General features: G+C 75.2%; 46 protein-coding genes and 2 pseudogenes (1 of these 48 only partly in view). 19 read left to right on the forward strand and 29 right to left on the reverse strand.

Annotation, left to right across the window (positions count from 1 at the left end; genetic code table 11):
* Both ACZ3KJ_RS19280 and ACZ3KJ_RS19285 read right to left on the reverse strand, forming a co-directional pair.
* A protein-coding gene (locus tag ACZ3KJ_RS19280; RefSeq protein ID WP_467528389.1) for an O-methyltransferase crosses the window boundary here: on the reverse strand, positions 1–415 show its 5' portion. Its footprint begins 170 nt before the window's first position; only the first 415 of its 585 coding nucleotides appear in the window; the start codon lies at positions 413–415; the stop codon falls past the left edge of the window.
* A gap of 113 nt (positions 416–528) precedes the next feature.
* Positions 529–1845 (reverse strand): MFS transporter, encoded by a 1317-nt coding sequence (locus ACZ3KJ_RS19285; RefSeq protein WP_467528614.1) that lies wholly within the window; start codon positions 1843–1845, stop codon positions 529–531.
* Between the two features lie 297 nt (positions 1846–2142).
* Here ACZ3KJ_RS19285 and ACZ3KJ_RS19290 point away from each other — a divergent pair, with 297 nt between their 5' ends.
* The 3 genes from ACZ3KJ_RS19290 to ACZ3KJ_RS19300 all read left to right on the forward strand — a co-directional run bounded on the left by ACZ3KJ_RS19290 (position 2143) and on the right by ACZ3KJ_RS19300 (position 5974).
* On the forward strand, positions 2143–2685 hold the full coding sequence (locus ACZ3KJ_RS19290) for a winged helix-turn-helix transcriptional regulator (RefSeq protein ID WP_467528391.1): 543 nt from the start codon (positions 2143–2145) through the stop codon (positions 2683–2685).
* 433 nt (positions 2686–3118) lie between these two features.
* Positions 3119–4900, forward strand: a complete 1782-nt coding sequence (locus ACZ3KJ_RS19295) for a sensor histidine kinase (protein ID WP_467528393.1) — start codon at positions 3119–3121, stop codon at positions 4898–4900.
* Between the two features lie 276 nt (positions 4901–5176).
* Positions 5177–5974 (forward strand): bestrophin-like domain, encoded by a 798-nt coding sequence (locus ACZ3KJ_RS19300; protein WP_467528395.1) that lies wholly within the window; start codon positions 5177–5179, stop codon positions 5972–5974.
* 11 nt (positions 5975–5985) lie between these two features.
* On the opposite strand, the gene ACZ3KJ_RS19305 is transcribed toward ACZ3KJ_RS19300, so the two are convergent.
* Together ACZ3KJ_RS19305 and ACZ3KJ_RS19310 are read right to left on the reverse strand one after the other, a co-directional pair.
* Positions 5986–6339 carry a VOC family protein gene (locus ACZ3KJ_RS19305; protein WP_467528397.1) on the reverse strand — a complete coding sequence of 118 codons (354 nt, stop codon included), beginning with the start codon at positions 6337–6339 and terminating at the stop codon, positions 5986–5988.
* Positions 6340–6439: 100 nt separating this feature from the next.
* Positions 6440–6912, reverse strand: a pseudogene (locus ACZ3KJ_RS19310) (MFS transporter); the annotation flags it as partial.
* A gap of 60 nt (positions 6913–6972) precedes the next feature.
* On the opposite strand from ACZ3KJ_RS19310, the gene ACZ3KJ_RS19315 reads away from it, so the two are divergent.
* Positions 6973–7395, forward strand: a complete 423-nt coding sequence (locus ACZ3KJ_RS19315; RefSeq protein ID WP_467528399.1) for a pyridoxamine 5'-phosphate oxidase family protein — start codon at positions 6973–6975, stop codon at positions 7393–7395.
* A 15-nt stretch (positions 7396–7410) separates the two neighbouring features.
* Here ACZ3KJ_RS19315 and ACZ3KJ_RS19320 read toward each other — a convergent pair whose 3' ends face one another.
* Positions 7411–8451, reverse strand: coding sequence for an Acg family FMN-binding oxidoreductase (locus ACZ3KJ_RS19320; RefSeq protein WP_467528401.1), 1041 nt, complete (start codon positions 8449–8451; stop codon positions 7411–7413).
* Between the two features lie 612 nt (positions 8452–9063).
* Here ACZ3KJ_RS19320 and ACZ3KJ_RS19325 point away from each other — a divergent pair.
* Positions 9064–9387: pseudogene (locus tag ACZ3KJ_RS19325) on the forward strand (hypothetical protein); the annotation flags it as partial.
* Here ACZ3KJ_RS19325 and ACZ3KJ_RS19330 read toward each other — a convergent pair.
* The 3 genes from ACZ3KJ_RS19330 to ctaD all read right to left on the reverse strand — a co-directional run bounded on the left by ACZ3KJ_RS19330 (position 9379) and on the right by ctaD (position 12568).
* Positions 9379–10071: a response regulator gene (locus ACZ3KJ_RS19330; protein ID WP_467528403.1), complete on the reverse strand. Its 693-nt coding sequence runs from the start codon at positions 10069–10071 to the stop codon at positions 9379–9381. The pseudogene ACZ3KJ_RS19325 and the gene ACZ3KJ_RS19330 sit on opposite strands and share 9 nt — an antisense overlap.
* 199 nt (positions 10072–10270) lie before the next feature.
* Positions 10271–10822, reverse strand: coding sequence for a hypothetical protein (locus ACZ3KJ_RS19335; protein ID WP_467528405.1), 552 nt, complete (start codon positions 10820–10822; stop codon positions 10271–10273).
* A 3-nt stretch (positions 10823–10825) separates the two neighbouring features.
* Positions 10826–12568, reverse strand: a complete 1743-nt coding sequence (ctaD, locus tag ACZ3KJ_RS19340; protein WP_467528406.1) for an aa3-type cytochrome oxidase subunit I — start codon at positions 12566–12568, stop codon at positions 10826–10828.
* A gap of 465 nt (positions 12569–13033) precedes the next feature.
* Between ctaD and ACZ3KJ_RS19345 the strand changes: the two genes are divergently transcribed.
* Both ACZ3KJ_RS19345 and ACZ3KJ_RS19350 read left to right on the forward strand, forming a co-directional pair.
* Positions 13034–13492, forward strand: coding sequence for a hypothetical protein (locus ACZ3KJ_RS19345; RefSeq protein ID WP_467528407.1), 459 nt, complete (start codon positions 13034–13036; stop codon positions 13490–13492).
* Positions 13489–16842, forward strand: coding sequence for an NACHT domain-containing protein (locus tag ACZ3KJ_RS19350; RefSeq protein ID WP_467528409.1), 3354 nt, complete (start codon positions 13489–13491; stop codon positions 16840–16842). The genes ACZ3KJ_RS19345 and ACZ3KJ_RS19350 overlap by 4 nt, the downstream gene beginning before the upstream one ends.
* A 210-nt stretch (positions 16843–17052) precedes the next feature.
* Here ACZ3KJ_RS19350 and ACZ3KJ_RS19355 read toward each other — a convergent pair whose 3' ends face one another.
* From ACZ3KJ_RS19355 to ACZ3KJ_RS19365, 3 genes are all read right to left on the reverse strand, one after another.
* Entirely contained in the window at positions 17053–19452 is a 2400-nt protein-coding gene (locus ACZ3KJ_RS19355) for a S9 family peptidase (protein ID WP_467528411.1), read from the reverse strand.
* On the reverse strand, positions 19449–21230 hold the full coding sequence (locus ACZ3KJ_RS19360) for an N-acetylglutaminylglutamine amidotransferase (RefSeq protein WP_467528413.1): 1782 nt from the start codon (positions 21228–21230) through the stop codon (positions 19449–19451). The genes ACZ3KJ_RS19355 and ACZ3KJ_RS19360 overlap by 4 nt, the downstream gene beginning before the upstream one ends.
* 395 nt (positions 21231–21625) lie before the next feature.
* Positions 21626–22819 (reverse strand): carboxylate-amine ligase, encoded by a 1194-nt coding sequence (locus tag ACZ3KJ_RS19365; protein ID WP_467528414.1) that lies wholly within the window; start codon positions 22817–22819, stop codon positions 21626–21628.
* A gap of 305 nt (positions 22820–23124) precedes the next feature.
* Between ACZ3KJ_RS19365 and ACZ3KJ_RS19370 the strand changes: the two genes are divergently transcribed.
* The gene (locus ACZ3KJ_RS19370; RefSeq protein WP_467528415.1) at positions 23125–24432 is read left to right on the forward strand and encodes an MDR family MFS transporter; all 1308 of its coding nucleotides are present in this window, start codon (positions 23125–23127) and stop codon (positions 24430–24432) included.
* Between the two features lie 182 nt (positions 24433–24614).
* Here ACZ3KJ_RS19370 and ACZ3KJ_RS19375 read toward each other — a convergent pair whose 3' ends face one another.
* Genes ACZ3KJ_RS19375 through ACZ3KJ_RS19420 form a run of 10 tightly spaced genes read right to left on the reverse strand, consistent with a single transcriptional unit; the run spans position 24615 to position 33295 of the window.
* Positions 24615–24746, reverse strand: a complete 132-nt coding sequence (locus ACZ3KJ_RS19375; RefSeq protein ID WP_385069203.1) for a DUF6893 family small protein — start codon at positions 24744–24746, stop codon at positions 24615–24617.
* An 8-nt stretch (positions 24747–24754) separates the two neighbouring features.
* On the reverse strand, positions 24755–25519 hold the full coding sequence (locus ACZ3KJ_RS19380; protein ID WP_467528417.1) for a hydrogenase maturation protease: 765 nt from the start codon (positions 25517–25519) through the stop codon (positions 24755–24757).
* Positions 25516–26541 (reverse strand): hypothetical protein, encoded by a 1026-nt coding sequence (locus ACZ3KJ_RS19385; protein WP_467528419.1) that lies wholly within the window; start codon positions 26539–26541, stop codon positions 25516–25518. Before ACZ3KJ_RS19385 ends, ACZ3KJ_RS19380 begins: the two co-directional genes overlap by 4 nt.
* A complete protein-coding gene (locus ACZ3KJ_RS19390; RefSeq protein WP_467528421.1) occupies positions 26538–27239 on the reverse strand; it encodes a DUF6084 family protein in 702 nt (233 codons plus the stop codon). The genes ACZ3KJ_RS19385 and ACZ3KJ_RS19390 overlap by 4 nt, the downstream gene beginning before the upstream one ends.
* Positions 27236–27442, reverse strand: a complete 207-nt coding sequence (locus tag ACZ3KJ_RS19395; protein WP_467528422.1) for a hypothetical protein — start codon at positions 27440–27442, stop codon at positions 27236–27238. The genes ACZ3KJ_RS19390 and ACZ3KJ_RS19395 overlap by 4 nt, the downstream gene beginning before the upstream one ends.
* Positions 27427–28092, reverse strand: a complete 666-nt coding sequence (locus tag ACZ3KJ_RS19400; RefSeq protein ID WP_467528424.1) for a DUF5947 family protein — start codon at positions 28090–28092, stop codon at positions 27427–27429. Before ACZ3KJ_RS19400 ends, ACZ3KJ_RS19395 begins: the two co-directional genes overlap by 16 nt.
* The gene (locus ACZ3KJ_RS19405) at positions 28089–28619 is read right to left on the reverse strand and encodes a NifU family protein (protein WP_467528426.1); all 531 of its coding nucleotides are present in this window, start codon (positions 28617–28619) and stop codon (positions 28089–28091) included. Before ACZ3KJ_RS19405 ends, ACZ3KJ_RS19400 begins: the two co-directional genes overlap by 4 nt.
* Positions 28619–30421: a nickel-dependent hydrogenase large subunit gene (locus ACZ3KJ_RS19410; RefSeq protein ID WP_467528427.1), complete on the reverse strand. Its 1803-nt coding sequence runs from the start codon at positions 30419–30421 to the stop codon at positions 28619–28621. The genes ACZ3KJ_RS19405 and ACZ3KJ_RS19410 overlap by 1 nt, the downstream gene beginning before the upstream one ends.
* 43 nt (positions 30422–30464) lie before the next feature.
* The gene (locus ACZ3KJ_RS19415; RefSeq protein WP_467528429.1) at positions 30465–31520 is read right to left on the reverse strand and encodes an NADH-quinone oxidoreductase subunit B family protein; all 1056 of its coding nucleotides are present in this window, start codon (positions 31518–31520) and stop codon (positions 30465–30467) included.
* Between the two features lie 50 nt (positions 31521–31570).
* Positions 31571–33295, reverse strand: a complete 1725-nt coding sequence (locus ACZ3KJ_RS19420; RefSeq protein WP_467528431.1) for a hydrogenase maturation protein — start codon at positions 33293–33295, stop codon at positions 31571–31573.
* A 145-nt stretch (positions 33296–33440) separates the two neighbouring features.
* On the opposite strand from ACZ3KJ_RS19420, the gene hypA reads away from it, so the two are divergent.
* The 6 genes from hypA (at position 33441) to hypE (ending at position 39590) form a co-directional block, all read left to right on the forward strand.
* Positions 33441–33794 carry a hydrogenase maturation nickel metallochaperone HypA gene (hypA, locus tag ACZ3KJ_RS19425; RefSeq protein ID WP_401695333.1) on the forward strand — a complete coding sequence of 118 codons (354 nt, stop codon included), beginning with the start codon at positions 33441–33443 and terminating at the stop codon, positions 33792–33794.
* Positions 33794–34663 carry a hydrogenase nickel incorporation protein HypB gene (gene hypB / locus ACZ3KJ_RS19430; RefSeq protein ID WP_467528433.1) on the forward strand — a complete coding sequence of 290 codons (870 nt, stop codon included), beginning with the start codon at positions 33794–33796 and terminating at the stop codon, positions 34661–34663. Before hypA ends, hypB begins: the two co-directional genes overlap by 1 nt.
* Positions 34660–37140 carry a carbamoyltransferase HypF gene (gene hypF, locus ACZ3KJ_RS19435; protein ID WP_467528435.1) on the forward strand — a complete coding sequence of 827 codons (2481 nt, stop codon included), beginning with the start codon at positions 34660–34662 and terminating at the stop codon, positions 37138–37140. The genes hypB and hypF overlap by 4 nt, the downstream gene beginning before the upstream one ends.
* Complete coding sequence (locus ACZ3KJ_RS19440; protein ID WP_467528437.1) at positions 37140–37436, forward strand: HypC/HybG/HupF family hydrogenase formation chaperone; 297 nt, start codon at positions 37140–37142, stop codon at positions 37434–37436. The genes hypF and ACZ3KJ_RS19440 overlap by 1 nt, the downstream gene beginning before the upstream one ends.
* Positions 37433–38536, forward strand: a complete 1104-nt coding sequence (gene hypD / locus ACZ3KJ_RS19445) for a hydrogenase formation protein HypD (RefSeq protein ID WP_467528439.1) — start codon at positions 37433–37435, stop codon at positions 38534–38536. Before ACZ3KJ_RS19440 ends, hypD begins: the two co-directional genes overlap by 4 nt.
* Positions 38537–38600: 64 nt before the next feature.
* Positions 38601–39590, forward strand: a complete 990-nt coding sequence (gene hypE, locus ACZ3KJ_RS19450; RefSeq protein WP_467528616.1) for a hydrogenase expression/formation protein HypE — start codon at positions 38601–38603, stop codon at positions 39588–39590.
* 526 nt (positions 39591–40116) lie between these two features.
* On the opposite strand, the gene ACZ3KJ_RS19455 is transcribed toward hypE, so the two are convergent.
* Positions 40117–40428, reverse strand: coding sequence for a hypothetical protein (locus ACZ3KJ_RS19455; RefSeq protein ID WP_467528441.1), 312 nt, complete (start codon positions 40426–40428; stop codon positions 40117–40119).
* Between the two features lie 175 nt (positions 40429–40603).
* Between ACZ3KJ_RS19455 and ACZ3KJ_RS19460 the strand changes: the two genes are divergently transcribed.
* The 4 genes from ACZ3KJ_RS19460 (at position 40604) to ACZ3KJ_RS19475 (ending at position 44557) form a co-directional block, all read left to right on the forward strand.
* Positions 40604–41296, forward strand: coding sequence for a nucleotidyltransferase domain-containing protein (locus tag ACZ3KJ_RS19460; RefSeq protein ID WP_467528443.1), 693 nt, complete (start codon positions 40604–40606; stop codon positions 41294–41296).
* Positions 41293–41625 carry a BON domain-containing protein gene (locus ACZ3KJ_RS19465; protein WP_467528444.1) on the forward strand — a complete coding sequence of 111 codons (333 nt, stop codon included), beginning with the start codon at positions 41293–41295 and terminating at the stop codon, positions 41623–41625. Before ACZ3KJ_RS19460 ends, ACZ3KJ_RS19465 begins: the two co-directional genes overlap by 4 nt.
* Positions 41622–42347: a metallophosphoesterase family protein gene (locus ACZ3KJ_RS19470; RefSeq protein ID WP_467528446.1), complete on the forward strand. Its 726-nt coding sequence runs from the start codon at positions 41622–41624 to the stop codon at positions 42345–42347. Before ACZ3KJ_RS19465 ends, ACZ3KJ_RS19470 begins: the two co-directional genes overlap by 4 nt.
* 209 nt (positions 42348–42556) lie before the next feature.
* Complete coding sequence (locus ACZ3KJ_RS19475) at positions 42557–44557, forward strand: flavin monoamine oxidase family protein (RefSeq protein ID WP_467528448.1); 2001 nt, start codon at positions 42557–42559, stop codon at positions 44555–44557.
* A 132-nt stretch (positions 44558–44689) separates the two neighbouring features.
* Here ACZ3KJ_RS19475 and ACZ3KJ_RS19480 read toward each other — a convergent pair whose 3' ends face one another.
* The 6 genes from ACZ3KJ_RS19480 to ACZ3KJ_RS19505 form a co-directional block, all read right to left on the reverse strand.
* On the reverse strand, positions 44690–45409 hold the full coding sequence (locus ACZ3KJ_RS19480; RefSeq protein ID WP_467528450.1) for an alpha/beta fold hydrolase: 720 nt from the start codon (positions 45407–45409) through the stop codon (positions 44690–44692).
* Positions 45410–45429: 20 nt separating this feature from the next.
* Positions 45430–46401 (reverse strand): alpha/beta hydrolase, encoded by a 972-nt coding sequence (locus ACZ3KJ_RS19485; RefSeq protein WP_389516810.1) that lies wholly within the window; start codon positions 46399–46401, stop codon positions 45430–45432.
* Positions 46402–46850: 449 nt separating this feature from the next.
* Positions 46851–47720: a helix-turn-helix domain-containing protein gene (locus tag ACZ3KJ_RS19490; RefSeq protein ID WP_467528453.1), complete on the reverse strand. Its 870-nt coding sequence runs from the start codon at positions 47718–47720 to the stop codon at positions 46851–46853.
* 135 nt (positions 47721–47855) lie between these two features.
* Positions 47856–49700, reverse strand: coding sequence for an AfsR/SARP family transcriptional regulator (locus ACZ3KJ_RS19495; protein ID WP_467528454.1), 1845 nt, complete (start codon positions 49698–49700; stop codon positions 47856–47858).
* 730 nt (positions 49701–50430) lie between these two features.
* A complete protein-coding gene (locus tag ACZ3KJ_RS19500; RefSeq protein WP_467528455.1) occupies positions 50431–53370 on the reverse strand; it encodes an AfsR/SARP family transcriptional regulator in 2940 nt (979 codons plus the stop codon).
* Between the two features lie 123 nt (positions 53371–53493).
* On the reverse strand, positions 53494–53790 hold the full coding sequence (locus ACZ3KJ_RS19505) for an ANTAR domain-containing protein (RefSeq protein ID WP_467528457.1): 297 nt from the start codon (positions 53788–53790) through the stop codon (positions 53494–53496).
* Positions 53791–54067: 277 nt separating this feature from the next.
* Between ACZ3KJ_RS19505 and ACZ3KJ_RS19510 the strand changes: the two genes are divergently transcribed.
* Positions 54068–55027 (forward strand): helix-turn-helix transcriptional regulator, encoded by a 960-nt coding sequence (locus ACZ3KJ_RS19510; protein WP_467528458.1) that lies wholly within the window; start codon positions 54068–54070, stop codon positions 55025–55027.
* Positions 55028–55160: 133 nt separating this feature from the next.
* Here ACZ3KJ_RS19510 and ACZ3KJ_RS19515 read toward each other — a convergent pair whose 3' ends face one another.
* A complete protein-coding gene (locus ACZ3KJ_RS19515) occupies positions 55161–56165 on the reverse strand; it encodes a YihY/virulence factor BrkB family protein (RefSeq protein WP_467528460.1) in 1005 nt (334 codons plus the stop codon).
* Positions 56166–56314 lie beyond the last annotated feature (149 nt).

Consider the following 56314-nt stretch of genomic DNA (forward strand, 5'->3'; position numbering starts at 1 on the left):
CGGGCGCCACGAGGTCCAGGGCTCGTTCGAGGTGGGTGAACTTGCCGGGCCATGTGTCCGCGAACACCAGGTCGAAGGGCTCCCCGTCGTAGTTCTCCAGCCATTCCCCGCCGTCCGCGGCCACGAAGGTCACCCTCAGGTCGGACCCCAACTGCCGACGGGCCGACGCCTGGACATCAGGGTCGAGTTCGACCGTGACCAGACGAGAGGCTCCGTCCATCCCGCTCAGGAGCCAGGCGGTTCCTTCGCCCACGCCGGTGCCGAGTTCGAGGACGCGGCCGCCCGGCCGGGCGGCCGCGAGCACGGCCAGCAGGCTGCCGGTCCGCTCCTCGCACGACATGGTGAAGCCGGCCTCTCGCGCCGCAACGCGCAGCGCGGGCAGGGCGGTCGGCAGCGCGTTCGGTGTGTCGTCCATCCAGGGATCGTGCCCGCGCCACGCTTGCCCGTGCAACGTCGTTCATGTCGCCGTTCATGTCGCCTCGGGGGGCGGGCGCCGAGCGGGGCGGGTGCCGAGCGCGGGTGCGGCCCTCACGCCGCCGGGCCGCGCCCCCGGTCCCGCAGGACCGCCACGCCCACCGCTGCCGCCAGCGCCAGTCCCGCCGACACCGCCAACGCCACGTCCGCGCCCCGTGCCGTGCTCCCGGCCGACGCGGCGAGCGCGATGGTCAGGGCCACTCCGGCGCACGAGCCGATGTAGCGGAACGTCTGCTGCGCACCCGAGCCCATCGCGGCCCGGGCCATCGGCACCGAGTCCACGGCGAGCAGCGGCAGTGCGGCGTTCAGCAGGCCGCTCCCCATGCCCGCCACGACCAGGCCGGCCAGCAGCCGGGGCCAGGAGCCGGCGCCGACCGCGCCCAGCATCACCAGCACCCCGGCCGCGTGCAGGACGAAACCGAGCGCCAGCTGGTGGCGGTGCGAGAGGCGACCACCGAGGTGACGGGTCAGGAGGGCCGTCACGAAGGAGACGCCGGACCAGAGGAGGAACAGCCATGCCGTGCCCATCGACGACATCCCCGTCGTCTGCTGGATCAGCGTCGGCAGGAAGCTGAACAGGCCGATCACCGCGAGCCCGGTGAACAGGCCACCCGCGGAGGAGGCCAGGAAGAGCGGGCGGCGCAGCAGGGCCAGGTCGATCATCGGGGTCGCGGCACGGCGCTCCACCAGCACGAACACGGCCGTCAGTGCGACCGCCGCCGCCAGCAGCAGGACGACCGGGGGCCGCAGCCAGCCGCCCCGCCCCAGGGTCAGGGCCGCCACCAGCGCGATCAGCGCCGCGCCGAAGGCCGCGGCACCGGCGAGATCCGGCCGCCCGGCACGCGGGGAGCGCGACTCCGCGAGGCCGCGCACCCCGAGGACGGCCACGATCAGCGCGACGACGCCCAGGACGCCGTACGACAGGCGCCAGGAGGGCATCGCCCCGGAGAGCAGCGGGCCCACCGCGCCGCCGGCGCTGACGGAGGCGCCCCAGACTCCGGTGGCGTGCATCCGGGCGCGCGGGGCGGGGAAGGCGTGGACGATCAGGCCCAGGCCGCTGGCGAGGAGCGCCGCGCTCGCCGCGCCCTGGGCGATGCGGGCGAGGGTGAACAGCCAGGTCGACGTCGCGCATCCGCCGAGGGCGGTGGTGAGGCCGAGGACGAAGGTGCCGGAGACGAAGATCCGGCGGCGGCCGTGGTCGTCGGCGAGGCTCCCCGCGACCAGCAGCAGGGCGGCCAGGCCCAGCGGGGTGCCGTTCAGCAGCCACGCCTGCGCGGACAGCGGGGTGTGCAGGTCGGCGGCGGTCTCGGGGAGCGTGACCGTCGGCGCGGTGTACGTCATCAGGGCCAGCGCGGTGGCCGCACTGGTCAGGGCGAGGGTGAGACCGGGGCGCGGGGGCGCTCCGGGGCGCGACCGGTCCCCCTTCGGTGCGGCGGTGCCGCCGGGAGCGAGGGAGGCGCCGCTCTCCGTCTTCCCCTCGACGTCGGTGCCGGTTGCGGTGTCGTTCACGGGTGTCCGTCCTTCCGGGCCGCGGCTGGACCGCGGACACGTTCGAGGCACGCCTCACAGGGCAGCGTCAGTTCACTGACTGAACTGACCGGGACCTCAGGCTAGCACCCTAGGTTCAGTCACTGAATCGACGCGGGGAAATTGGTTACAGTGGACGGCATGACACTGGGCAAGGACTACGCGAAGCAGGAGTGCTCGATCGCCCGCGCGCTGGAGGTCGTCGGCGAACGGTGGACGCTGCTGGTGGTGCGCGACGCGCTCTACGGCGTCCGGCGCTACAACGACTTCCTCGTCCACCTCGGCATCCCGCGCGCCGTCCTGGCCAACCGCCTCCAGACGCTCACCGCCGAGGGGATCCTCGACAAGCGCCGCTACCAGGAGTCGCCGCCCAGGGACGAGTACGTCGTCACCGACCGCGGCATCGCCCTGTGGCCCGCCCTGCGCGCACTGTCGATGTGGGGGCGCGACAACTACGACCTCGTCCCCCTGCGGATCTTCCGGCACGCCGACTGCGGCACCGAACTGGGCCCGTACGGCGAATGCCCCGTCTGCGCGACCGTCGTGCCCGTGGCGGACGTCGAGATGCTGCCGGGCCCCGGGCTCGACCCCGACCCGGCGGACCCGGTCAGCCGGGCGCTGCTGCGGCCGAAGCGGCTGCTGCAACCGGTGGTCACCGACACCGTCACGGCGGGATCCGAGTAACGGGCCCGACGGCCCGTACGGGCCCATGGTCCATGCGGGCCCACGGTCCCGTAGGGGCGGCCCACGGACCGTACTAGCCGATGGTCCGTACGAGCCGATAATCCGTACGGGCTCACGGTGGCCGCCGTGCGGCACCGGGGCGTGCGGCCCCGGGGACCGGGGCCGGGGACCGGGGGCCGGGGGCCGGGGACCGGGGGCCGGGACCGGGGACCGGGGGCCGGGGGCCGGGGACCGGGGGCCGGGACCGGGGGCCGGGGGCCGGGACCGGGACCGGGACCGGGGACCGGGGACCGACTCGGTCACGGGAGTCGCCGAGCAATAGGATCTGGGCTGCCGGGACGGCTGTGCCTCGCACGGGCGCGCGTGCCCCCAGGGCCGTCCGGGCACGACGGGCGAGGGTGCCACCTCTGGTGCCCTCCCGGAGGGAGCGGGGATGGCGGAGAGTCCGGCAGCGGGGCGCAAGGACGGTCCGACGGCGCCCCAGCTGCGCCTGGACGAGCTGCTGGAGGGCCTCCAGGCGCAGGTGGCGCAGGTGCGCGCGACCCGGGACCGGGTGCACACGCTGCTGGACGCGGTCCTCACCATCGGCTCCGACCTGGACCTCGACGTGGTGCTGCGGCGGATCACCGAGTCCGCGGTGGCCCTGGTCGACGCCGAGTACGGGGCGCTGGGGGTGCTGGGCGACGAAGGGCGGATCAAGCAGTTCATCGTGGTCGGCATGGACGAGGGGACGATCGGGGCGATCGGCCCCTACCCCGAGGGCCACGGCATCCTCGGGCTGCTGATCAGGGAGCCGCAGCCGCTGCGCCTCGCCGACCTCGGTACGCACCCCGCCTCGGTGGGCTTCCCCGAGGGGCATCCGCCGATGACCACGTTCCTGGGAACGCCGGTGCGCGTGCGCGACCGTGTCTTCGGCAACCTGTACCTGACCGACAAGCGCGGCGGGGCGCAGTTCGACGACGAGGACGAGGCGGTGCTGCGCACGCTCGCCGCGGCGGCCGGCGTGGCCATCGACAACGCCCGTCTGTACGAGGACTCCCGACGCCGGGAGCAGTGGCTGGCGGCGAGCAGCGACCTGACCCGCAGTCTGCTCTCGGGCACCGATCCGGGCCAGGTGCTGCACCAGGTCGCCGCCACCGTACGGGCCCTGGCCGGGGCCGATCTGGTGACCGTTGCGGTGCCCCTGGACGGCGGTGACGACGATCTCGTGATCGAGGCGGCCGACGGGGAGGGCTCCGAGCGGGTGCGCGGGCTGGTGCTGCCGCCCGCCACGCTGGCCGCGCAGGTCTACCGCTCCAACGAGCGGATCGCCAGCGGCGCCCTGTCGGAGGAGCCCCAGGACGGCGGCGGCTCGGCGGGACAGATCGAACTGGGGCCGGGGTTCCTGCTCCCGCTGGGCGGCCACGAGCACGCCCGCGGAGTGCTCCAGGTCGCCGGGCTGCCCGGCCGGCAGGAGTTCTCCGACGCCACCATGGCCATGATCAGCGGATTCGCCGATCAGGCCGCGCTCGCCCTGGAGATCGCCGAGCACCGGCGCGAGGCCGAGCAGCTCATGGTCCTCTCCGACCGCGACCGTATCGCCCGTGACCTGCACGACCTGGCCATCCAGCGGCTGTTCGCCTCCGGGCTGACCCTCAACTCGGTCCTCGGCCGGATCGCCGACCGGCCCGAGGTGGCCGAGCGTGTCCAGCGGGTGGTCGACGACCTCGACGACACCATCAAGACGGTGCGCGGCACGATCTACGCGCTGCGCGAGCGGGACCGTCCCGGAGGGCGGGGCGAGCTGCGGGCGAGGCTGCTGGCCGAGACCGACCGGGCCGCCGGCGCGCTGGGCTTCACCCCCGCCCTGCGGATGACCGGCCTGCTGGACACCGTCGTACCCGCCGAGCACGGCGAGCACCTGCTGGCGGTGGTGCGCGAGACCCTGTCGAACGCCGCCCGGCACGCGCATGCCACCTGGATCGAGGTCACCGCCGCGACCGACGGCAGTCGGCTCCGGCTGCGCGTCGCGGACGACGGAACCGGTGTCGACCCCGCGGTCACCCGCCGCAGCGGCCTCGACAACTGCCGCCGACGCGCCACCGACCTCGGCGGCAGCTTCACCCTCCGGCCGAACGCGCCCGCGGGCACCGTCGCGGAGTGGACGGTGCCCCTTCCGCACGCCCGCCGGCCCGAGCCCGGCTTCACGACGGACGTCGGCGCCGTTCCGACGTGACGGGGCAGCCGCCTTCCGGCCGGGAACGACATCGGCGCCGACCGCCTACCGGCCGCGAACGTCGTCGGTACCCGGCCGGTACCGCCTCGTAGGGGGCGCATTCGGCTGGTCGGCCAACGAAAAGTCACGCCGTGCCGGGCGTCGCGGGCGTCGAAGGTCTCGGACCTGTGATCATGAGCCTTCACGGATGGTGATCGATGAGCAGCTCCAGGTCGCGGGGGCCGGTGTGCCGCCGCCGTCGTCGGGCGCTCGCGGGGACGCGCGGTAGGTGATGTGGTGGACTGGTTGACCTCGCTGCCGGCGGTGGTGCTGGTCGTGGGCGGACTCCTGCTCGCCCTGCTGGTCGCGGCCGTGGCGCGGGTCGGCGTCCGGGCCCTCGTACCGGTCGGGGAACGGGATCGGGTGCCGCAGATCGCCACGCCCCTGATGCCGACACTCGGCGCCGCCTTCGCGATCTTCGCGGCACTCTCACTGGCCAGCGAGGCCGGCTATCTGCGCGCGGCCGAGGGACTGGTGAGCGACGAGGCGGCGGCGGCCTCCCGCCTGGCATGGGCGGCGACGAGTCCGCGGGTCCGGTCGGAGCCGATCCACGCGGCACTGCTGGATTATCTGAAGACCACGCGTGTCAAAGAGTGGGAGGGTGCCGCAGCGTCGTCCGGCGCCGACCCGGCCACCGCTCGCGCGCTGGCACGGCTGGAGCGGACCGTGCGCGCCGAGGCGGCCCGGCCCGATGTGGGAACCCCGACCGGCACGGAGCTGGTGGTCGCCCTGGACGGTGTCACCAGTAGTCGTCGCGCCCGTGTCGCGGCCGCCTCGCGCGATGTCCCCGCGCTCTACGTCGTCACGCTCGTGGTCAGCGGGCTGGCCCTGATCGTGAACTCCGGGGCGCTGGTCTTCCGCAGCAGCCTGCGGACGTCCCTGCTCATCGTGGGCGTGGCGAGTGTGGTCGGGCTGAGCCTGGCGCTGCTCTTCGCCCTCAGCGCGCCCTGGAGCGGACCGCTCGTCGTCAGTGGGCATCCACTCGACGCCACCGTCGAGGACCTGAAGTCCGGCTTCTTCCACGGCGAGCCGTAGAGGCGGCAGGCTCAGTGAGGTCGCCGGCCGAGGAGGCAGAACTCGTTGCCTTCCGGGTCGGCCAGGACGACCCACGACTGATCGCCCTGGCCGATGTCGACATGCCGCGCGCCGAGAGCCACCAGGCGAGCCACCTCGGCGTCCTGGTCGTCGGGAACGAAGTCGAGATGCAGCCGGCTCTTGGCCTTCTTGGGCTCGTCGAGCCGCACGAACTCCAGCCCCGGCAGCCGGTCCGGCGCCGGGCGGATCGCGAACTCCACGTCGGAGGAGTGAACCACCACCCAGCCGAGCGCCTCGGCCCACCACTGTCCCAAGGCCACCGGATCAGCCGAGTGGACGACGACATGTCTCCATTCCAAGGTCATCCGGCGAGTTTAGGGGACCCTCCGGCGGATCAGGCCGGCCCCCGCGAAACCCGTCCGGCACCGCGGATGTCCCGTCGTTGCCGTCCGCTCGGCCTCCCGCTCACGCGGTGGTGTCCGCGGTGCGCTGCCCGGGCCGGCCGCCCTCGACCACGGCGCGGACGCCGGTGAGGGTGCAGGCCAGCGCCACGGCAGCCACCGCCGCGAGAAGCGCGAGGCCGACCGCCGACCGCGTACGAGCCGTACTCGCCGTACTCGCCGTACAGGGAGCCCATCACCAGCGGCGGCAGGAAGCCGCCCGGGCCGCCCGCCGCGCCGACCACTCCGGTCACCGAGCCGACCTGGTCGGCCGGGGGTCAGCAGGGCCACCAGGGCGAAGGCCGCTCCACTGCCCGCGCCCGCCCAGCGCGGCGGCCATGGCAGGAAGGCGAGGGTGCCCACCGGGGGCAGCGCCGGGGTGAACGACTGGACCAGCGCCGCGGCCACGACGACGGCGAGCGAGCCGGCGAGCACCCGGGCGGGGCCGACACGGTCCGACAGCCAACCGCCGGCCGGACGCATCGCCACCGCCGGCAGGTGAGGGGGTAGGGCCGGTCGGCCCTACCCCCTCACCCCGGCCGCTGGGACGCTGGACCGATGTTCCAGAACGACGCCTTCGGTCCACTCGACCGACAGGAGTGCCTGCGCCTGCTCGCCAAGGTGCCGGTCGGCCGCGTGGTCTACACCCGGCACGCACTGCCCGCGGTCCTCCCCGTCAACTTCTCCCTGGACACGGACGCCTCCGTCCTGCTGAGCACCTCACCCGGCTCCGACCTCGTCCGTGCCGTGGACGGCGTCGTGGTCGCCTTCGAGGCCGACGAGTTCGACGCGGCGACCCGGTCCGGCTGGAGCGTGGTCGTCACCGGACGGGCCACCGTGGTGACCGATCCCGCCGAGCACGAACGGCTGTCACAGTCCGGGCCCACGTCCTGGATGCCCCTGCACGGCACGGTGTTCGTACGGATCGAGTCCGAGATGGTCACCGGCCGCGAACTGAGGCGGACGCGCGGCACGCGGTGAGGCGCGCCGGCGGAGTCAGCCCGCCGGCTCGGCCCGCGCAGCGCTCCACGAGGAGGGGGCGGCCGGCTCCGGCCGCGCGGCGGGAGCCGGTACGGCGTCCGCTGACGCGCGGGGTGTGCGGACGCCGTCCGGGCCGTGCCCGAAGCGGATCAGCAGCTGCGGGCAGCACCCCCGTCTCGATCCGGCCATCGCCGCCCGCAGGTCCGGCCACTCCATCGCCTGGTGGAGCATGGAGGCGCGCACTCCGCGCCGGGTCGCCGTGAGCAGCAGGTGCTCCAGCGCCTGGCCTGCCCGCAGCCAGTCCTCCCGCCGGTCGTGAGACGTCCACAACAGGGCCACCTGGGCGTGGCGTTCGAACCGCAGGGCGGGCAGCTGGGGGACGGGCAGACGGCCCGTGAAGTCCCGTACCGGCATCCGTCCGGACGCGTCCCGGGGGCCCAGGGCCGTAAGGGGGATGCCGTAGGGGGCGTGCGTTCCGGGAGCGGTGAGCCAGGCCCGTGCCTCGGTCGCACGGGCCGGATGGACGGCGTTGCGCGCTTCCGCCACCTGGGTCAGACGCAGCAGGCGCCGGGTCCCCGGTATGCCGGGCACGTCCAGGTGGGCGCCCTCGGCCCGCGCCGAGCCCGTCATCTCGGTCACGACCGGGTCGGGCACCGGGCGCCCGGTGAACGGCATCCGGCTCGTGTGCCGTCGCTCGATCGTCTCGTACAGCTCGCCCAGGGGCAGCCGCACGTCGGCGGTGGGCACGGCCAGTCGCACCGTGGCCAGCAGGTCCGGATCGCCGGTGGTGGGCAGCAGCCGGACGACGGGACGCCAGCCCAGGTGCGCGGCGGCCACCCGGAGGTTGAAGACGGCCGCTCCCACCGACAGGTGCTGGGCGCGCAGATGCGGATCGGCCATCGGCAGCTGCCGCCGCCGGTCGAGCCGGACCTCGATCGACCGGCTCTCCGGATCCAGGCCGAACCGCCAGGGCTGGCTGTTGTGGATCGACGGCGCCGCCACCGCCGCGGCCAGCAGGGCCTGAACGGCTGTGGCGTCGACTTCCCGGGTCTGCATCACGGCTCCTCCACCAGACTTCTTCTCCGCTCCGTCCACCCTGCGCCGTGTCTCCTCCCCCGGGGGAGGGTTGGCCGGCCCCGCACCGGGGGCCATAAGGCCTCATCCGGTGACCGGGGGAAATAGAGTGGCCGTCACCTCGGTCCGGCTCGGCCGGCCTGCGCGAGCGGGCGGCGCCCCGGGTTCCGGCACGGTGCGGACGCCTGCGTCCGGCCGCGGTGAGCGGCCGGACGCCCGACCGAACCGACGCCCCGCGCGCCGTACCCGCCGCGATGCACCGCACGCGCCGTACCCGCCGCGCCTGCTGCAACCACGCGGGGGATTCGGGCCGCCCTACAGGCACGGACCACGGAAACGGACACGGACACGGAAACGGACACCGACAGGGCACGGACACAGACACGGACACCGACACGGCCGTACGGACCGCGGGGCGTCGGTGGTTCGATCGAGGGCCAGCATGTCAGCGCGGGCCGCCCCGGCCGCCCGGCCGACCGGCCCCCGTCGCCGGGGCCATCGGCCCCTGTCGCGACCGGCCGGATGGGGCCGGAAGGCGGTGGGGGGAGACCCGCCGGCCCCAGGTGCGCCGGGGTCCGCCCCGCCTGGCGTTCCCGGCAGCGCGGCGCCTCGTTCTCCTGGTACGCCTACTCCCCCGGCCGGGTCCGCCACCCTACGTGCCGGCGCCCTGCTGAAGCTGTGGCGCGAGGCCCGGCGAAGGCTGGGCGACCCGGTCGCGGCGTGGGCGGAGATCACGGCCGACCCGGCGAAGGCGCGGGCGTACCAGCGGGCGCGCGGCAAGGGCGGTCTGGTCCGCGCCGACCGGGACGAGGTGAGCGAGCTGGTCGCCGCCGTCCATGTGCACACCGTCAAGGCGTACGGCCCGACGGCGTCGCCGGTTTCTCGCCGATCCCGGCGATGTCGATGGCGTCAGCGGCCTTCCTGCCTGGACCGGTCCTGGGCCTGGGTGGCGATCACGGCGGCCTGGACGCGCCGCTCCACCCCGAGCTTGGCCAGCAGCCGGGAGATGTGGTTCTTCACCGTCTTCTCCGCGAGGTAGAGCCGGCGGCCGATCTGGCGGTTGGTCAGTCCCTCGCCGATCAGCGCCAGGATCTCCCGCTCCCGCGCGGTCAGGCCGGGCAGGGCGTCGGGCTCGGGTTCCGGCTCCTGGCCCTGGCGCAGGCGGGCCATCAGCCTGGCGGTGGCGCTGGGGTCGAGCAGGGACTGGCCGGCGGCCACCGTGCGCACGGCCGACACCAGGTCCGAGCCCCGGATCTGCTTGAGCACGTAGCCGGACGCCCCCGCCATGATCGAGTCCAGCAGGGCCTCCTCGTCGTCGAACGAGGTCAGCATCAGACAGGCCAGCTCCGGCATGCGTGAGCGCAGCTCGCGGCACACGGTCACCCCGTCGCCGTCCGGCAGGCGCACGTCCAGCACCGCCACCTGGGGGCGCAGCGCCGGGACGCGGACGAGGGCCTGCTCGACCGTGCCCGCCTCCCCGACGACCGTGATGTCCGGCTCGTCGTCCAGCAGGTCGTGCACGCCACGCCGTACCACCTCGTGGTCGTCCAGCAGAAAGACCCGGATCGGGTGGTCGGGTCCGGGCCGCTCACCGTCCGCCATCGAATGCTCCTTGTTCCGCGATCCGCGCCGCCCGTCCGAGTTCCGCGTTCCGCGCTGTCCGGTTCCCGCACCGGGTTCGGCCCACGGGGCACGACCGGTCCTTGCTTGTCTGTCACCGATCCTGCGTGATCCCGGGCCGTGGGGCCAGGGCCGGTCGGCCCTACCGCCCCCGCCGGTTTCCTGGGCCCGCCTCCGCGCGTCATCGCCCCGGGCGGCCCTCCCCGCCCCGGCGGACCACGCCGGCCCAGCCGATCGCGAGGGTGAGGAACAGCCCCGTCGTCGTGGCGGGCAGCACGAGCGTCACCCATCCCGGGCTCGCCGCGGGGCCGGCGGCCGTCAGGAGGACCGCCGAGGCCGCCGAGGCGGCCAGGCCGGCTCCCAGGAGGGCGGCGACGAGGTGCCGGGAGGGTTCGGCGCCGGCCGGCGGCGGGCCCTGCTCCAACGCGGCCCGGTCACGGACGGCCTCCCGGATCTCCCGGCGGCGCTGCACGGCGGCGCGAGTCCGGAGAGCGGCCGTGAGGGCCGCGCCCGCCCCGGCCAGGGCGCCGGTCAGCCACCACGGGTCGGCGACGAGGAGCAGTACGGCGATGCCGGCGAGCGTGGTCCAGCCGCTCAGGCAGGCCGCCGCCGAGCCGCGCAGGGAGTCCGGCCGGTCGGCTCCCGCGCGCACCTCCGCGAGGGCCGACAGGTACCAGACGCAGCCGGAGGCGGTCGCCAGCGCGGCGGCCAGGGCCAGGAGGGGGTGCGCCACGGCTCAGCCCGCCGTCTCGGCCGCGGCGATCTGCGGGTGGTGCAGGTCGAAGGCCGGGGACTCGGAGCGGATCCGCGGGAGCGAGGTGAAGTTGTGGCGCGGCGGCGGGCAGGAGGTCGCCCACTCCAGGGAGCGGCCGTAGCCCCAGGGGTCGTCGACGGTGACCGGCGTGCCGTACTTGGCGGTCCTCCACACGTTGTAGAGGAACGGCAGGATCGACAGGCCGAGCAGGAACGAGCCGATGGTGGACAGGGTGTTGAGGGCGGTGAAGCCGTCGGCGGCCAGGTAGTCGGCGTAGCGGCGCGGCATGCCCTCGGCGCCGAGCCAGTGCTGGACCAGGAAGGTGAGGTGGAAGCCGACCGTGAGCGTCCAGAACGTGATCTTCCCCAGGCGTTCGTCGAGCATCCTGCCGGTGAGCTTCGGCCACCAGAAGTGGAAGCCGGCGAACATCGCGTACACGACCGTGCCGAACACCGTGTAGTGGAAGTGGGCCACGACGAAGTACGAGTCGGAGAGGTGGAAGTCCATCGGCGGCGAGGCCAGGATGACGCCGGTCAGACCGCCGAAGACGAACGTGACGAGGAAGCCGGCGGTCCACAGCATCGGCGTCTCGAAGGACAGGCTGCCCTTCCACATGGTGCCGATCCAGTTGAAGAACTTCACTCCGGTCGGCACCGCGATCAGGAACGTCATGAAGGCGAAGAACGGCAGCAGCACACCGCCCGTCACGTACATGTGGTGCGCCCATACCGTCACGCTGAGGCCGGCGATCGCGATCGTCGCGGCGACCAGGCCCATGTAGCCGAACATCGGCTTGCGGGCGAAGACCGGGACGACCTCGGAGACGATGCCGAAGAACGGCAAGGCCAGGATGTACACCTCGGGATGGCCGAAGAACCAGAACAGGTGCTGCCACAGCAGTGCCCCGCCGTTGGCGGCGTCGAAGACATGGCTGCCGAACTTGCGGTCGCACTCCAGCGCGAACAGGGCCGCCGCCAGGACGGGGAAGACGATCAGGATCAGCAGCGCGGTCAGCAGGACGTTCCAGGTGAAGATCGGCATGCGGAACATGGTCATGCCGGGGGCGCGCATGCAGACGATGGTGGTGATGAAGTTGACCGCGCCCAGGATCGAGCCGAAGCCGGAGAGCGCGACGCCCATGATCCACAGGTCGGCGCCGAGGCCCGGTGAGTGGACGGCGTCGGAGAGCGGGGCGTACAGGAACCAGCCGAAGTCGGCGGCGCCGCCCGGCGTGAGGAAGCCGGCCGCGGCGATCGACGAGCCGAACAGGAAGAGCCAGTAGGCGAGCATGTTCAGCCGGGGGAAGGCGACGTCCGGGGCGCCGATCTGCAACGGCATGATCCAGTTGGCGAAGCCGGTGAACAGCGGCATGGCGAACATCAGCAGCATGATCGAGCCGTGCATCGTGAACGCCTGGTTGAACTGCTCGTTCGACATGATCTGCAAGCCGGGCCGGGCGAGTTCGGCGCGCATCATCAGGGCCATCACGCCGCCGACGATGAAGAACACGAACGCGGTGACCAGGTACAGCGTCCCGATCTTCTTGTGATCGGTGGTCGTCAGCCACCCCACCCACGACGGCCGGCCCGCCACCCACGACGGCCGGGCCGCCGCCCACGACGGCCGGCCCGCCGTCCGCGCGGCCGGGCCGGCCTCCTCGCGGAGCGTGGGGCGCGCCGGCGCCCCGTCCGTGTGCTTCGCCTGGTCCAGTTGCGCTTCGTCCATGGGACGACGTCCTCCCCATCCGCTCATGTCGCTCACGGACCGGGAGGCGCCTCAGGTGCGGGGGACAGCGCGGCGCCTCCCGGCCGCCGCCACATGATCGTCGCCGGCACCCCCTGCCCCGACAGGGCCGAACGGCCCCCGCACCGGCCCCACGACGGGGCCCAACGGCCCTCATCGGCCGAGCCGGGCTTCGAGGGGCCGCGGTCGGCCCAGCCGGAGGCGTTCGAGATCGCCGGTTCCCGGCGTCCGCGATCGGTGCCGTCGCCCCATGCGGAGCGGCGGCGGTCGGTGGCGCCGCGGTCCGCCGGAGGGCTCATGGTGCGGAGGTGGCGCCGGTCCGGTGTCCCGGCCGGCCGCCCACGGCCCGTGGAGGGGCGGGCACCGCGGGGCCGCGCACGGGTACCCTGCGGCCTGGTAGGTGCGCGTGAGGCGCGGTGATCCGTACGGGGGAAGGGTGCGCGGACGGTGGACGGCGAAGAGCTGGTCGCGGTGGGCAGTCTGGCAGTGGCGGCCGTCGCCGCGGTGTTCGCCTGGTTGCAGGCACGCTCCGCCCGGCAGTCTGTGCGGCGGGCAGAAGAGGCCGTCCGGGTCGCCGAGCGGGCCAACCTCCTCGCCGCGCAGGCGAACCGCCTCGCCGAGCACGCCAACCGCCAGGTCGCCGTTCTGGAGAAGCGCAATCAACTCGACCGGCTGCGCGCCGTGCTGCGCCAGGCCGCGGCCGACGCGTACTCGCCGGGGCTGAACCAGATGCGCTGGGAGAGCGCCTACCGTACCGAGGTCCAGGCGTCGCTGGCCGGCCTGCACGCCCAGCTCCCGCTGTGTGCCGCCCTGTTGAACACGCCGCTGCCCGGCGCCCAGGCGCTCGCGCACGCCGTCCAGGAGACGGCGGCTGTCGCCGAGACCACCGAGGTGTCCGCCGCGTGACCACGATCCCCGGCATCCGTCCCGACGGCGGCCCGGACTGGGGCGCGCCCGAGCGCCGGTTCCGGTCCGAGCAGACGGCCCTCCGCGAACAGTTCGCCCCGCAGCGGGTACCGCTCCTCGCGCGGTCGTACGCCACCGACGTGCTGCTGCCGATCGTCCAGGACATGCGCGCCTCCGGTGCGGGCGGCCTGCTGTCGGTCGTCGCGGAAGCCGGATCCGGCAAGACCGTCCTGCTCGGCCACCTGTTCCAGCTCCTGTGCGACAGCGACGGCCGCAGCGTCAGCGACGACCACGCCGACGAGGGGCGGGGCAGTGCGCCCGGCCCCCCGCCGGCCCCCGCCGTCCTCGTCCGCTGCGACCAGGTCGTCCTCCCCGACGCGGCGGCGGCCCCGCCCGCGCCCCGCCCCGGCGAGCCGCTGCCTGCCGTGTCCCCCACCGCCCTCCTCGACCACGCTTTCGGAGCGGCGGCCGGGTCGGGGCTGCTCACGGCGGCCGTCCAGCAGTACGCGGGCGAGCGCCCCGTGCTCCTTCTGGACACGCTCGACCTGCTGCTGTCGCCGCGCTGGAGCAAGCCGCTGGGCGCGTACCTCTCGGAACTCGTCGACATCGGCATCACCGTGGTGCTCACCTGCCGTCCACGGGACTACGAGGACCACGCGAGCGGTCTGATCCCGGCCGTCCAGGGCAACGGGCGGATGGCGGTCCTCAAGGACGTGCCCGCCCTCGACGAGGACGAGATCGTCGACTTCACCCGGCAGTTCCTCGCCGCCCGCGGCATCCCCCCGGCCGTCGGCGAGGAGGAGTTCGGCGGGCGTCTCGTCGCACTGTCCGCCGGCGGCGCGCACGTCCGGCTGCGGCGGCTGCTCAGCAGCCCGCTCCTCCTCGCCATGGTGTGCGAGGTCTTCGGGGAGACCGGCGGGCACGTCCCGCAGGACCTGACCACCAGCGGCCTGTACGCGCGGTACTGGGAGGAGAAGGTCTCGCGCACCCGGCTCACCGGGTCCGCGGACGCGTCGGACCAGCGGATCGAGGACAAGGAGACGCTCTGCCGCCGTATGGCGGCCTTCCTCTGGCACGCCTCCCGCACCCGCTCACGCTTCCACGACCGCGTCCCCGCGGCACGGCTGATCGGCAGCGCGGCGGGCACCAGGGGTGCGGCGGGCACCGGCGCCGGCCGGATCCGGGCGGCGCTCAGGGAGCTGTGCGACGACGGGTTCCTGAACACGGTGGAGCGCGGCCAGGTCGTCGAGTTCCGCCACCAGACCCTCGCCGAGTACGCCGTGGCCCAGTGGCTGGTGGAACTCGACGACGAGCGGAGCGATTTCTACGACGAGCTGCGCGAGCGTCCCGCGGAGCGGGGCTTCGCGCTGCCCGTGCTCCGCCACCTGGTCGGCATGGAGGACACCCTTCACCAGCTCGACGACGTCTTCCCGCTGCTGCCCCTGGGCGACTTCGGCGTCTTCCGCAACACCGCGTTCGCCGTGGCGAACTGCGGCAACGACACCTATGTGACCGCGCTGGCGGCCGAGGCCACGCGCCGGATCGACCAACGGCTGCGCTCCCTGTGGGAAGCCCTGGAGACCGTCGCCGGACGGGGTCTCGCCGCCGCGCGGGCCGCCGCCCTGCGAGGGCTGCGCGAACTGCCGTACGCCGAGGTCGCGGAGGCGGGCGGGCTGTACGGGCTGCTGGCCGTCCGCCGTGGCGAGGGCGGGGAGGCCGTCGATCTCGCGGACGGTGTCCGTGCCGTGCACGGCCGGCGGGCGGACTGGCCGCCCCTCGGGACCACCACCGCCCGGCAGCCCGACCAGGTGCTCCAGCTGATGCTGGACCCGGCGCTCGCGGTCGGCGCGCCGGTCTCCGCCGGGACCGTCCGCGCGGTCGAGGAGGACTTCGCGCAGGCCGGACGCGCGACACGGGAGGCGTTCGTCCGGCTCCTGCTCGCGCCCGGTACGCCCCCCGAGCACACCGCCACGTTCCTGCGCTTCCTGTGGTCGCTGCCGGCGGAGGTCCACGTTCCACGCGCGGCGGGAGCGGAGTTCGTCACGGGGGCGATGCTCGGCACGGGCCGCGCGCCCGAGGCGGTGCTCGACGCGCTGATCACCGACCTCGACGGCTGCCCCGACGGCCGGCTCGCCCAGCACGCGGCGGTACGGCTCGTCGCCGGCCGTCCCGCGCTGCGCGACCGGCTGTGGCCCCACCTCGGCCCGACGGCCGGTTCGGCGGACGCCCGGCTGCGTGCCGCCAACGTGGTGGGCGATCTCTGCGCCGATCCGGCCGTCGCCTCGGACACGTTCGCCCGGCTGGTCGCCATGGACGTCGGCCCCCGTACGGACGGCGGCACGGACACCGCCGGGCCGCCCGGTGCGGAGGGCGCGCCGGGGGACGACGGCGACGGGGCCGGCGTGCTCTACGGCATCGGCCAGCGGGTGCTGCCCTCGCTCGCCTCGCCGGACGAACGGGCCGAGCTGGGGCGGTGGCTGGCACGGCTCGCGCCGCCGACGCGGCGCCGGGGCAGGGAGCCGGAACGCCGCCGGGGGGACTCGCCCGACCGCGACGCCCTGCGCGACCTGCCCCTGGACAGGCTGGTGGAAGTCGCCGCCGACACGGCGCACGACGTCACCGCCCGGCAGGCGGCCGGGAGCCTGCGCGCCGCCTCGCAGCAGGGCACCCTGCTCACCGCCGGCCAGTGGCGCACGCTCCTGGCCTCCCGCTGGTCCGGCACCCGCCGCTCGGCGGTGACCCTGCTCGACGCCCTGCTGCGCGCGCAGGACCCCGCCGCCGGACTGGTCGCCCCCGCCCTCCTCACCTGCGGCGGCGCCGACGCGACGCCGGGCGAACGGCAGACGCTCTACACGGCGCTGGACAGCTGGCTGCGCGGCTACCCCGAGGGGGCGCGGCCGCACCTCGGCACCCTGCGCGAGGTGCTGCGCGGGGCCGCCGAGAGCGGCGACTGCGCGGGCGAGCCCGCCAAGGCGTGGGTGGCGCTCACCCGGACCTGCTTCGAGTCCGCCCTGAAGCTCCCCGAGGAGCGGCGCGCGGACGAGGCCCGCGCCGCGTTCGGGGTGTACGGCGCGGCGGCCTCGGCCGGCGCGCTCCCCGCCCGGGGGCCGGCCGCGGCGCTGGGCGTCAAACTGCTGGTGCGCGCGGTGAACCACGGCGTCGTCACCCCGGAGGAGCTCGCCCGGCTGGCGCGCTCCTGGCGGTGCGGCGGGCAGTGCACCGCGGTCGGGGCGCTCGTCCAGACGGCGGGCGGCGGCGCCTGGAGCCCGCTGCTGCACGCGCTCCTGGACGACGGCGTGCTGTGCCGTGACGCGGTGGCCGCCCTCGTGCGGCTGCGCGAGACCGACTGACCCCGGCCGCCCCGCGCCGCGGGAGCGGGGCCCGGGGCCGCGGCGGCCGTGCCCGGGACGAGGACCGAGCCGGGCGGCGCGGCGGCCGTGCCCGGCGGGCCGCCGCACGGGGGGGGGAGGACCGGTCGGGCGGTCTGCTGATCAGCCAATCAGTCGATCAGCCGGTCTGCCGGTCAGCGGTCAGCCGGGCAGCGGTCAGCCGGGCAGCGGTCAGCCGGTCAGGTGGCGTTGCAGCCAGTCCGCGGCGGCCCGGCGGAACAGCCGCCGGTTGTCGGCGCGCTGGAACTCGTGTCCCTCGTCGAGCAGCGTGAGCAGTTCGGCGGTGCGGCCGCGTTCGCGTGCCGCCCGTACGAACTGCTCCGACTCCCGCGGCGGGACGTTGGTGTCGTGTTCCCCGTGGACGGCGAGCACCGGGACGCGCAGCGCGTCGACGCGGCTCATCGGCGACAGGGAGCGCAGCAGCTCGCGGTCGTGTTCGGGATGGCCGTACTTGTGGGCCGCCGACTGGGCGATCCACGGTTCGGTGCCCTCGAAGAACGTCGCGAAGTCGGACATGCCGCAGACCGCCACCCCGGTGCGGAACAGGTCGGGATGCCACACCAGGGAGGCGAACGTGAGGTAGCCGCCGTACGAGCGGCCCATGACCGCCAGCCGGGACGGGTCGGCCGGGCCCGCCGCCACCGCGTGGGCGGCGCAGTCGGCCACGTCGTCGAGTGCCGCGAACCGGCCCGTGCCCAGGTCGGCGTCGACGAACGACCGCCCGTGGCCGGAGGACCCGCGCACGTCGGGAGCGAAGATGTCCAGTCCTCGTCCCAGGATCTCGTGGTAGAGCGGGTTGAAGACCGGGCGTTCCTGTTCCTCGGGTCCGCCGTGCAGGTGGATGACGCAGGGCGCCGGTTCGGCCGGTCCCCGCCCCGGCGCGCGGTAGTACCAGCCGTGCAGGGGCAGTCCGTCGCGTGCGGTCGGGCGCAGCGGGAAGGGCCGTACGGGCGGGCGGCCCGGCGGAACGGCGTCCTCGTCCAGGGACGACCACGGGGTGCGCAGCAGGGACACGCCCTCGGGGAGCCACCAGATGCCGGGGCGGCGCTGCGATCCGGACAGTGCCAGGGCGAGCCGCCCGGTGCCGGCCGGCACGATCCGGGTGACCACCTCGTGGGGCAGGGGCACGGGCCGCGGCGGGCCGGTGAGCGGTCCGGTGAGCGGGCTGGCGATCGTCTCGGCGATCGGTCCGGTGAGCGGTTGGGTGAGCGGTTCGGCGATCGGTTCCGCCGTGCCGGGCGGGTGCGTGTCGACGATCTCCAGTTCGCTCGCGCCCCGGACGTTCCAGGCGAGGACGGCGGCCCGGCCGTCGTGGGCGAAGCCCAGCAGTTCCAGGTCGCAGCCGTCCCGCTCGGCCGCGACGGACCGGCCGACCGGACGGCCCTCGGGGTCGAGGCCGACCGCGAGCAGGGCCGCGAACTCGCGGTCGAGGTCGCTGCGCAGCCAGAGGACGTCCGCCCGGGGCGAGAACCGGCCGATCCACGGGTCGCCGTCGGCCACCGGCACGACCTGTGCCGTGGCGCGGTCGGAGGTGCGGATCACCACCGCCTCACGCCGCCCCCGGGGGCCACGGCGCAGGAGCGCCAGCCGGCCGTCGCGGCTGAGGTCGCACACGCGCAGGGTCGCGGCGTCCGTCTCGGTGGCGAGGAGGACCGGGGCGGCCACCCCGTCGGGATCGATCAGGTAGGCGGACAGACCGTCGCCGAAACCGGCGGTCGGGGCGGTCCGTGCGGCCCGCGGGTCGAGGGAGGCCGGGGCGCCGGCGGCCGCGGAGCCGGACGGCGTGCCGGTTCCCGTGCCGGTGAGGGGTGCGGCGCCGAGGAGGACCGCGTCGCCGCCGCGGCCGGACCAGCCGGCCGGCAGCCGGTCGGCGTACGCGCCGGCCTCGGCCGGGACACCGGCCGCGGTGTCCCCGGACCGGGGCGCGGGCAGGCCGGTCGGGACGGCGACGGTGACCGCGACGGCCGATCCGTCGTGCGCCCAGCAGCCCAGGTGGGCCGAGGTGCCCGGCTCGGCACCGGCCAGGATGTGGCGGCCGGTGCCGTCGGGGCGTACGCACAGCACCCGGGTGTGCTCGCCGCCGCCGGGGGCCGTCGTGTACGCGATCCAGCGGCCGTCGGGCGACCAGGACACCTCGCGGACGGGGTCCGGCTCCGAGTCGAGCAGCCGCACCTCGTCGCCGTCGACGGGCCCCGTCCACACCTGGGGCACACCGCCGCGGTCGCAGACGAAGGCCACCCGCGCCCCGCCGGGATCGGCCGAGGGATACCAGCAGCCGTGGGCGGTGAGCCGCGTCGTGACGTCGCGCGGGCCGGAGGCGTCCGGCAGGGGCACGCGGGCGGGGGCGGCGAAGGCGGTGGACGGGGTACGGCCGTCCGCGCCCGCCGGGACCCGCCCCGGGCCCCCCGCCGGGTCGGCGACGGGGGACGGATCGGGGGCGGCCGCGCGAGGAGCGGAGGACGGACCGGCAGCGCCCGCGCGAGGGCCGCGCGCGGCACCGCCGTGGGCATCCCCGCCGTACGCGTCACCGCCGTACGCGTCCCTGTCGTACACGGCGCGTCCGTCGGTCATGTTGCGTGCGTCTGAAGCCATATCTCCAGCAATGCCGCCTGCCACAGCGCGTTCGCGCCGCGCCGGGTGCGGTGCTCGTCGGGGGCCGAGAGGAGTTCGTCGAGGTAGGCGTCCTGGAAGAGTCCGCGCCGCCGCGCCTCGGGGGCGTTCAGCGCCTCCCGCACCCGGTCCAGGACGGGCCCGGCCATGTGGGTGATGGCCGGGACGGGGAAGTAGCCCTTGGGACGGTCGACCACCTGGTGGGGCAGCAGCTTGCGGCCGGCCTCCTTGAGGACGCCCTTGCCGCCGTCGGCCAGCTTCAGCTCCGGCGGACAGGCGGCCGCCAGCTCCACCAGTTCGTGGTCCAGGAAGGGCACACGGGCCTCCAGGCCCCAGTCCATGGTCATGTTGTCGACCCGTTTCACCGGGTCGTCCACGAGCATGACGTGCGTGTCCAGCCGCAGCGCCGCGTCCAGCGAGGTCTCCGCGCCCGGCTCCGCCATGTGCGCGCGGACGAAGCCGCCGGAGACGTCGTCCGGCAGCAGCATGTGCGGCTGGAGCATCCCGGCGAGGTCGGCGTGCGGCCGGTCGGCGTAGGTGTCGTTGTACCGGTCGGCCGCCCGGTCGCGGGCGGCCGAGGCCAGGCGGGGGTACCAGTGGTAGCCGGCGAACACCTCGTCGGCGCCCTGCCCGCTCTGGACGACCTTCACCTCCTTCGCCACCTGCTCGGCCAGCAGGTGGAACGCGACCACGTCATGGCTGATCATCGGCTCGCTCATCGCCGCCACCGCGCCGTCCAGCGCCGCCGACACCCGCTGGGAGGGGACCTTCAGCTGGTGGTGGTCGGTGGCGAACTCCCGGGCCACCAGGTCGGAGTACGCGAACTCGTCCCCCTCGGCGCCGCCTTCCGACTCGAAGCCCACGCTGAACGTCGCCAGGTCCCGCTGCCCCTCCTCGGCCAGCAGCGCCACGATCAGGCTGGAGTCGAGACCGCCCGAGAGCAGGACGCCGACGGGCACGTCGGCGACCATCCGCCGGCGTACGGCGGTCCGCAGCGCCTCGAGCACCGCGTCCCGCCATTCGCTCGGGCCCATGCCGACGTGCTCGGGGCGCCGGGTGTACGAGGGCTGCCAGTAGCGGTGATCGCGGTGGCTGCCGTCCGGTTCGACGACCCGTACGGTGGCGGGGGGCAGCTTGCGCACCCCGGCCAGCACGGTGCGGGGCGCGGCCACGGTCGCGTGCCAGCTGAGGTACTGGTGGACGGCCACCGGATCCAGCGAGGTGTCGACGTCGCCGCCCGCGAGCAGGGCGGGGAGCGACGAGGCGAACCGCAGCCGCCCGGGGGTCCGCGCCAGGTACAGCGGCTTGATGCCGAGCCGGTCGCGGGCCAGGACCAGCCGGCCGGTCCGGTGCTCGACGAGGGCGAAGGCGAACATGCCGTAGAAGCGGTCGACGCAGGCGGTGCCCCACTCCCGGTACGCCGCCAGGACGACCTCGGTGTCGGAGGTCGACCGGAAGCGGTGGCCGAGGGACGTCAGCTCGTCACGGAGTTCCCGGTAGTTGTAGACGCATCCGTTGAAGACCCCGGTGATCCCCTGCCGGGTGTCGGTCATCGGCTGGGCCCCGGACTCGGACAGGTCGATGATCTTCAGTCGCCGGTGTGCCAGCGCGACGGCGCCCTGTGACCAGAGGCCCTCGCCGTCGGGGCCGCGGGCGGCGAGCCGGTCGCTCATGCGCTCCACGGCCGCGAGGTCGGGCCGCTCGCCGTCGAAGCGGATCTCCCCGCTCAGGCCGCACATCACGCATCACCTCCCCTGGGCGCGTCAGCGGTCCGGGGAGGTCCGACGCGTGCGGAGCTCCCCGTCGAGGCCTGATCCGGGCTGATGGCCATGGTGGTACGTCTCCTTCGTGAATGGGGGTGGTGGGGGCGGTGGGGCTGTGGGGCTGTGGGGCTGTGGGGTGGATACGGGCGCGGCTCGCCGAGGTGGTGGGGACGGTGCCGGGCGGACCCCGCCCGGGGCGGCCGTCCATGCGGGGTCCGGGCGGGCTCCGCCGAAGCAGCCGTCCATGCGGGGTCCCGGCGGGCTCCGCCGGAGCGGCCGCCCGTGCGCGGTCCGGGCGGGCTCCGCCGGAGCAGCCGTCCATGCGCCGTCCATGCGCCGTCCCTGGGGGGTCCGGGCGGGGTGCGGGCGTCTCAACGGCCGGGCATCCTCACCGGCCGGCCGCCGCGGGCGCCTTCCGTGCCCAGCGGGTGGGAGGGGAGGCGCCCGTTCGGGGCGGGAGCGGACCGACGGCGCCTGCCGCTGTCGCCGCGGGTCTCGGCGATCGCCAGATCGGTGCAGGCCAGGAGGTCCTCCTCCGCGGCCGTGCGGCGCAGCCGGTGGGCGGCGCTGCCGTCGGACAGCGCCTTCTCCGTGAGCGCCTGGACGGTCTGCCAGTCCCCGGCGGCCTCGAGCGCCGGGCGCACCCGCGCCAGCAGGCCGCGGACGACGTGCGCCGCGGACGCCTCGTGGCGGGTGACCGGGTCGACCAGGGAGCCTTCGAGGCCGGACCGGGCGGCCCGCCAGGTGGCGGCGCGCAGCCACTCGTGCCGGCCCTCGCAACGGGGTGCGCCGGGGCCTTCCAGGCGTTGACGGGCTTCGGTCACCAGGGCGCGGAAGAGGGCCGCTATGAGCACGACCGTCTCCGCGCGCGGGCAGGAGTCGCAGATGCGCAGTTCGAGGGTCCGCTGGTGTGCCGAGGGCCGGATGTCGTAGTAGATCATCCCGGTGTCGCTGATGACGCCCGAGTCGATGAGCTGCCGCACGGCCGCGTCGTACTCGGCGGCGTCGGCGAAGCATCCCACCGGCCCGGCGGTCGGCCAGCGCTGCCACAGCATCGTCCGCCAGCTCGCATAGCCGGTGTCGGCGCCCAGCCAGAACGGTGAGCTCGCCGACAGGGCGAGCAGGGCGTGCAGCCACGGCGACACCTCGCACATGATCCGTACGGCGGTGTCGCGGTCGGGGACGTCCACGTGGACGTGGGCCCCGCAGATGAGCTGTTCGTCGGCGACCTTCCGGTACTCGTCGACCATGTGGCGGTAGCGGAGACCGGCGGTGGGGTGGATCGCCTCCGTGCGCGCGAGGGGCACGGTGCCCGCGGCCACGACGGCCAGGCCGTTGGCGGAGGCGGCCGTGTCCAGCTGCCGCCTGGTGCCGGTCAGGTCGCCGTAGAGGTCGTCCAGGGTGGCGTGGACGCCGCTGTTCGACTCCACGGTGGTCTGCTGCAACTCGGTCGTGAAGGTCTGCGCGGGCAGCCCTTCCAGCACTGTGTCGGCGCGGGGCACCAGCAGGCCGGTCTCCACCTCCACGAGGTGGAACTCCTCCTCCACTCCGATGCGAACGGTCACAGCTACTCCTAGGGGTGACGGGCGGACGCTTCGCCGCCGTGCTCCGGCATCCGGTCCCGTCGGTGGTACGGGGCGGCGAGCTGTCCCTTCCGGAGTTCCCCTCTGATCCAGACCCAAGCATGGGGTGCTCTTCGGTAGCGCGACCCCCTCACATGAGCGCCGACCCGCCGGCGGTCCCGCCGGGCCGCATCGCCTCCCTCCGCGACCTCCTCCATAAGATGCGCAAGTGCAAGACATGTGCAGGTGCATGTGCATGTGTGCGTGCGCCGCCCGCCCCGAGCCCGCCGAGTGACGGACACCACCTCATGACAGACCGCGTCTCCCGTACCCCCCGCCGCCGAGCCGCGCGTGCTCCCGGGCCCGCACGGGACCGCGCCCTGGACACCTGCCGGAGCCTGTCACCCCTGCTGCGGCTGCTGATCCTCACGCAGCTCGCCTTCAACGTCGGCTTCTACGCGGTGCTGCCGTTCCTCGCGGAACACCTCGACAGCGGCATCGGCATGGCCGGGTGGCTGGTCGGCTTCGTCCTCGGCCTGCGGACCTTCAGCCAGCAGGGGATGTTCGTGGTCGGCGGCCGGCTCGTCGACCGGTACGGGGTGCGCCCGGTCGTCCTGGCGGGCTGCGGCCTGCGGATCGCCGGGTTCGCCTGGCTCGGGTACGCGGAGGCGACCTGGGCGGTGATCGGCGCCGTGCTCGTGATCGGCTTCGCCGCCGCCCTGTTCTCCCCCGCGGTGGAGTCCGAGGTCGCCCGTCAGGCGGTGGCGTGGGAGGCGGCGGGCAACGGACCGCGCACCCGGGTCCTGGCCCTGTTCAGCGTGGCGGGCCAGGCCGGCGCGTTCGTCGGACCGCTGCTCGGCGCGCTGCTGCTCGCGGTGGACTTCCGCACCGCCTGCCTCGCCGGGGCGGCCGTCTTCGTCCTGGTCCTCGCCGGACACGCGCGGCTGATGCCGCGGCGCGTCCCCGGCCGTGACCGTTCACCGCGGCGGGGCGGCACGCGCGCCCTGCTGCGCAACCGCCGCTTCCTCGCCCTGTGCTGCGCCTACGGCAGCTACCTGCTCGCCTACAACCAGCTCTACCTGGCCCTGCCGGACGAGGTGCGGCGGGCGGCGGGCTCCCAGGCGCCCCTGTCCTGGCTGTTCGCCCTCTCCTCCCTGCTGGTCGTCCTCGCCCAACTGCCGGTCACCCGCTGGGCCGGCGACCGGCTCGGCCTGCGCCGCTCCCTGACCGCCGGGCTGCTGACGATCGCCGCCGGGTTCGCGGTCGTGGCCGCGGCCCGCCCGGCCGGCTGGACCGGCGCCGCCGGGCTGCTCCCCGCCGCGGGGTTCGTCGCGCTGCTCACCCTGGGGCAGATGCTGGTCGTCCCCGCCGCCCGCGCCTGGGTGCCCGACCTCGCCGAGGAGGGCCGGATCGGCCTCTACACCGGCGCGCTGTCGTCCGTCTCGGGAGTGATCGTCCTCGTCGGCAGCGCGGCCACCGGCTCCCTGCTCGACCTGGGCCTCCCGCCCGCCGTCCCCTGGCTCGTCCTCGCCGCCGTCCCCGCGCTGGCGGTGGCGTCGGTGCCACGGCGCGCGCCGGAGGCCGGGCGTCCCGGTGAGCCGGACACGGCACACTGACCGCCCGCCCGGCACCCCGACCGGACGCGGGACCGAACTCCCGCCCCCAGACCCCACACGGAACCGAACTCCCGCTCCCAGACCCCACACGGAACCGAACTCCCGCCCCCAGACCGCCCCCGGAGCCCGAGCGCCGCAGGGTGCCCGCGCCCGGCGGCTGCCCGCGCCGCCGGGCGCCCGGGTCACATGGTCTTGAGCTTGATGTACCGGCGTACCTCCGGCAGTTCGGTCAGGGCGATCAGTACGGCTGCGGCGCCGACGGCGCCGACCACGGCGCGCACGACGCCGGCGGGGATGAAGATGCCTCTCTTCATGGCAGGGTTCACCTCCTCTCGGCCGCGTCGGCCAGGATGTCGGCCACCAGGGACTCGACGAAGGACACGGAACGGGTGACGGCCTCGCGGACCGGTTCGCTGAGGCCGACGACGACGTCCACCTCGTCGCCGCGCATCCGGACCTCGGGCTCGCAGCCGACGACGAGGACGCGGGGCAGCCGCCCGTCGCCCAGTTGCCGGGCGAGGCCGAGGACCTTGACCGGGTCCATGGCGTGGGCCTCGGGGGCGCCCGCGGCGGGGAGCACGGCGAGGTCGGGCTCGATGACGCTGAGGGTGCCGGGCGGCTGCCCGTGCGGGGTGGCGTCCAGCAGGACGACGGTGTCGTAGCCGTCCAGCATGCGGTAGGCGAGGTCCATGCCGCGGATGCCGAAGTCGGCGACGTGGACGCCGTCGGGCAGGGCGCGGCGGGCGAGGAGGGCGGCGGCCTCGGGGCCGAAGCCGTCGTCGGCCAGGAAGATGTTGCCGACGCCCGCGACGAGCACCCGGTGGGCCGGCGGGCCGCCGTCGGTGCCGGGGAGCGGTTCGAGCTCGTCGGGGGCGAAGAAGAACCGGTGGCCGATCTGGCTCGCGGCGCCCAGGTCGCGGCCCGGGTCGCCCTCCAGGACGACGGCGACGTGCACCTGCCCTTCGAAGTCCTCCTCCACGGCGGCGACCTCGGCGATCCGGCCCGTCAGGGCGAGGTCCATGATGTCGGCGCGCCGGGACGGCCTCAGCCGCACGCGGGCGCCGGGACGGTAGGAGACGCCGTTCACCGCTCCTCCCCCGGGCCGGCCGCGCGGAACTCGCGGATCGTGCCGTGCAGGGCCATGAGGTCCTCGGTGCCGAGCCCCTCGCAGCGGTCGAGGATCTCGCGCGCCCGGGGGTCGCAGGCCCGTGCCTCGGCGCGCTCCTCCTCGGTCAGGCTCAGCACGCTCAGCACGAGGAGCTGGTCGATCTCGGTCCCGTCGAACAGGTCGCCCGGGCTCTCCGGCGCGACCCGCGGGAAGTCGTACAGGGTGACCGGCGAGGAGAGCACGGTGCCGGCCCGGCCGTCGCCCGCGTCGGTGCCGACCAGGACCGGCCAGGTGCCCTGGTTGCGGCAGGCGGCGGCGTGCTCGCGCAGGGCGGCGGGCGGGTCGAGGAGGGAGACGAAGCGGCCGGTGCCGGCGTGCAGGACGGTGTGGGTGGAGACGAAGGCGTAGGGGGCGGTGGCCTCCCGTGCGTGCCGGGTCCCCGGTTCCGGCACCGGGCAGGGGGTGCTGTTGCCGATCCGCACCGTCAGCCGGTGCACCCCGTCGGCGACCGGCTCGGCCGTGACCTCGACGGTGCCGGTGAGGCGCCGCCATCCGCGGACGAGCCGGGCGGTGCCGCCGGGCAGTTCCTCGGTGTCGGTGCCCTCGGGGACGTCGACGGCCGCGCGGGCGGGGGCGCCGGTCAGGACGACCTCCCGCTCGGTCGCCTCCTGCCAGCTCAGGTACCGCTCCCCCGCCACGGTCAGCTCGTCGACGGGACGGCCGTCCCGCGTGACCGTGCGGTCCACCACCTGGAGGAACCGCACCCGTACGGTGAGGTCGTCCAGGGGGCCTTCGTGGAGGACCTGGGTGGTCATGCTGTCCGGTTCGCCGAGCGCGTCGGCGCAGGAAGCGGGGAAGACGCCGCCGAAGGTCCAGCGCTTGGCGTTCTTCAGCGCGGACCTGCGGTAGGGCCACAGCAGGTAGCCCTCGTACAGGCAGGTCCGGGTGATCTTCTCGACGTCGGAGAGGTCCGGGTGGTCGCGGTGGTCGGTGAGGGTCATGTGCTGGGGGTCCCCGAGTGGTGGTGGGCGGTGCCGTCGAGCAGGGCGCGCACGGCGTCGTCGGGCGTGGTGAGGACGTGCCGGGCGCGGTAGGCGTCGAGGCGGTCGTAGGTGGCGCGGGTCAACCGCAGCCAGGGGCTGCCCGCGTGGTAGCGGTCGGTCAGGGAGTGCCAGAGGGCGGCGGGCAGGTCGTAGCGGGTGTCGCCGTCGGCCCAGGAGACGCGGGACGCCGCGAGTCCGGGGCCGTCGGGCGTGCGGTGGAAGACGGTGCCGCTGAAGAGGAAGTCGAGGGGCACGTCGCCGTCGTCGCCGACCGCGCGCAGGTACTTGGTGACGGCCAGTTCGGTGTCGTAGGAGCACTCGACGGGGAGGTGGACCGTCGTGCGGTCGTCGAAGGCCGGGACGTGCACGGTGGTGCGGGCCCAGACGAGCGGGCGCATGCCGGCCGCCCACTGCTCGGGCTCCCCGAACAGCTCGCCGAGCGCCTCCCGTGCCTCGGGGCGGTAGCGGCGGCGGGCGACGTCGATGCGGACGACGGTGGTCAGGGCAACGGAGCCGACGGGCCGGCCGGCGGTCCGGGCGATCTCCAGGTCGAAGCGGAGGACGGGCAGCGCGGCGAAGCGCTCCTCCTCCGCCCCGGTGACGGTGAACGCCAGGACCGGGGCGGCGGGGGCGGACAGCGCGGGCGGCGCCGTCATGCGGGCGACAGGTTCGGCATGTCCCGGTCGACCGGGTCGCGGTGGCGGGCGTTGATGCCGGTGGAGCGGCGGGCCGTGGAGCGGTCGTCGCGGCGGTGCCCCGGCTGGCGCTTGTACAGGCCCCGGTGGTTGCCGCGCCGTACACCCGCGACGTGCGCCGGCTTGTCGGGCTCGACGTCGGGTGTGCCTACGGTGATGCCCATGACGCCTCCTGGGGGGAGAAGGGGGTGGGGTCGGTGGGGTCGGTGGGGTCGGCCAGTGCCCGGAAGAAGTCCTCGACCCGCTGCCACACCTCGGGGCCGCCGTCCAGTCCCTTCCAGTGTGCGCGCACGACGGCGGCCAGGCGGTAGCAGTCGTCGAGCGGGACGAGCCAGTGTTCGCTCGCCCCGTGACCCCGGTCGACCAGCAGGGCCCGGACGTCGGTGACGTGCTCGGGCAGGTCGGGATGGCAGGTCTCGACGTCCCGCCAGCTGTCCGGGGGGACGGGGGCCCGCAGGACGCCCAGCGGGCTCGGGTAGGCCGCGGTGACCTCGCCGCTCCCGCCGGAGCGGGTGAAGAAGGCGAGGGAGACGGGGACGCCCAGGCCCGCCCACGCCGCGTCGTCGATCCGGCAGCCGTCGAGCCGTCGCCGCTCCCGCGGCAGCAGCCGGTGGCCGCCGGCCGCGCCGGCGTCGTGGTCGAAGAGGACGGCGCAGGCGGGGCAGGCGCAGGAGACGGTGCCGGTGGCGGGCTGGAGGACGTGGCGGTGCGGGTGGCCGGGCGGCAGTGGCCGGGCGCACAGGTCGCACCGCTCCACGGCGTCCCGTCCGTCGGCCCGGGCCGCCTGCCGTGCCACCCGGCGCAGCCCGTTCATCCGCAGGCTCCCCCGCCGACCGGCGTACGGTCCCGGAACAGGGAGTCGACGGGGATCAGCGGTTCGGCCGGGCCCGCGGTCTCCACCCGGACGTCGTCGATCTCCGGGGCGCGGGCGGCCACGGCGTCGCGTACGGCCTGCTCGGCCCCGGCCGCGCCGCATCCGCCGCCGGTCACCCGGACCCGCAGCGCCGTGCCGGTCAGCTCCAGGATCTCGGGCGGCTCGGGCAGCGCGGCGAGGGCCTGCCGGACCCGTGTCTCGACCGGGTCGGGGTGCAGGTCGTGCACGAGCAGCAGGTGGCCGACGAGGTCGTCGGCGGCCAGCCGGTCCAGCAGGTCCGGGTGGCCGGCCAGGTGGGCGGTGATCCGTCCCAGGCACTGGCCGTACAGTCCGACGAGCGTCTCGACGGTCTGCCCGGCCCGTGCCGCGGCCAGGCCGTCCGGCAGGGCGTCCAGGCCGGACAGCCGCTCCTCGGCGAGCGCCACCTGGCGGCGGGCGTGGGTGTCGTCCCAGGGTTCCCAGGGCATCAGCGGCCGCCCTGGTCCGCGAGGGCGCCGAAGGTCGGCGAGTGGGACTGGGTGAGGGTGCGGCCGCCGCCGAGGTACATGTGGACGCCACAGGGCAGGCAGGGGTCGAAGCTGCGGACGGTGCGCATGATGTCGATGCCCTTGAAGGTGTCCGGCCCGTTCTCCTCGAAGATCGGACAGCCCTGCACCGCGTCCTCGTACGGGCCGGGGGTGCCGTAGAAGTCGCGCGGGCTGGCGTTCCACGGGGTCGGCGGGTACGGGTGGTAGTTGGCGATCTTGCCGTCGCGGATGACCAGGTGGTGGCTGAGGACGCCGCGGACGGCCTCGTGGAAGCCGACGCCGATGGCCTCCTTGGGGACCTTGAAGTCCTGGAAGGTCTTGGTGACGCCGGAGCGGACCTCGTTGAGGGCCTGGTCGACGAAGTGCAGGGCCATGGCCGCCGCGTAGGCGACGAAGTACATGCGGGCCCGGTTGCGCTCGATGGTGTTGGGGAAGGGCGGGGGCGTCCACTCCAGCCGGACCTCGGCCGACGACGGCGTCTTCGGCAGGTCGATCTGCACGCTGTGGCCGGTGGAGCGCACGTACGGCGTGGCGACCTTCCCGGCGAGGGCGGTGGCCCACAGGCGGGCGATGGGGCCGCCGCCGGTGTCCAGGGCGAGGAAGTCGTCGGTGCGCTTGTCGAACCAGCGGGGGCTCATCACCCAGCTGTAGTTGCCGCCGTCCAGGTCGCGCTTCTGCGGGGCGGGCAGGGTGGTCTGGTTCCAGGGGTGCCGCTTGTCGACCGGGTTGCCGAGCGGGTCCTTGTCGACGAAGGTCTCCTCGCCCGTCCAGTCCTCGTAGTAGGAGCTGCCGAGCAGGATGCGCATGCCGAGGTTGATGTCGACCAGGTCCGTGGTGACGAGCTGGTTGTCGACCACGATGCCCGGGGTGACGAACATGCGGTTGCCCCACTCGTTCATCTTCTTGTAGCTGTAGTCGACGATCTCGGGGTCCTGGAAGGCGCCCCAGCAGCCGAGCAGGGTGCGGCGGCGGCCGACCTCCTCGTAGCCGGGCAGGGCCTCGTAGAAGAAGTCGAAGACGTCGTCGTTCATGGCGACGGCCCGCTTGACGAAGTCCAGGCAGCGGGTGAGGCGGACCAGGTAGTCGGTGAACAGCTGGGGGGTGGCGACCGTGCCCACACCGCCCGGGTAGAGCGTGGAGGGGTGCACGTGGCGCCCTTCCATGAGGCAGATCATCTCGCGGGTGAGCCGGCTCATGACGAGCGCCTCTTTGTACGTGGCCCCCTCGAAGGGGTTGTACGAGCTCATGATGTCGCCGATGGTGCGGTGGCCGTGCCGGTCGCCGCGCGGCGCGGGGGTGCGCTCGGCGCGCTCCCACACGCCCGGGTTGGTCTCCTTGACCATGCGTTCGCAGTAGTCGACGAAGACCATGTTGTCCTGGAAGATCGTGTGGTCGAACATGTACTCGGCGGCCTCGCCGAGGTTGACGATCCACTCGCCGAGCGGCGGGGTCTTCACGCCGTAGGCCATGTTCTGCGCGTACACCGAGCAGGTGGCGTGGTTGTCCCCGCAGATGCCGCAGATGCGGCTGGTGATGAAGTGCGCGTCGCGGGGGTCCTTGCCCTTCATGAAGACGCTGTAGCCGCGGAAGACCGATGAGGTGCTCTTGCACTCCACGACCTCGCGGGCATTGAAGTCGATCTTCGTGTAGATGCCCAGGTTGCCGACGATCCGGGTGATCGGATCGAACGCCACATCGGTGAGGGTGCGCTGCTGCGCCGGGGCGGCCTGGCTCGTCGTCACTCGACGGGTTCCTTTCACACGAGGCGGTGCGGGAGGTGAGGGGTCACTTGCCGGGCCAGCGCGGCGCGAAGCCGGAGGTCAGCTCGCCGCGGTTGTGGCGCCACTTGGGCTCCTTGTTGACCGAGCGGTTGGTGATGGCGCGCAGCGTGCGCACCAGCGGGCCGTAGGTGGAGGAGAGCACGCCGGAGGAGACGCTGCCGCCGGGCGGTTCGTCCATGAACGGCATGAACTTGTCGGGGAAGCCGGGCATCGTGCAGCCGATGCAGATGCCGCCGACGTTGGGGCAGCCGCCGATGCCGTCCATCCAGCCGCGCTTGGTGACGTTGCAGTTGACCACGGGGCCCCAGCAGCCGATCTTCACCTGGCACTTGGGCGAGTTGTAGTCCTTGGCGAAGTCGCCCTGCTCGTAGTAGGCGGCGCGGTCGCAGCCCTCGTGCACGGTCTTGCCGAACAGCCAGGTGGGCCGGAGCTGTTCGTCGAGCGGGATGGGCGGGGCCATGCCGGCGGCCTGGTAGAGCAGCCAGGTTACGGTCTCCATGAAGTTGTCGGGCTGGACCGGGCAGCCGGGCACGTTGACGATCGGCAGCCCGCCGGCCGAGCGGAAGTCCCAGCCGAGGTAGTCGGCGAGGCCCATGCAGCCGGTGGGGTTGCCCGCCATGGCGTGGATGCCGCCGTACGTGGCGCAGGTGCCGACCGCGACGACGGCGAAGGCGCCGGGGGCGAGCCGGTCGATCCAGGTGTTGAAGGTGATGGGGTCGCCCGTGCGCGGGTCGTTGCCCATCGAGGTCCAGTAACCGTCGCCGTTGATGCGCTCGTTGGGGACGGAGCCCTCGACGACGAGGACGTACGGGGCGCCCAGGGTGCCGTCGGCCGCTTGGTGGAAGGGGCGGGTGAAGTCGTCGGCCGTCTCGTAGGCGAGGACCTTGTTGTGCAGGTGGACCTTGGGCAGTCCGGGGATGGCGCCGAGGACCACGTCCTCGAGGCTGGGCAGCGAGGCGGCCGTGACGGAGACGGTGTCGCCGTCACAGCTCATTCCCTCGGAGGTCCACAGGATGTGGACCTCTTCCACGGCCGCGGGGGCCTGGGTGTCGGTGCTCATGGGATCCCTTCCTGGCGGCGTCCCCCGCAGCAGGCTGACATACCGGATAATCAGTCACCATTCGGGAAGTCCATCCGGAGGTGCTCCGGCGTCCCGTCCGGCCGCCGCTTGCGCACGAAGGCCGAGCGCAGGCCGTGGTAGGGCGCGGCGGGGTCGTCGAAGACGGCGCGCATGCGCTCCAGCTCGGCGGCGCGGTGGGCGCGCAGCGGGCGGACGGCCTCGTCGCGCTCCCGCGCGGCCTTCTTCGCGCCCAGCCGGGTGGACAGCCCGGCGGAACGGGCCAGCCGGTCCGCCATCCGGGTGACCTCCGCCGTGAAGTCCCCCGGCCCGCACCCCAGGACCCGGTCGACCAGCCCGAGGGTGCGGGCCGCGTGGGCGCCGACCGGCAGGGCGTCCCGGGTGAGCCGCTCGGCGGCCGCCGGACCGGCCCGGCGGGGCAGCGTGTAGGTCCAGTACTCGGATCCGTACAGGCCCATCAGGCGGTAGTGCGGGTTGAGGACGGCGCCCTCGCGGCACCACACCTCGTCGGCGGCGAGGGCGAGCATGACGCCGCCGGCGGCCGCGTTGCCGGGCAGGGCGGCGATCACCAGGCGGTCGGTGGTGGTGAGGATCTCCTCCACCAGGTCGTCGATGGCCTCGATGTTGGCCAGCGACTCGGCGGCGGGGTCGGGGGCGGCCTCGATGACGTTCAGGTGGATGCCGTTGGAGAAGAAGTCCCGGGTCCCGCCGAGGACGACGACGTCGGTGGGGCGGGTGCGGGCGTGGCGGTAGGCGTCGAGGAGACGGCGGCACTGACCGGTGCTCATGGCTCCGCCGGGGAAGCGGAAGCGGAGGTGGCCGACGGTGCCGTGCTCCTCGTAGGTGATGTCCTCGTAGCTCCCGCCTGTCGTTCTCCGGCTGTCCGCCGTGGGGGGGTGCTCGCGCGGTTCCCCGCGCCCCTCGCGGGGCGCTGTCGGCAGCAACGCGCCCAGGGCCGTGGTCGCCGGCAGTTTGAACGTCGCCGGTTCCCCCGGCCGTCGGCGGGGGCGCAGCTCCGGGATCCAGACCGCGCCGTCCGTCGTCGCCCGGCAGATCGCCCCGTGGCGGGTGGCCAGCAGCTCGCCCGGGGGGCCGGTGAGGCGGTGCTCGGGCAGGCCGCCGTGCAGGTACCACTCGCCGCCCAGGAAGGCGTCCAGCACGCCGGGCTGCGAGTCGGCGGCACGGAGCTTGCGCAGCACCGTGTCCGTGGGGTCGTGGTGCCAGTCGATCCGGCGCTCCTCCTGGCGCAGGTACGGCCGCCAGGTGTGCTCGGGCGGCGTGAGCGGGGTGTACGTGCCGGAGGCGAAGCGTTCGACGGCGAGCAGGACCGCTCTCAGCGCGGCGTCGGCCAGTTCGCCCCGGTACAGGTCGCTCTTGCCGACGTCCGGCGGCACCCCGAAGCCGGCCGACGCCCACACCGGTCCCGCGTCCATCTCGGCCACCGCCTGGAGGACCGTCACGCCCCAGCGTCCGCGGCCCTCCTGCACCGCCCGGTCGAGGGACGACGGGCCCCGGTCGCCGGGCGGCCCCGGATGGACGATCAGGCAGCGGTACGCCGACCAGACCGCTTCCGGCACGGCGGTCGTCAGCATGGGGGCGATCACCAGGTCGGGCGCGTGGCGGCGCACGGCGGCGGTGAGTCGCTCGTCGTCCCCGAGGGCCAGCTCCACGGCGACGGGGTGCCCGCGGTCGCGCAGCTCCACGAAGACCCGCTGGGTGAGGCTGTTGAACGCGCTCGCAAGCAGCAGAATCCGCATCACCCGGCGATGCTCCCCCGACGACCCGGGCCCGGCGCGGTAGGCACGCCCCGGGCCGGGCGGGCTTGCGCCGCCCGGGGGAAAACACCCCCCGTCCGTCTCCGCGTGACCGGGCGGGGCCCCGGCCGTGCCTACCGTGCGGGGCATGCACGAGCTGTCGATCGCCGCCGCGGTGGTGGAGAACGCCGAGGGCGTGGCCCGCGATCACGGGGCGGCCGCGGTGACGGGCGTGACGCTGCGGATCGGCGAGCTGGCGGGGGTCGTCCCGGACGCCCTGCGCTTCTCCTTCTCGCTGGTCGCCGAGGGCACGGCGCTGGCCGGCGCGGAGCTGGTCATCGAGGAGGTGCCCGCGCGGGCCCGGTGCGGCGGCTGCGCGGCGCGGTTCGCGGTCGGCTCGCCCCCCGCGCTGTGGTGCCCGCACTGCGACACCGCCGCGGCCGAACTGCTGACCGGGCGGGAACTGGAACTGGCGGAGGTACGAATGGCAGGGAACCCGTGATGTGCCGCAGCGTCGACGTACGGACGGCCGTACTGGCGAAGAACGACGGTCTGGCGGCCGAGCTCCGCGCCGACCTGGCGAGACGGCGGGTGGCGGCCGTCAACCTGCTGTCCAGCCCCGGCAGCGGCAAGACCGCGCTGCTCGAACTGGCGCTGCGCCGGGCCCGCGAGCGGGGTGTGGCCGTCGCCGCCCTCACCGCCGACCTGGCCACCGAGAACGACGCCCGCCGGCTGGCCCGCTCCGGGGCGCCGGTGAAGCAGGTGCTGACCGGCGGCCTGTGCCACCTGGAGGCGGCGCAGGTGCGCGGCCTGATCGACGGCTGGCTCCCGCCCGCGACGCGTCTGCTGTTCGTGGAGAACGTCGGGAACCTGGTCTGTCCCGCCTCCTACGACCTGGGCGAGACCCTGCGCGTGACGCTGATGTCGGTGACGGAGGGCGAGGACAAGCCGCTGAAGTACCCGACCGCCTTCGGCGCGGCCCAGCTGGTGGTGCTGACGAAGACGGACCTCGCCGACCCCGTCGGCTTCGACGACGCCGCCTTCAGGGCGGCCGTGGAGCGCGTCAATCCCGGCGTGGAGGTCCTGCCCACCTCGGCCCGGACCGGGCAGGGCGTCGACATCCTGCTCGACCGGATCCTCGTCGTGGCCGACGGAGGGGCGCCGCACGCCCCGCTCCTCGCGGCGGACCATCTCCGCCGGCACGCGCACGACCACGGGCCGGACGACTCCGAGGGACACCACCACGACCACGCGCGCGCTCACGACCACGCGCGCGCTCACGCTGACGCGCACGACGACGGCCACGGGCACGACCACGGCGCCGGACACGACCACGGGCACGGGCACGCCTCCCGGGCCACCCCCGCGTGACCTCCACGGCCACCGCCGGGGGCACCGGGGGCGCCGCCGGCCCGTCCGCGGAACGGCGGCGGGTCGTCGTGCGGGGCACCGTGCAGGGCGTGGGGTTCCGGCCCTTCGTGCACCGTCTGGCGGCGGAGCTGGACCTCGCCGGTCATGTGCGCAACGGCGCGGCGGGCGTGGTCGCCGAGGTCGAGGGCGCGCCGGAGGCCGTGGCCGAGTTCTGCCGGGCCCTGGCCGAACGGCCACCGCCCCTGGCGGACGTCCGGGAGGTGGCGTACGAGACGGTCCCGGCGCTCGGCGCTCCCGGTTTCGTCATCCACCCCTCCGAGGACGGGGACGGGGACGGCGCCGGTGGGAGCACGGGCCGGACGCTCGTCCCGCCGGACACCGCGCCCTGCGACGACTGCCTGCGGGAACTGGCCGACCCGGCGGACCGCCGCCACCGGCACCCCTTCATCACGTGCACGCACTGCGGCCCCCGCTTCACCATCACCACCGGACTGCCCTACGACCGGGCGACCACCACCATGGCGGTGTTCCCGCTGTGCCGGGAGTGCGCCACCGAGTACGCCGACCCGGCCGACCGCCGTTTCCACGCCCAGCCGGTGGCGTGCCACGCCTGCGGTCCCCGGCTGCGGCTCACCCTGCCCGGCGGGCGGCCCCGGGAGGGCGAGGCGGCCCTGGCGGAGGCGCGCCGGCTCCTGGCGCGGGGCGCCGTGCTGGCCGTCAAGGGGCTCGGCGGGTACCACCTGGCGTGCGACGCCCGCGACGAGCGGGCCGTCGCCGCGCTGCGCACCCGCAAGCGGCGCGGCGGCAAGCCGTTCGCCGTCATGTGCGCCGACCTGGCGGACGCCGAGCGGCTGGCGCACCTCGGCCCCGAGGAACGCGCCGTCCTGACGGGCCGGCGGCGGCCGATCGTCCTGCTGCGCCGTGCGGCGGGGACCGCGGGGACGGCCGAGTCGGTCTGCCCGGGCGCCCCGGACATCGGCGTGATGCTGCCGTACACCCCCCTGCACCGGCTGCTGTTCGGTCTGCCGGGTGATCCGCCGGGGCCCCGGGTCCTGGTGATGACCAGCGGCAACCGGTCCGGGGAGCCGATCGTCACCGACGACGCCGAGGCGCGGGAGCGGCTCGCCGGCCTCGCCGACGCCTGGCTCTGGCACGACCGGGTCATCGAGGCGCCCTGCGACGACTCCGTGGTCCGCGTCCGCGCGGACGGCGGCGGCGCGGTCGTCCTGCGCCGGTCACGGGGTCTGGTCCCCGAGCCGGTCGCGCTGCCCGTCCCCGTCGCCCCGGCCCTCGCGGTGGGCGGCGACCTCAAGAACGCCCTGTGCCTCGGCGCGGAGGACCGGGCCTGGTTCTCCCCGCACATCGGCGACCTGGGCGACCTGGCCACCGTACGGGCCTTCGAGGGGGCGGCGCGGCGGCTGGGCGCGCTGACCGGGATCGACCACGGGCTGCTGGCGGCGGACCGGCATCCCGGGTACCACTCGGCCCGGTGGGCGCGGCGTGCCGCGGACGCCGCCGGCCTCGTCCTGCGGCCGGTGCAGCACCACCACGCCCACGTCGCCTCCCTGATGGCGGAGCACGGGCTGGACGGCGACACCGTCGTCATCGGCGTGGCCTTCGACGGGACCGGGTACGGCGACGACGGCGCGGTCTGGGGCGGCGAGGTGCTGCTCGCGGGCTACGACGGCTACCGCCGGCTGGCGCATCTGCCGTACGCGCCGCTGCCCGGCGGTGACGCGGGGGTGGCCAACCCGTGCCGCACCGCGCTGGCCCGGCTGCGCGCCGCCGGACTGCCCTGGGACGCGGACCTGCCGTGCGTCGCCGCCTGCGAGCCGGGTGAACTGCGGCTGCTGCGGCAGCAGTTGGAGCACGGCACGGCGTGCGTGCCGACCTCCAGCATGGGCCGGCTCTTCGACGCGGTCTCCTCCCTCGTCGGGGTCTGCCACCGGACCCGCTACGAGGCGCAGGCCGCGCTGGAGCTGGAGTCGGCGGCGCTGCCCGCCTGGCCGGAGGCGACCGGGGCGTACGCCTTCGCCGAGGGCCTGGACCCCGGGCCCGCGCTGGCCGCGATCGTCGCCGACCTGCGGCGCGGGGTGCCGGTGCCGGTGATCGCCGCCCGTTTCCACCGGGCGGTCGCCCGGGCCGTCCTGGCGGTCTGCCGGTCCGCGCGCCGGCGGACGGGGACCGGGGTGGCCGCGCTGACGGGCGGGGTGTTCGCCAACGCGCTGCTCGACGCCGAGTGCGCCGCGCTGCTGGCCGCGGACGGCTTCACGGTGCTGCGCCACCGGCGGGTGCCGCCGGGCGACGGCGGTCTCGCGCTCGGCCAGCTGGTCGTGGCGGCCCGCGGCCGTCGCACGGAACGTCCGCGACAAGGACTTCCGCAACGCGAGCTTCCGCACCACGGGCTTCCGCACCACGGGCTTCCGCAACGCGAGCTTCCGCGACGAGAACTTCCGCAACGACAAGGAGGACGCTGATGTGCCTGGCGGTGCCCGGCCGGGTGGTCGGGATCGAGGACCGGGACGGCACGCGCATGGCGCGGGTCGATTTCGGCGGCGTGGTCAAGGACGTGTGCCTGGCCTACGTCCCGGACGCCGAGGTGGGCGAGTACGTCATCGTCCACGTCGGTTTCGCGCTCCAGCGGCTGGACGAGGAGTCGGCCCGCGCCTCGCTGGACCTGTTCGAGCAGCTCGGGCTGCTGGAGGAGGAGTTCGGCGACGCCTGGGCGCGCGCCGAGGCGGAGGCGGCCACGGAGCAGGAGGGCATCCGGTGAAGTACGTCGAGGAGTTCAACGACCCCGCGCTGGCCCGGCGGCTGCTGGCCGAGATCCGGGCCACCGTGACCCGCCCCTGGGCGATGATGGAGGTCTGCGGCGGGCAGACCCACTCCATCATCCGCCACGGCATCGACCAGCTCCTCCCCGACGAGGTGGAGCTGATCCACGGCCCCGGCTGCCCGGTGTGCGTGACCCCGCTGGAGATGATCGACAAGGCGCTGGCGATCGCGTCCCGCCCGAACGTCGTCTTCTGCTCCTTCGGCGACATGCTGCGCGTGCCGGGGACCGGCCGCGACCTGTTCCGGGTGCGGGGCGAGGGCGGGGACGTCCGGGTGGTCTACTCGCCGCTGGACGCCCTGGACATCGCCCGCCGCGAGCCGGACAAGGAGGTCGTGTTTTTCGGCATCGGCTTCGAGACCACGGCCCCCGCCAACGCGATGACCGTGCACGAGGCCCGCCGGCAGCGCGTCCGCAACTTCAGCCTGCTGGTGTCGCACGTACGGGTGCCGCCCGCGGTCGAGGCGATCATGCGGGCGCCCGGGTGCCGGGTGCAGGCCTTCCTCGCCGCCGGTCACGTGTGCAGCGTGATGGGCACCGCCGAGTACCCCGAACTGGCCGCGCGCCACCGCGTCCCGATCGTGGTGACCGGCTTCGAGCCGCTGGACATCCTGGAGGGCGTCCGCCGTACGGTCCACCAGCTGGAGCGCGGGGAGCACCGGGTGGAGAACGCCTACCCGCGCGCGGTGCGCGAGGCCGGCAATCCGGCCGCGCTGCGCATGATCGAGGAGGTCTTCGAGGTCACCGACCGCTCCTGGCGGGGCATCGGGACCATCCCGGACAGCGGCTGGCGGCTGTCCGACGCGTTCCGGGCGTACGACGCCGAGCACCGCTTCGACGTCGGCGACGTGCGGACCGTGGAGTCCCCCGAGTGCCGCAGCGGCGAGGTGCTCCAGGGCCTGATCAAGCCCCACGAGTGCCCGGCCTTCGGCACGACGTGCACCCCGCGCACCCCGCTGGGCGCGACGATGGTCTCCAGCGAGGGGGCCTGCGCCGCGTACTACCTGTACCGGCGGCTGGAGGTGGCCCCCGTTGGCTGAGACGACCGTGGACCCGGCGAACTGGTCCTGCCCCGCGCCCCTGCGCGACCACCCGGTGGTCGTGATGGGCCACGGCGGCGGCGGGGCGCTCTCCGGCGAGCTGACGCGGCACCTGTTCGCCGCGGCGTACGGCAACGAGACGCTCGCCGCGCTCACCGACTCCGCCGCCGTCGAACTGGGCGGGGCGCGGCTGGCGTTCTCCACCGACTCCTACGTCGTGCGCCCGCTGTTCTTCCCCGGCGGCAGCATCGGCGACCTGGCCGTGAACGGCACGGTCAACGACCTGGCGATGAGCGGCGCCCGGGCGGCGTACCTGTCGACGGCCTTCATCCTGGAGGAGGGCGTCGCCCTGGACGTGGTCGGCCGGATCGCCCAGGCGGTGGGAGCCGCCGCCTCCGCCGCCGGGGTGGCGGTGGCGACGGGCGACACCAAGGTCGTCGAGTGCGGCCACGGCGACGGCGTGTACCTCAACACCTCCGGCATCGGTCTGATCCCGCCGGGCGTCGACATCCGTCCGCAGCGCGCCGCACCGGGGGACGTGATCATCGTCAGCGGGCCGGTCGGCGCGCACGGCGTGGCGGTGCTGAGCGTGCGGGAGGGGCTGGAGTTCGGCTCCGACGTGGTCAGCGACACCGCTCCGCTGGGCGGGCTGGTGGCCGCGATGCTGGAGGTGACGCCGGACGTCCACGTCCTGCGCGACCCCACCCGGGGCGGGCTCGCCACCTCCCTGTGCGAGATCGCCACCGCCTCCGGCACCGGTGTCTCCCTCACCGAGAGCGCCGTCCCCGTACCCGACTCCGTGGCCGCCGCCTGCGGCTTCCTGGGGCTCGACCCGCTGTACGTGGCCAACGAGGGGCGGCTGGTGGCCTTCGTTCCGCCCGAGCACGCCGACGCCGTCCTCGCCGCGATGCGCGCCCATCCGCAGGGCGCGGGCGCCGCCGTCGTCGGCCGCTGCGTGGCCGAACACCCCGGCATGGTCGTCGCCCGCACCGGCCTCGGCGGCACCCGCGTCGTGGACCTGCCGCTGGGGGAGCAGCTGCCGCGCATCTGCTGAGGCGACGGCGGCCGCGTGCGGCGCGGCGGTCGGTGTCGGCCGGGCGCGTGTACGGCCGACGGCCGCGTGCGCGCGGCGGCCCGTGTCGGCCGGGCGGCGTCCGGGCCGGTCGTCGGGGTTCGGGACGGCCGTCGGGGGTTCGGGCGGGCCGTCGGGGGGTCAGGCCTCGGCAGTCCGGCAGCCGTCGGGTTCGGGCCTCGGGTGGTCCGGCAGCCGTCCGGCCCGGGCGGCCCGCGTCGCCGCGGGCGGTCCGACCGGGCCGTCGGCGTCCGGGCAAACCGTCGGGGTCCCGGACCTCGGATGGTCCGGCAGCCGTCCGGCCCGGGCGGCCCGCGTCGCCGCGGGCGGTCCGACCGGGCCGTCGGCGTCCGCGCAGGCCGTCGGCGTCCGACCGGGCCGTCGGAATCCGGGCAGGCCGTCGGCGTCCGACCTGGCCGTCGGAATCCGGGCGCTGGGCGGTCCGGCAGCCGTCCGGTCCGGGGAGGGCCGCGTCGGTGTGGCGCGGTCCCGGCCGGGTGCCGGGGTGTCAGATCCGGTGGCCCCGGTCCTTCAGCCAACGGTGGACCGTCTCCTTGTCCGCCGGGGTGATCCGGACGGCACCGCCGATCCACGGGCCCTCGTCCTCGTTGAAGGCCGTGTCGGTGACGCGGGCGGTCACCCAGTGGGCCAGGTCCTGGGCGGAGCGGTCCGGGAGGGTGCCCCGCTCCCAGCCGGCGCGGGCCTCGCGGGCGGCGTCCGCGTCGTGCCGTTCGGTCTCCGCCAGCCAGGCCTCGACGAGCCGGTCGACGGTCCGGCGTTCCCCGGTGGGGGCCGGCCGGTGCGTGTCCTCGCTCTTCATGCGGGCCGGGTGCCCACGATGCGGGAGCCGGAGACGTACGGATCCGTCGTCGCGGTCCGTGTCGGCGGGGCGCGGCCGGGTACTCGATGAGCTCGCCGTCACGGCCTCGCCGGACGGTCCGCCGGACGCGGACCGGGCCGCGGGGCCGACCAGGAACAGGAACGAGGGGGCAGAGATGACGCAGCACGCGGACGACCACGCTCACGAACAGCACGCCGGCGTCGCGGAGCTGCGTCTGGCCTCCGGGGACCACGGCCTCGTCCCGCGGCGCGACCCGCTCGCCGAGAACCTTCCCCTCGACCGCAACCAGGCGATCCTCCAGGCCGCGAAGCAGGTCGGGGCGATCCTGAAGCGGAAGGGGCACCGGTTCGCCCTCGCGGGGAGCGTCGCGGTGTACGCCCACGGCGGCACCCAGAACCTCCAGCACGATGTCGACTTCTGCTTCCGTCCGGAGGACGCGGGGGACGTCGCCGAGACGCTGCGGGACGCCGGGCTGCCGGTGCACGCGCCGCCGGAGGACTGGCTGCTGAAGGCGAGCTGCCTCGGCCAGCAGGTCGACCTGATCTTCGAGCTGGCGCACCAGCCGGTCACCTCGGAGATGCTGGAGCGGGCCCAGGAGCTGTCGGTGGACTCGGTGTTCATGCCGGTGCTGTCGCCGACCGACCTGGTGCACAGCCTGGTCGCCGCCTTCTCCGAGCACCACTGCGACTTCGGGGCGGTGCTGCCGATCGCCCGGACGCTGCGGGAGCGGGTCGACTGGGACCGTGTGCGCCGGGCGTGCGGGGACGATCCGATGCCCGACGCGTTCTTCTACTTCCTGGAACGGCTGGAGGTCATCCCGCCGAGGCCGAAGGAGGAACAGCGATGAGGCCCCTCGCGGAGCACGCGGGCGGAGCCGGGGGCACCGGCTCCGCCCCCGGGAATCCCCGGAACCCTGGGAGTCCCGACAACCCCGAGAACCCCGAATACCGTGTCGCCCACCTGCGCGACCGGCTCGCCGCGGAGGAACTGGGCGAGCTGGGCGTACGCGCCGAGGTGCGGGCCGGGTCGGTCGTGGTGACCGGCACGGTGCCGTCCTCGGAGTGCCGGGAGACACTGCTGCGGACCGTCCGCGAGGAGCTGGCCGGGCTCGCCGTGCACACCGATGTGGTGGTGGCGGAGACCGCCTCCCCGGACCACGCGGAGGACCTGCCATGATCCGGGTCGCCGCCGTCGGGGACATCCACATGGGACCGGACAGCCAGGGCCTGCTGCGGCCCGCCTTCGACACCCTGCCCGAGTGCGCCGACCTGCTGCTGCTGGCCGGCGACCTCACCCGGCACGGCACGCCGGAGGAGGCGCGCGTGGTGGCGCGGGAGGTGCAGGGGCTGCCGGTGCCGGTCGTGGCGGTGCTGGGCAACCACGACCACCACGACGAACAGCCCGAGAAGGTCACCGCCATCCTCCAGGACGCGGACGTGACGGTCCTGGAGGGCGAGGGGACGGTCGTCGAGTGCGAGGGGACGCGCGTCGGGATCGCCGGGACGAAGGGGTTCTGCGGCGGGTTCGTCGGGCGCAGCGCCGGGGAGTTCGGCGAGCCGCTGATGAAGGAGTTCGTCCGCACCACCCGGCGCAGCGCGGACGCCCTGCGCACGGCGCTGGAGGAGCTGGACCGGGAGGGCTGCGACGTGCGGGTCGCGCTCACCCACTTCTCCCCCGTCGCCGACACCCTCGCCGGTGAGCCGTTGGAGATCTACCCGTTCCTCGGCAGCTACCTGCTGGCCGAGGCGATCGACACGGCGGGCGCCGACCTCTCCGTGCACGGCCACGCCCACGCGGGCACGGAGCACGGGATGACCGCGGGCGGGGTGCGGGTGAGGAACGTGGCCCAGCCGGTCATCCGCCGGGCGTTCAACGTGTACCAGCTGCACGGCGACTGACACCGGGGCGGTCTCCCCTCCGCCGGGAGCGCCGCCCGGACCCCTCCGGTCCGGCGCCGTTCCCCGGTCGCGTGGGGAGCGCCCGGTTGCGCGGCCCGTGTCCCCGGGGGCACGGGCCGCGCCGCGCGCACGCCGGGGCGCTGACACGTTCAGGTGATGATCGCCCGGGACCTGCCCGCCGGCCGGCCGCTCCCCCGTATCCAGGGCGCATGGATGATCTCCGTGCCCCTGACGACTCCCCTTCCCTCTCCCGCCGGCGGTTCACCGCCGCGGCCGGTACGGCCGGCGCCGCCGCCCTGACCGCGGTCCCGAGCCCGGCGACCGCCGCCCCGGCCCCGCAGGCCCCGAGCGCGCCGAGGTCGACGGCCGACTGGGCCACCTGCCTCGCCGTCGCGCGGGCGCTGCTGGTGGTCGACGAGCAGGACCGGCCGCTGGTCCCCGGTTATCTCAAGATCCTCGACTCCGGTCTGCCGCGCGCCGGGACGCGGACCGCGAAGAAGGTGCTCGTGGTGGGCGCGGGGCCGGCCGGGCTGCTGGCGGCCTGGCTGCTGAAGCGGGCCGGGCACCGCGTGACGCTCGTGGAGGCCAACGGCAACCGGGTCGGCGGCCGGATCAAGACCTTCCGCACCGGCGGGCACGAGCAGGCGCCGCGGGCGTTCGCCGACCCGCTCCAGTACGCGGAGGCGGGCGCCATGCGGCTCCCCGGCAGCCACCCGCTGGTGATGGCCCTGACCGACCGGCTCGGGGTGGAGCGCCGCCGGTTCCACCTGATCGACGTGGACGCCGAGGGCAAGCCGGTCAACAACGCCTGGCTGCACGTCAACGGCGTCCGCGTGCGCCGCTCCGCGTACGCCGCGTCGCCCCGCAGGGTCAACCGGTCCTTCGGGGTGCCCCGGAAGTACTGGGACACCCCCTCCTCGGCCATCCTGCGCGCGGCCCTGGACCCGGTCCGCGACGAGTTCAGCACCGTCGGCGCCGACGGCAAGCGCGTCGACAAGCCGATGCCGGAGCGGGTACAGGGCTGGGCCCGGGTCGTGCAGCGGTACGGGGACTGGTCGATGTACCGGTTCCTGACCGAGGCGGCCGGACTCGACGAGCGGACGATCGATCTCGTCGGCACCCTGGAGAACCTCACCTCGCGGCTGCCGCTCTCCTTCATCCACAGCTTCATCAGCGCCTCGCTGATCAGCCCGGACACCGAGTTCTGGGAGCTGGTCGGCGGCACGGCCACGCTCCCGGACGCGTTGCTGCGGGAGGTCTCCGACGTGCTGCGGCTGGACCGGCGCGCGACCCGCGTCGAGTACTGGGCGCCGGACGGGCGCGGCACCGACGGCACCGCGCACGTGCGCGCGGACGGCCCGCACGTCTGGATCGACACCGTCTCCGAGGGCCGCGACGGCGAGGTCGTGCGCGAGCAGTTCACGGGGGACGCCGCGATCGTCACGGTGCCGTTCTCCGGGCTGCGTCAGGTGCAGGTCAGGCCGCTGATGTCGTACAAGAAGCGGCGGGCCGTGGCCGAGCTGCACTACGACAGCGCGACCAAGGTGCTGCTGGAGTTCGCCCGCCGCTGGTGGGAGTTCACGGAGGCCGACTGGAAGCGGGAACTGGACGCCGTGCGCGCCGGGCTGTACGACGACTACCGGGCGGGCCGGGTGCCCGACGACGGGAGCCTGCTGGGCGCCCACCCGTCCGTGCCGCGCGGCCACATCAGTGCGGCGCAGCGCGTGCACTACGCCGCGCACCGGTGGGCGACCCGCGACGAGCCCGAGGCGGCGCACATCGTCGGCGGGGGTTCGGTGTCCGACAACTCCAACCGGTTCATGATCAATCCGTCGCACCCGGTCGAGGGCAGCGCGGGCGGTGTCGTGCTGGCCTCCTACAGCTGGGCCGACGACGCCTCGCGCTGGGACTCCCTCGACGACGACGCGCGCTACCCGCACGCCCTGCGCGGACTCCAGCAGGTGTACGGCCGGCGCGTCGAGGTCTTCTACACGGGCGCCGGCCGCACCCAGAGCTGGCTGCGCGACCCGTACGCCTACGGGGAGGCCTCCGTGCTGCTGCCCGGCCAGCACACGGAACTCCTGGCGGCGATCCGCACGCCCGAGGGGCCGCTGCACTTCGCCGGCGACCACACCTCGGTGAAGCCGTCGTGGATCGAGGGCGCGCTGGAGTCGGCGGTGCGGGCCGCTCTGGAGGTGCACCGGGCCTGACCCCCGCGCGGGGCCGGTACCGGCGGGAACGCCGGAGCGGCACGGGACCGGTACCGGCGGGAACGCCGGAGCCGCGCGGACGCCGATGCAGGGGAGTGCGTCCGCGCGGCGGTCGGGGGGGGGTGGCGCCGGTCAGACGGTCGCGCGGACGGCCTCGCGGATGAGGTCCGCGACGTCCTTGGGCCGGGACACCGCGACGGCGTGCGAGGCGCCCTCGATCTCGACGACGGTCGCCCCGGCCCGCTTGGCGCCGAAGCGCTCGACCTCGGGGTTGATGGCGTTGTCCCCGCCGGCGATCAGCGCCCAGGAGGGCTTCGTCCTCCAGGCGGCCGCGGTGGCGGTCTCCTCGAACGCGGCGGCGGCCAGCGGGCGCTGGGTCGCGGCGAGGACCTTGGTGACCTCGGCCGGGACGTCGGCGGCGAACACCGACGGGAAGGCGTCCTCGGCGATGGTGACCTCGACGGCCGGCTCGCCGCCCGGCACCGGGTACGTCCACTGCTTGAGGTTGCTGACCAGCGGCGACAGCGGGAAGCGGCCCTGGAGCTCGCCCAGGCTCTCGCCCTCCTCCAGCGCGTAGGCGGCGACGTAGACGAGACCGACGACGTTCTCCGTGACACCGGCGACGGTGATCAGGGCGCCGCCGTAGGAGTGGCCGACGAGGACGACGGGGCCGTCGATCTGCGCGGCGACCGAGGCGACGTAGGCGGCGTCGGAGGCGAGCCCGCGCAGCGGGTTGGGCGGGGCGATCACGGGGATGCCGTGGCTCTGGAGCTCGGCGACGACGCCGGACCAGCTGGCCGCGTCGGCGAACGCCCCGTGGACGAGGAGGACGGTGGGCGTGGTGGTGGTCATGGTGGTGCGTGCCCCTCGGGTCAGGCGGAGTGGAGGGCGCCGCGCAGGGTGGCGACGGCCTGGTTGATGGCGGCCTCGGCGCCGTGCGTCGAGCGCAGGGCGTTGAGCATGACGAAGTCGTGGATGACGCCCTGGTAGCGGACGGCGGTGACGGGGACGCCGGCCGTGCGGAGCTTGTTGGCGTAGGCCTCGCCCTCGTCGCGCAGGACGTCCGCCTCGGCGGTGATGACCAGCGCCGGGGGCAGGCCGGTGAGCTGCTCGGTGGTGGCGCGCAGCGGGGAGGCGGTGATCTGGGCGCGCTCGGACTCGTCGGTGGTGTACTGGTCCCAGAACCACTGCATGCCGTCGCGGCGCAGGAAGTAGCCGGTGGCGAACTGGTGGTAGGAGCCGGTGTCGAAGGCGGCGTCGGTGACCGGGTAGAAGAGGACCTGCTGCACGATCGGGATGCCGCCGCGTTCCTTGGCCATCAGGGTCAGCGCGGCCGCCATGTTCCCGCCGACGGAGTCGCCCGCGACGGCGAGGCGGGAGGCGTCCAGGCCCTTCTCCGCGCCCTCCTCGACGACCCACCGCGCGACCGCGAAGTTCTGCTCGATGGCGACCGGGTAGCGGGCCTCGGGCGAGAGGTCGTACTCGGGGAAGACCACGGCGGCCGAGGCGCCGACGGCGAGTTCGCGGACGAGGCGGTCGTGGGTGTGGGCGTTGCCGAACACCCAGCCGGCGCCGTGGATGTAGACGATCACCGGCAGGGTGCCGGTGGCGCCGGCGGGCTTGACGATGCGGGCGCGGACGCTGCCCGTGGGTCCGCCGGAGACGGTGATCCACTCCTCGTCGACGGCCGGCTTGTCGATCTCGCCGGACTGGACCTCGTCGACGGCCTTGCGCCCCTCCGCCGGCGGCAGGTCGAACAGGTACGGCGGGTTGGCGGTCGCCTCGGCGAACGCGGCGGCCTCGGGCTCCAGTACCGGTCGGACCGGCTCGACGACGTCGGACATGGGTGTCTCCTGCTGTTGGCGGTGTGCTGTCTTGCCCCGGCACGCTATGGCGGCCGGGCGGCCGCGGATGGTCCGCGTGTGCACCGGCACTGTCCTCACAGCGCACGGAAAGGCGGTGCACTGCCGGGCCCGGCGTGCGGTGCGCTGTGGGCGCCCCTACCGGCGGTGCCCCGTGAGGCCCTACGTGCGGTGCCCTGTGAGGCCCGACGTGCGGTGCTCCCGGGGAACAGCCTGGTGCCGTCGGGCCGGTTCGGCCAGTCGGCGCGGTGGGACGGGAACCGGCGTCGGCGCGGAGACGCGGGAGCGGTGTGCGCCGCCGCCGACGGCGTGTCCGTCGATCGCGGGAGCAGCGGGAGCAGCGGGAGCATGTCACATCGGGTCGGCGGTGTCGGTCGGCAGGCCGGTCACGTGCCGCTGCTCACCCGTGCGGCCGGGGCCCGCGTGGTGTCTCAGCCCCGCGCGGCGGCGTCCCGCCACTCGCGCGGGGACATGCCGTAGGCGGTGCGGAAGACCCGGCTGAAGTGGGTGGCGCTGGTGAAGCCCCAGCGGCCCGCCACGGCCGCTATGGTCCGGCCGCCCCGGCCGTGGCGCACCAGGTCGCGCCGGCACTCCTCCAGACGGCGGCGCAGGATCCAGCGGCCGACCGTGGTGCCCTCGTCCTGGAAGAGTCTGTGCAGGTAGCGCACGGAGATGTGGTGGGCTCGGGCGATGGTCTCCGGGGACAGGTCCGGTTCGGTCAGGCGGAGTTCGACGTACTCCAGGATCCGGACCAGCACCGGTGCCCGCCCGTCCGGTGTGCGCGGCGCGTGCGCCTCCAGTTGCTCCGCGGCCAGGGTGGCGAGCAGGTTCACGGCGTTCCAGGCGAGCATCTCGCCGACGTGCGGCCGGGCCGCGTGGGCGGTGCGGGCGAGGTCGGACAGCAGCGGCGACAGCAGCGTGCCGAGCCGGGACGACCGGGCGACCGGCGTCCGCGCGATCCGCCGGGCGTCGGCGGGCGTCAGGGCGAGCAGTTCGCCGGGGACCAGGAACACCGTCGCCCGGAACCGCTCGGGGACGTCGAGTTCCGCCGGGTGGCGGGCGTCGTAGAAGCAGAGGTCGCCCGGTGCGAGGGGCAGGGTGAGCGGGTCGGGGTCGGGGGGTGCCGGGGCGCCCCGCACGCCGACGAAGAGGTACTCGCCGCCCTCGGTGGCGCGCAGCCGGTGCGCGGGGTACGGCGAGCGCTCCCCCGGCAGCGGGCCGGGGCCGCGCTCGCCGGTCACGATCTCGACGCCCGGGGGCGTGCGGCGGACCCGCGGGCCGATGGTGCTGGTGATGGACATCCGCCGTTGCCTCCGGAGCGACTGTCGGTCTCGTCGTCCGGACCGTAGGCAGGGCCGGGTGCAAAAAGAGTGACATTGCGGTGAGAACCGCAGGTCGGAGCCTTGTTCCGCCCTTTACCGGAGGCGCGGGGCGGCCTAGGTGGCCTCCTCCTGGGCCCGCTCCGCCGCGAACACGCGCAGCAGGTCGTGCAGGCCGTAGCGGCCCGGTGCGTGCTCGGTGACCAGGTGGGCGTCGGCGAGTTCGGCGAGCAGCAGGCGGGCGCGGCGCACCGGGAGGCCGGTGAGCGCCGCGGCGCCCGCCGGGGTGAGGACGGGGCCCGGATGGCGGGGCAGGAGGCGGAACAGGCGGGCGCTGTCCGGCGGGAGCCGCCGGTAGGAGCCCAGGAAGGCGGTGCGCGGGTCGGACGGGAGGCCGGGGGCGGTGAGGGTGTCGAGGGTCCGCCGGGGGTCGCGGAGTCCGGCGGCGAGGGCCGCGAGGGGCACGTCGGGGCGGGCGGCGGCGTGTGCGGCGACGGCGGTCAGGGCCAGCGGCAGCCCGCCGCAGCGGGCGGCGATCTCGTCGGCGGCGCGCGCTTCGGCGGCCCGCCGGCCGGCGCCGACGCGCAGCGCCAGCGCCTCGCGGGCGTCCTCGGCCGGCAGCGGGTCCAGGCGCAGCGGGCGGGCGCCCGACGCGATCAGGCCGGGCAGGGCGTGGCGGCTGGTGACCAGCGCCAGGCAGCCCGGTGCCGCGGGCAGCAGCGGACGCAGCTGTTCCGTGCCGGCGGCGTCGTCGAGGAGCACGAGGACGCGCCGGCCGGCCAGCAGGGTGCGGTACCGGCCGGTCAGGGCGGCCAGGCCGTCCGGCAGGAGCGGGGCGGGGACGCCCAGCGCCGCGAGCATGCCGCGCAGCGCCTCCTCGGGCCGCAGGGCGGGCCGGCCCGGGGTGAACCCGTCCAGCGCGACGTGGAGCAGGCCGTCCGGGAAGCGGTGGGCGGCGCGGCGCGCCCAGCGCACGGCGAGCGCCGTCTTGCCGACGCCCGCCATCCCGCCGATCAGCACGGCCGCCGACGTGCCTTCCCCGTCCTCCGCCGGGCCCGTGTGGGCCGTCAGCCACGCCAGCTCGGCCCGGCGGCCGGTGAACGCGACGGGGTCCGCGGGCAGGTGGGCGGGGCGGGCGGCGGGGGCGGGTGCCGGCGCCCCGGGGGCGGTGCCGAGCCGCAGGACGGGCACGGCCCGTCCCACGTCCACGGCCGGCCCGGACCGCAGCCTGCCCACCTCCTGGCGCAGCACCCGCGTGTGCGCCGCCGCCAGTTCGGCGCCGGGCGCGATGCCGAGTTCCGCCGTCAGCCGCCTGCGGACGTCCTCGTACGCCGTCAGCGCCTCCGCCTGGAGGCCGCAGGCCGCCAGCGACAGGACCAGCCGGGCGTGCAGCGCCTCGTCGAGCGGGTCGAGTACGGCGGCCCTGCGCAGGGCGGGCAGGACGTGCTCGGCGCGGCCGCACAGCAGGGCGGCGTCGGCCGCGAGCCCGGCCGTGTGCAGGAGTTCGCGCTCGACGGCGGTGAACTGGACGTGTTCGCGCGCGGACGCCGGGATGCCCATCGCCACCGGGCCGCGCCACTGGCCGAGCGCCTCGGTGAAGCGCCCGGCCGCCGTCTCGGGCCGTCCGGTGGCCGCGGCCCGCTTGCCCTGCCGGGTCAGTTCGCGGAAGCGCAGCAGGTCGACCTCGTCCGGGTCCGCCTCCAGGAGGTAGCCGCCGGGATGCCGGCGCAGCCGTCCGCCGGGGGCGCGGGGCGGCAGCTCCGGCTCCAGCAGCCGGCGCAGCGCACCGGCGTACCGGCGCACGACGTTCAGTGCGCTGGCGGGCGGGCGTTCGGCCCACAGCACGTCGAGGATCTCGCCCGTCGGCACGGGCCGGCCGGTGTGGGCCAGGAGCAGGGCGAGGAGGGCGCGCTGCTGGGGGAACCCCAGGTCGAGCTCATGTCCGTCCCGCCACGCCCGCACGGGCCCCAACACCTCGAACCGCACCGCCGACCTTCCCCTTCCGTCCCCGGCACCCGGCGCCATCCTAGGAACGCGTGCGGCGGGCGGCGGGGCCGGGGCGCGGCGGGGCCTGCCGCCGGGTGACTGGTGGCGGGTTCCGGGCAGGGACGCGGGGGGGGCGCGGGTGGCGGGGCGCGGGGTGGCGGGGCGCGGGGTGGCGGGGCGCGGGGTGGCGGGGCGCGGGGTGGCATGCCGGATGCGGCCGGGGCGGCGGGGGGGGCGGGGCGCGGGCACGGGCAGCGGGTGCCGGGGGCAAGTCGGGCGCGGCCGGAGCAGCGGGTAGCGGGCGGGCGGCGGGCACCGGCAGCGGGTGCCGGGGGCGGCAGGCCAGGGCGGCGGATGGCGGGCGGCAGACCGGGCGCGGCAGATGGCGGGCGGCAGACCGGGCGCGGCCGGGGCGGCGGGTTCCCCGCGCGCGGACCCGCCGGCGGTCGGCAGGCGTCGGCGCGGCCGGTCGCGCCGGGCCGGACGGGGCGCGATCTGTTCGGCGTCGGGGTGGCCCAGAGACCGGGGCGCGGTGGCCCCCCACCGCCGGACGGCTGGTGGCGGGTTCAGGCGGCGGACGCCGGACACCGGCAGGGGACGCCGCAGGTGGCGAGCCTGATGCGGCCGGGGCGACGGGCGGCGGAGGCTGGGGGTGGCCAGCCGGATACGGCCGGGGAGGCGGGTTCCCGCGCGGACGCGCCGGTGGTCAGCAGGCGCCGGCGCGGCCGGTCGTGCCGGTGAGGCGGGCCTCGATCCGTTCGGCGTCGGGGTGGGCGAGGGACTTGAGCAGGGCGAGGGCCTCCTTCCAGGCGGTGTGGGCGCCGTCCCGGTCGCCCATGGCCTGGTGGGTGTCGCCGAGGCGGCCGAGGATGTCCGCCTCGGTGTAGGGCACGCCGAGGTCGCGCAGGAGGGCGAGGGCGTTGCGGTAGCCGAGCAGGGCGTGCGGGTGGCGGCCGAGGTGGTGGTGGGCGTAGGCGATGCTGTCCCAGGTGACGGCCTGCCCGTAGCGGTCGCCGAGCTCCTGGAGCATGGTCAGTGCTTCGGAGCAGTGGGTGAGGGCCCGCTCGTGCTCGCCGAGCAGGGCGTGGTACCAGCCGACGGAGTTGAGGACGGCGGCCTGCGCGGCCCGGTCGCCGAGGGCGCGGAACAGGCCGAGGGCGAGCTGGTTGTGGCGCAGGGCGCCGGGGAGGTCGCCGCGCTGCTCGCTCTCCCAGCCGAGGCTGCGGTGGGTCTGGGCGCGGCCGGTGTCGTCGCCCAGCGCGGTGAAGAGCTCCAGGGCGCGTTCCAGGCGCGGGACGGAGTCCTCGTGCAGTCCGAGGCGGCCCTCGATGCGACCCAGCGCGCGCAGTCCGCGGGCCAGGAGGCCGGGGTCGTCGAGGCGGCGGGCGGCGTCGAGGGCGGTGCGCTGGACGGCGAGTCCGTCGTGCCAGTGGCCGCGCCGGTCGAAGAACGGCTCCAGCGACCAGGCCAGGTGGCAGGCGAGCCGTTCGTGTCCGCGGGCGGCGGCCGTCTCGACGACGGCGAGCAGCACCGTGTGCTCCGCGGTGAGCCAGGCCAGGGCCCGGTCGACGTCGGCGAGCGGCTCGGGGTGGACGCCGTCCGGAGCGGGCGGCGGGGGCGGCGGGTCGGAGTGGGGGGCGAGCAGCCGGTCCGCGGCGTGGGCGGTGTGCAGGTAGTGGTGGTGGAGCCGCTGGAGGGCCGCGTGCCGTTCGTCCTCGGTGTGCCGCTCGTCGAGCAGTTCGGCGGCGTGGGCGCGCAGCAGGTCGTGGAAGGCGTGGCGGCCGGGGCTGTGTTCGGTGACGAGGTGCAGGGCGGTCAGTTCGGCCAGCAGGGGCCGGGTCCGGCGCACCGGCAGGCCGGCCAGCGCGGCCGCCGCCGGCAGGGAGAAGTCGGGGCCGGGGTGCAGGGCGAGCAGCCGGAACAGGCGGGCGGCCTGCTCCGACACCTCCCGCGAGGACCAGGAGAACACCGTGCTCACGTCGGCTGAGGCGTCGGAGCGGGCGAAGGCGTCGAGGCTGCCGTGGGCCTCGCGCAGTTCGGCGGCGATGGCCGCGAGCGGGAAGTGGGGGTGGGCGGCGGCGCGGGCGGCGACACAGGCGAGGGCGAGGGGCAGCCCGGCGCACAGGGCGCCGATCTCGTCGGCGGCGCGCGGCTCGGCCTCGACCCGGCCCGCGCCGAGGCGGCGGACGAGGAGGGCCCGCGCCTGGTGGGGGCCGAACGGCCGCAGTGTGAGGGCGTGGGCGCCGGCGGCGGACACCAGGGAGGACAGTGCGTCGCGGCTGGTGACGAGGGCGAGGCAGCCGGGCGAGCCGGGCAGCAGCGGGCGGACGTGGTCGCTGTCGCGGGCGTTGTCCAGGACGACGAGGACCCGCCGTCCGGCCAGCGTGCTGCGGTAGAGCGCGGCCTGCGCGGCCAGGCCGTGGGGCACGCGTTCCGGCGGCACCCCGAGGGCGTCCAGGAACCCGCGGACGGCCTCTCCCGGCTCCACGGCCGCGCCGGACGGGTCGAAGCCGCGCAGGTTCACGTAGAGCTGTCCGTCGGGGAAGCGGTGGGCGACCCGGTGGGCGCAGTGGACGGCGAGGGTGGTCTTGCCGACGCCCGCCATGCCGTCGATGGCGCTGATTACGACGGTGTCCGGGCCGGGCCCGTCCAGGCCCGGCAGGGTGAGCAGTTCGTCGAGTTCGGCGTCGCGCCCGGTGAAGGCCGGTATGTCGTGCGGAAGCTGGGCCGGGACGGGGAAGGAGGCGGCCGGCGCGACGGGGACGTCCGGCGCGACGGTGCCGCCGTCCGCCCCGGCGGCCGGGGCGGACGGCGGCACCGTCTCCCGGTCCTCCCACGGCACCGTCTGCCACTCCTCCCGCAGCACCGTCTCCCGCGCCTCCCGCAGCTCCGGCCCCGGGTCGATGCCCAGGTCGTCGGCCAGCCGCCGCCGTACGGCGTCGTAGGCGTCCAGCGCCTCGGGGCGGCGGCCGGCGGCCGCGAGGGTGAGGATCAGGCCGGCCTGAAGGGGTTCGTCCAGCGGATGGCCGGCGGCGGCGAGGCGCAGGTCGGGCAGGACCGCGTCCGGCGTGCCCGCGCGCAGGGCGGCGCCGGCCGCCTCGCGGAAGGCCGCGAGCCGCTCCCTCTCGGCCGCGCCGAACGCCGGATGGGCGCGGGCGTGCGCGGGGATCCCGGCGGCGACCGGGCCGTGCCACAGCGCGAGCGCCTCGGTGAGCAGGTCCAGCGCCCGCGCGGGCGACTCCCGCACGCTGTGCCGTCCGGCCTCCCGCAGCGCCCGGAAGGCCAGCAGGTCGAGCGAGTGACCGTCCGTCACCAGGCGGTACCCGCCCGCGTCCCGCAGCAGCCACCGGCCCTCGGCGCGGGGGGCGAGCGAAGGTTCCAGCAGCCGGCGCAGGGTCCCGACGTGGCGCCGGACCACGTTGACCGCGCTGCGCGGCGGGTCGGCCCCCCACAGCACGTCGACGATCTCGTCGACGGCGACCGGTTGTCCGGCCCTGACCAGCAGCAACGCCAAGAAGGAACGTTCCTGCGGACCTCCGGGCTCCAGCTCGGCGCTCCCCCGCCACACCCGCACGGGCCCCAGGACCGCGAACCGCACCGGCTCCGGGCGCGCGTCGTCCGCCCGTAGGTTCCGTTCGTGCCTCACGCGACGGGACTGTACGTCAGGGAGATCACCGACAGTCGCCCAGGGGGACGGGGATCAGGCCTCACGGGGAGCGAGCGGGTACGCCGCAGCCCGGGCACCGCAGCCCGGGCACCGCAGCGCGGCTCAGCCCTCTTCCGCGCGCTTCAGGGCGTCCACGAGCGCCCGGTGGATCTCGTCGGGCAGCCAGCGGCAGTGGGCCCCCTGGACCACGTACTCCGCGACCTCCCGCAGCTTGGTGTTGGTGTGCTGGGAGATCTCCTTGAGGACCTCCCAGCCCTGCTCGGGGCGGAGGTGGCCGACGGCGACGACCACGCCGATCGCCTGGTCGACGACGGCGTGGGAGACCACGGCGTGCCTCAGCCGGCCGATCTCCTCCTCGAGGACACCGATCCGCTCGTTGAGCTCCTCCTCCGTGGTCATGGCGGGCCGCCTCTCCTCCGCGTCCGGGAACCGTGCGGGCGATCGGGGGCGATCACCGTGCCATCCGTCCCATCCTGCCCCCGCCGGCACCGCCGCGCCGCACCGGGAACGAACGGCATCGCCGGGTCGGTACGGAAAACGAATGCGGTCCCCGATGCCGGGCAGGCGGGGAGGGCGGACGGCCGGCGCCCCGTGCCCCGCCGCGGGCGGGCGGCGCGGCCGCCGGGCCGCACGCCCCGCGCGGCGCGGGGCACCACGGACACCGGACGGGGCCGAGATGAGCACACTCTTCTTCGACAGCGACGACCTGGGCCTGACCGAGGACTTCCTCAGCCGGGCCTACGCGCGCATGCACATCGGCAGCAACGCCCCGGGGGCCGGGCGGGCGCGGATCACCCGGGCCGCCGCCCCGTCGGTGACCGTGGACGAGCTCGACCTGGACTTCGAGATGAGCTACTCGGTCACGCCCCTGGGGCGGATCTGCCTGTGCCTCGTCCACGACGGGACCATCCGGGACCACGTCGTCGGCGGCGGCGTCGAGGACGCCTTCGGCCCGGGCGACGTGGTGTCGTTCGCGCCGCCGGAGCTGCCGTACTCGGGCCGTGTCTGCAACGCCCGCTACAACATCACGATGCTGGATCCCGGTCTGCTCGCGCAGGTCGCCGCCGGCGCGCCCGGGCACCGGGCCGGACCGGTGCGGCTGACCGGCCACCGGCCGCACTCCCCGGCCGCGGCCCGGCACCTGAGCCGCTCCATCGGCTACCTGCGCGACGTCCTGTCCGACCCCGGCCTCGCCGGCCAGCCGCTGATCGCCTCGACGGCCGCGCAGCACCTGGCGGCGGGGGTCCTGGCCGCCTTCCCCAACACGGCGCTCACCGACCCCACCCCGGCCGACCGCAACGACGCGCACCCCGCCACCCTGCGCCGCGCGCTCGCCCACATGGAGGACCACGCCGACGAGCCCCTCACCGTCGCCGACATCGCCGCGGCCGCCCATGTCACCGTACGGGCCCTTCAGTACGCCTTCCGCCGCCATCTGGACACCACGCCCCTGGCCCATCTGCGCCGGGTGCGCCTGGCCCACGCCCACGCCGACCTGCTGGCGGCGGACCCGGCGGACGGCACCACGGTCACCGCCGTCGCGGCCCGCTGGGGCTTCTTCCATCCGGGCCGCTTCGCCACCCTGTACCGCGCCGCGTACGGACGTCCGCCGCGCCGGACCCTAGCCACCGGATAGCGAGCGGCCCCCCGCGGGCCGTCACGAGCCCGCGGGGGGCCGGGTCCGCGGGGGGCCGGGTCCGCGGAGGGCCGGGTCCGGGGGGTGGGGGCCGGGTCCGCGGAGGGCGGCCAGGTCCGCGCCGGCCGCCCGCTCACTCCAGGCGGCGCTGGTCCTCCTCGCTCCACGCCCGGGTGTCGCGCGGCGGTACGTACGGCTCCTCGCCCTCCGGCAGCCCGCCCGCCACGGCACGCTGGCGGGCCATCTCCGCGTCGAACTCCAGACCGAGCAGGATCGCGATGTTGGTGATCCACAGCCACACCAGGAAGACGATCACACCGGCGAGCGTGCCGTAGGTCTTGTTGTACGAGGCGAAGTTCGCCGCGTAGAACGCGAAGCCGGCGGAGGCGATCATCCAGATCAGCAGCGCCAGCACGCTGCCCGGGGTGATCCAGCGGAAGCCGCGCCCCTTCACGTTCGGCGCGGCCCAGTACAGGAGCGCGATCATCATGGTGACCAGGACGACGAGCACCGGCCACTTCGCGATCGACCACACCGTCAGCGCGGTGTCCCCGATGCCGAGCGCCTCGCCGGCCCGGCGGGCCAGGCCGCCGGTGAACACCACGATCAGGGCGCTGATCACCGCCAGGACGAGCAGCACCACCGTGACGCCCACCCGCACCGGCAGCACCTTCCACACGGGGCGGCCCTCCGGCATGTCGTACACGGCGTTGGCGCTGCGGATGAACGCGGCGACGTAGCCGGAGGCCGACCACACCGCCAGGACGATGCCGACGACCGCCATGATCGAGCCGACGCCGCCGCGGCCCTGGAGCTGCTGCACCGCGTCGCTGATGATGTCGCGTGCCGAGCCCGGGGCCAGTTTCCGCACGTTCTCCAGGACCTGGTCCGTGGCGGATCGGCCGGCGACGCCCAGCAGGGACACCAGCACGAGCAGCGCCGGGAACAGCGACAGCACTCCGTAGTACGTCAGGGCGGCCGCGCGGTCGGTGAGCTCGTCGTCCTGGAACTCGCGCACCGTGCCTTTCAGCACCGCCAGCCAGGAACGTCTCGGCAACTGGGTGGGCTCGTCGGGTGCCCGTCGCTCCACCTGCTCGTCCGGGCCCGGCGTCGGTCGGGGTTTCGATGTCCGTGCCATGGGACCGGAGTAACCCGCACGGCCCGTCGCATGCGTCGGCCGGGCCGCGGGACCGTAGGATCCCGCTCGTTCGCCGACAGCACGTCCGCCGAGTTCCCGTCGTCGGCGGCGCAGGTCGGGGCGGGTTCGGGGTATCCGCATTCCGGAGA

The organism is Streptomyces sp. NPDC003248, assembly GCF_055563235.1.

Excerpts from the sequence above, each read along its gene's own strand:
- ACZ3KJ_RS19290 (WP_467528391.1), top strand. The coding sequence starts at position 2,143 with ATGACACTGGGCAAGGACTACGCGAAGCAGGAGTGCTCGATCGCCCGC.
- ACZ3KJ_RS19295 (WP_467528393.1), top strand. The coding sequence starts at position 3,119 with ATGGCGGAGAGTCCGGCAGCGGGGCGCAAGGACGGTCCGACGGCGCCC.
- ACZ3KJ_RS19305 (WP_467528397.1), bottom strand. The coding sequence starts at position 6,339 with ATGACCTTGGAATGGAGACATGTCGTCGTCCACTCGGCTGATCCGGTG.
- ACZ3KJ_RS19315 (WP_467528399.1), top strand. The coding sequence starts at position 6,973 with ATGTTCCAGAACGACGCCTTCGGTCCACTCGACCGACAGGAGTGCCTG.
- ACZ3KJ_RS19320 (WP_467528401.1), bottom strand. The coding sequence starts at position 8,451 with ATGCAGACCCGGGAAGTCGACGCCACAGCCGTTCAGGCCCTGCTGGCC.
- ACZ3KJ_RS19330 (WP_467528403.1), bottom strand. The coding sequence starts at position 10,071 with ATGGCGGACGGTGAGCGGCCCGGACCCGACCACCCGATCCGGGTCTTT.
- ctaD (WP_467528406.1), bottom strand. The coding sequence starts at position 12,568 with ATGGACGAAGCGCAACTGGACCAGGCGAAGCACACGGACGGGGCGCCG.
- ACZ3KJ_RS19355 (WP_467528411.1), bottom strand. The coding sequence starts at position 19,452 with ATGACCGACGGACGCGCCGTGTACGACAGGGACGCGTACGGCGGTGAC.
- ACZ3KJ_RS19360 (WP_467528413.1), bottom strand. The coding sequence starts at position 21,230 with ATGTGCGGCCTGAGCGGGGAGATCCGCTTCGACGGCGAGCGGCCCGAC.
- ACZ3KJ_RS19370 (WP_467528415.1), top strand. The coding sequence starts at position 23,125 with ATGACAGACCGCGTCTCCCGTACCCCCCGCCGCCGAGCCGCGCGTGCT.
- ACZ3KJ_RS19375 (WP_385069203.1), bottom strand. The coding sequence starts at position 24,746 with ATGAAGAGAGGCATCTTCATCCCCGCCGGCGTCGTGCGCGCCGTGGTC.
- ACZ3KJ_RS19385 (WP_467528419.1), bottom strand. The coding sequence starts at position 26,541 with ATGACCCTCACCGACCACCGCGACCACCCGGACCTCTCCGACGTCGAG.
- ACZ3KJ_RS19390 (WP_467528421.1), bottom strand. The coding sequence starts at position 27,239 with ATGACGGCGCCGCCCGCGCTGTCCGCCCCCGCCGCCCCGGTCCTGGCG.
- ACZ3KJ_RS19395 (WP_467528422.1), bottom strand. The coding sequence starts at position 27,442 with ATGGGCATCACCGTAGGCACACCCGACGTCGAGCCCGACAAGCCGGCG.
- ACZ3KJ_RS19400 (WP_467528424.1), bottom strand. The coding sequence starts at position 28,092 with ATGAACGGGCTGCGCCGGGTGGCACGGCAGGCGGCCCGGGCCGACGGA.
- ACZ3KJ_RS19405 (WP_467528426.1), bottom strand. The coding sequence starts at position 28,619 with ATGCCCTGGGAACCCTGGGACGACACCCACGCCCGCCGCCAGGTGGCG.
- ACZ3KJ_RS19415 (WP_467528429.1), bottom strand. The coding sequence starts at position 31,520 with ATGAGCACCGACACCCAGGCCCCCGCGGCCGTGGAAGAGGTCCACATC.
- ACZ3KJ_RS19420 (WP_467528431.1), bottom strand. The coding sequence starts at position 33,295 with ATGCGGATTCTGCTGCTTGCGAGCGCGTTCAACAGCCTCACCCAGCGG.
- hypA (WP_401695333.1), top strand. The coding sequence starts at position 33,441 with ATGCACGAGCTGTCGATCGCCGCCGCGGTGGTGGAGAACGCCGAGGGC.
- hypB (WP_467528433.1), top strand. The coding sequence starts at position 33,794 with ATGTGCCGCAGCGTCGACGTACGGACGGCCGTACTGGCGAAGAACGAC.
- ACZ3KJ_RS19440 (WP_467528437.1), top strand. The coding sequence starts at position 37,140 with ATGTGCCTGGCGGTGCCCGGCCGGGTGGTCGGGATCGAGGACCGGGAC.
- hypE (WP_467528616.1), top strand. The coding sequence starts at position 38,601 with ATGGGCCACGGCGGCGGCGGGGCGCTCTCCGGCGAGCTGACGCGGCAC.
- ACZ3KJ_RS19455 (WP_467528441.1), bottom strand. The coding sequence starts at position 40,428 with ATGAAGAGCGAGGACACGCACCGGCCGGCCCCCACCGGGGAACGCCGG.
- ACZ3KJ_RS19460 (WP_467528443.1), top strand. The coding sequence starts at position 40,604 with ATGACGCAGCACGCGGACGACCACGCTCACGAACAGCACGCCGGCGTC.
- ACZ3KJ_RS19465 (WP_467528444.1), top strand. The coding sequence starts at position 41,293 with ATGAGGCCCCTCGCGGAGCACGCGGGCGGAGCCGGGGGCACCGGCTCC.
- ACZ3KJ_RS19470 (WP_467528446.1), top strand. The coding sequence starts at position 41,622 with ATGATCCGGGTCGCCGCCGTCGGGGACATCCACATGGGACCGGACAGC.
- ACZ3KJ_RS19475 (WP_467528448.1), top strand. The coding sequence starts at position 42,557 with ATGGATGATCTCCGTGCCCCTGACGACTCCCCTTCCCTCTCCCGCCGG.
- ACZ3KJ_RS19480 (WP_467528450.1), bottom strand. The coding sequence starts at position 45,409 with ATGACCACCACCACGCCCACCGTCCTCCTCGTCCACGGGGCGTTCGCC.
- ACZ3KJ_RS19485 (WP_389516810.1), bottom strand. The coding sequence starts at position 46,401 with ATGTCCGACGTCGTCGAGCCGGTCCGACCGGTACTGGAGCCCGAGGCC.
- ACZ3KJ_RS19490 (WP_467528453.1), bottom strand. The coding sequence starts at position 47,720 with ATGTCCATCACCAGCACCATCGGCCCGCGGGTCCGCCGCACGCCCCCG.
- ACZ3KJ_RS19505 (WP_467528457.1), bottom strand. The coding sequence starts at position 53,790 with ATGACCACGGAGGAGGAGCTCAACGAGCGGATCGGTGTCCTCGAGGAG.
- ACZ3KJ_RS19510 (WP_467528458.1), top strand. The coding sequence starts at position 54,068 with ATGAGCACACTCTTCTTCGACAGCGACGACCTGGGCCTGACCGAGGAC.
- ACZ3KJ_RS19515 (WP_467528460.1), bottom strand. The coding sequence starts at position 56,165 with ATGGCACGGACATCGAAACCCCGACCGACGCCGGGCCCGGACGAGCAG.